Raw genomic sequence first — 52,641 nt, 5'->3', positions numbered from 1 at the left:
CGATTCGTGGCCTTGATGCCGCTTCCCAGAAACGGCGAAGGGGTGAGGCACTTTTCGGCGCCTCACCCCTCGGACCTCATGTCATCTTACTTCTTGTCGTCCTTGACCTCGGTGAACTCGGCGTCGACGACGTCGCTGTCCTTCGAGGCGCTCGCCCCGCCCGGCGCCGCACCCGGCGCGCCGCCCTCGGCACCACCGCCTGCCTTGGCGTACGCCCGCTCGGCCAGCTTCGCGGAGGCTTCGGCCAGCGCACGCGTCTTGGTCTCGATGTCGTCCTTGTCCGAGCCCTTGGTCGCCTCGCGCAGCGCGGCCATGGCGTCCTCGATGGACTTCTTCTCGTCGTCCTGCACTTCGGCTGCCAGATCCTTGAGCGACTTCTCGACGCCGTGGACGAGCTGGTCGGCCTGGTTGCGCGCCGTGATCAGCTCGTTGAACTTCTTGTCGTCCTCGGCGTGGATCTCGGCGTCCTTCACCATCTTCTTGATCTCGTCATCCGTGAGACCTGAGTTGGCGGTGATGCGGATGCTCTGTTCCTTGCCGGTGGCCTTGTCCTTGGCGCCCACGTGCAGGATGCCGTTGGCGTCGATGTCGAAGGTCACCTCGACCTGCGGCACGCCGCGCGGGGCCGGCACCACGCCTTCCAGGTTGAACTGGCCGAGCTTCTTGTTGGCCGACGCCACTTCGCGCTCGCCCTGGTAGACCTGGATCGTCACGGCAGTCTGGTTGTCGTCAGCCGTCGTGAACGTCTCGGACTTGCGCGTCGGGATCGTCGTGTTCTTCTCGATCAGCTTGGTCATCTTGCCGCCGAGCGTCTCGATGCCCAGCGACAGCGGCGTGACGTCGAGCAGCAGCACGTCCTTGACGTCACCGGCCAGCACGGCGCCCTGGATCGCGGCGCCCGCAGCCACGGCCTCGTCGGGATTCACGTCCTTGCGCGGCTCGCGGCCGAACAGGGCCTTCACCGTCTCCTGCACCTTGGGCATGCGGGTCTGGCCGCCGACCATGATCACTTCCTGGATCTCGGTGGCCTTCAGGCCGGCGTCCTTCAGGGCCATCTCGCAGGGGCCGACCGTCTTGGCGATCAGGTCCTCGACGAGAGCTTCAAGCTTGGCGCGCGACAGCTTGATGTTGAGGTGCAGCGGACCCGAGGCGTTCATCGAGATGAAGGGCAGGTTCACCTCGTACTGCGTCGTGGTGGACAGCTCCTTCTTGGCCTTTTCGCCTTCTTCCTTCAGGCGCTGGAGGGCCAGCTTGTCCTTCCGGAGGTCGACGGAGGTCTCTTTCTTGAACTCATCGGCCAGGTAGTCGACGATCCGCAGGTCGAAGTCCTCACCGCCGAGGAAGGTGTCCCCGTTGGTGGCCTTCACCTCGAAGACGCCGTCGCCGATCTCGAGGATCGACACGTCGAAGGTGCCGCCGCCGAGGTCATAGACCACGATCTTCTTGCCGTCGTTCTTCTCAAGCCCGTAGGCGAGCGCCGCGGCGGTCGGTTCGTTGATGATCCGCAGGACTTCGAGGCCGGCGATGCGGCCGGCGTCCTTGGTGGCCTGACGCTGGGCGTCGTTGAAATAGGCCGGGACGGTGATGACCGCCTTCTCGACCTTCTCGCCCAGGTGACGCTCGGCGTCTTCCTTGATCTTGCCCAGGATGAAGGCTGAAATCTGCTGGGGCGAATAGTCCTTGTCCTGAGCGCGGATCCAGGCGTCGCCGTTGGGGCCCTTTACAATCTCGTAGGGCACCATCTTCTTGTCTTTTTCCACCAGCGGATCGTCGTTGTGACGACCGATCAGACGCTTGACGGCGAAGACGGTGTTGGTGGGGTTGGTGACGGCCTGGCGCTTGGCGGGTTGGCCGACAAGACGCTCCCCGTCTTCCAGGAAGGCCACCACAGAAGGCGTGGTCCGCGCGCCTTCGGCGTTCTCGATCACTTTCGGCGTCTTGCCGTCCATGATCGCAACACACGAATTCGTCGTGCCGAGGTCGATGCCAATAATCTTGCTCATGTTCGAGTCTCTTGCTCGCTCCACTAGTGGCGGACGGCGCCTAAGGGGCCTCGTTTCCAAGCACCCGACTTCTTTTGTCACCGTCCCCGGTTCGATCAGGGTCTCGGGCGGTTAACCTGTGCGGAAACCGCCGTCGAGTCGCGATATGGGATGGCCGTGGCCGCCCGCAAGGGCGAATGCCCTTAAAGTGTGCGGGGTCTTGTGGCGCATGCCGCGGACCAAGTCCCTAAAATCCTTGCATAAGCTTCACCATCATAAGGCGCGGGGCCGCCGCGCGCGGCCAGGAATGCGTGCTGCACGACCATGGCCTGCTGTTCGATATTGAGCTTTGAGAAATCGCAGGTTTTCGAAAGGTCGTAGGCGTAGGCGCCGGGCCCATCCCCGGCCCTCAGCTTGGCCGCCAGCAGATTGACCCCGGCCTGGGCCTGCCAGACGTGGGTCAGTTCGTGGATGAAGACGCTCTGCAGCGCCAGCGGCGCCCGGCTGAAGTCGGTCCAGGCCTGGCGCGCGGGCCAGACGATCAAGCGACCGCCGGGCACGAAGGCGCGGGGCCAGAGCGGGATGGCGAAGACCCGAACGCGCTCGCAATCCAGCGCCGCGCCGAACATCTCGTGGGCGAGCCCTCGCTCTGAGCCGGTCAAGGTCCGGAAAGCGCCAGGCGCCATGGCTGCGGGATCACGCATAGGGCCTATATGGCGGGTCATGACCGTTTCGACGACCACCGGCTTTCGGCTCTGGCCCGGCAAGCTCAGCCTTGAGGCCCAGGCGGCCCTGGCGGCCGAGGTGCTGGCCCTTAGCCAGGCCGCGCCCTTCTACAAGCCCATCACCCCGGGCGGCAAAGCCATGAGCGTGGAGACCACGAACCTCGGGCCGTTGGGCTGGTTCACCGACGCCCGGGGCTATCGCTACCAGTCTGAGCATCCCGAGACAGGCGGGCCCTGGCCGCCCATCCCTGGGGTCCTCCTGGATCTATGGGCCGAACTGGCTGATCCCCAAACGCCCCCCGACGCCTGCCTGGTGAACCTCTACCGCGGCGACGCCCGCATGGGCCTGCACCAGGACCGGGACGAGGCGGACTTCTCGTTCCCAGTGCTGTCGGTCTCGCTTGGCGACACCGCCGTCTTCCGGCTGGGGGGCCTCAGGCGCAACGATCCGACGACCTCCATGCGGCTCACCTCGGGTGACGTCTGCGTCCTGGCCGGTGAGGCGAGGCTGTTCCACCATGGAGTCGACCGCATCCTGGCGGGCTCGTCGCGGCTGATCCCCGGCGGCGGGCGGATCAACCTGACCCTCAGACGGGCGGGGCCTTTGACTCCTTAGGGGCCGCGCCCCAGGATCGGATCAACAACGCCTGGGAGGCCCGCTCATGATCACCCTGACCCGTCCCGAGGGGACCAAGCCCGAAGACCTGAACCTGTCGCGCCGCGCATTGGCCGGCGCCGTGTTCGGCGGCTATGCGGTCTATGCGCTTTCGGCCAGCGCCGAGCCCATCACCACGCCCGCCGACGGCCTGATCACCGAGACGGTGCAGGTGGCGGCCAGCGACCGCGCCATACCGGCCTTCGTCGCCCGGCCGGCCGCCAAGGGCCGCTTCCCCGTCGTCGTCGTGGTCTGCGAGGTGTTCGGGGTGCACGAATACATCCGTGACACCTGCCGCCGGCTGGCCCGGCTGGGCTACGTGGCCATCGCCCCCGACTTCTTCGTCCGCGCCGGAGACCCCTCGACGATCAACGACTTCGCCGAGATCCGCCGTATCGTCTCCGCCGCCAGCGACGGCCAGGTTATGGGCGACCTCGACGCCACCGTGGCCTTCCTCAAAACCCAGAAGTACGCCGACAAGGGCAAGATGGGGATCACCGGCTTCTGCTGGGGTGGGGCGGTCACCTGGCTGGCCTGCGAGCGACGCAAGGACTTCAAGGCCGGCGCGGCCTGGTACGGCCGGCTCGCGCCGCCCAAGCCCGGCGACTTCCTGGGCGAACCCGGCCGCCAATGGCCCATCCAGCTGGCGGGCGAGCTGAAGGCCCCGGTGATCGGCCTCTATGCGGGCAAGGACGCGGGCATCCCCCTGGCCGACGTCGAGGCCATGCGCGCGGCGCTGCTGGCGGCCAGGAAGAAGGGCAGCGAAATCATTGTCTATCCCGACAGCCAGCACGGCTTCCATGCCGATTACCGCGCCTCCTACGATCCCAAGGCCGCCGCCGACGCCTGGTGGCGCATGCTGGCCCACTTCGCCGCGCACGGGGTGAAGCCGAAGGCGTTCAAGCCGACGGCCTGATGTTCAGTGCGGCGGCTCTTCGGCCGGCGTGATGCCGTCCAGCAGGTCGCCGACGCGGTCTTCGGCGGCCGGCGGCGTAACCGGCTTCGGCGGCGCGGGCCTGGCCGGCGCCGCGGTGGCCACGGCCACTGGCGGGACCTGGTCGGCGGCGAGGTCGAGGGGATCGGCCGCCGGCTTTTTCTCTTCCGGCTTCTTTTCTTCCTCGACCTTCTCCACCACGGGGGGCGGTGGGGCCAGGGCGGTGTCGTCGAGGGGCTTGGCGTCCGTGGCCTGAAGCTGGACCCCGGCGGCGGCGCCCGGCGCGCCCTCCCCCGGCAACCGCGCCTTCTCCGGCGCCCCGCGCACGCCGAGGACAAAGCCGCTAACGGCGCAGAGGCCGATGATCACGGCCACAACTCTCAAGACGCTGCGCGGCATGCTCCACATGACGCAAAGTCCTAATGCGGATCGCCGGAAAGTGGAATTGCGATTGCGGGCCGGGCGTCCACAGAAAGCGCGATCGGTCGCAGCCGAGGTAAACGCCTCTTAACCACCTGACGCCCATAGACTGAGACTTCCAGAATGGGAGCGTAGGTGTATGGCGCGGGTGGCGCGAAAGACGGGTTTGGAGTTGGGGCTGCACATTGCGGGCCTGGCCTGGACTCATCCGACCACCGCGCGCCTTCGAGGCGGCGTGATCGCGGCCTCCGGCGCGGCCTTCGCCGTGGCCCTGGCCACCTACAACGCCGCCGACCCCAGCCTGAACGCCGCTTCCCCGTTCGCCGCCGCCAACGCCCTGGGCGGGCCCGGCGCCACCGCCGCCGATATCGGCATCCAGTCCCTGGGCCTCGCGGCCGGCGTCGCGGCCCTTCTGATGGTGCTGTTTGGGCTCTATCGCGCGGTGTCCGCGCGTCCCGACGAGACCCGGGGCCAGGTGCGGCTGCGCGCCGCCATCGGGACCCTGGGCCTGCTGGCGCTGGCCGGCCTGCTGGCCGCGCCGCCGGCCCCCGCCGCCTGGCCGCTGGCCAAGGGCCTGGGCGGGTTCTGGGGGGACGGCGTGCTGCATGGGCTCGCTAGCGTTCTGGCCTTCGCCCGACTGCCCGGAGCCACCCTGATCGCCGCTCTCCTGCTGGCGGCGGCCGCCGCCGCGGGCCTGGGCTACGCCTTTGGCCTTCGCCGCCTGGACCTGGGCGCTAGCGCCGCCTGGCTGGCCTCAGCCCTCCAGCCCAAGGCCCAGCCTGAGGCCAAGCCCCTCCGCCCCTCGGTCGCCCGCCGCGCCAGCGCCAAGGCGACGCCGGAGGAGCGGATCCCCGCCGCCTCCCTGCCAGGCGCGCCCAAGGCGGCCCCCCTGCCCGATCCCGAGCCCCCGCCGGCGCCTGTCGCCCTGGAGCCCTTCGCCGCCCCGGTGGCGGTGAAGATCCCCAAGGCCGGGCCCAAGGAGTCCGGCCGCGAGCTGCGCGAGGCCCAGGGCGCCTTCGATTTCGTAAAGACCGGCGGCTTCGCCCTGCCCGAACTGGCCATGCTGGCCAAGCCCAAGCCCCGCGCCAGCCAGTTCGACGAAGGCGCCCTGCGCCAGAACGCCCAGCTGCTGGAAAGCGTGCTGGCCGAGTTCGGGGTCAAGGGCGCCATCGACCAGATCCGCCCCGGTCCGGTGGTCACCCTCTATGAGCTGGTCCCGGCCGCCGGGGTGAAATCGGCACGGGTCGTGGCGCTGTCGGACGACATCGCGCGCTCCATGTCCGTCGCCGCCTGCCGCGTCAGCGTGGTGCCCGGCCGCAACGCCATCGGCATCGAACTGCCCAATGCGCGGCGCGAGACCGTCTATCTGCGCGACCTGCTGGGCAGCAGTGAATACGAGAAGTCGAATTCGGCCCTGCCCATGGCGCTGGGCGAGACCATCGGCGGCGAGCCCTACATCGCCGACCTGTCGAAGATGCCCCACCTCCTGATCGCCGGGACCACCGGGTCGGGCAAGTCGGTGGGGGTCAACGCCATGATCCTGTCGATCCTCTACCGCCTGCCGCCGGAGCAGTGCCGGTTCATCATGATCGACCCGAAGATGCTGGAGCTGTCGGTCTACGACGGCATCCCGCACCTGCTGGCCCCCGTGGTCACCGATCCCAAGAAGGCCATCGTCGCGCTCAAGTGGACTGTGCGTGAGATGGAGGACCGCTATCGGCGGATGTCGAAGATCGGGGTGCGCAACGTCGCCTCCTATAACGACCGGGCCCGCGAGGCCGCCGCCAAGGGCGAGCACTTCGAGCGGACCGTGCAGACCGGCTTCGACGACGCCGGCCGCCCGATCTACGAGAGCGAGAAGATCAATCCCGAGGCCATGCCCTATCTGGTGGTGATCATCGACGAGGTCGCCGACCTGATGATGGTGGCCGGCAAGGACGTCGAGGGCGCGGTGCAACGCCTGGCCCAGATGGCCCGGGCCGCCGGCATCCACCTGGTGATGGCCACCCAGCGCCCGTCGGTGGATGTCATCACCGGCACCATCAAGGCCAACTTCCCGACCCGGATTTCCTTCCAGGTCACGTCGAAGATCGACAGCCGCACCATCCTGGGCGAGCAGGGCGCCGAGCAGCTGCTGGGCCAGGGCGACATGCTCTACATGGCCGGCGGCGGCCGCGTGACCCGCCTGCACGGGCCCTTCGTCTCCGACGGCGAGGTGGAGGCCGTGGCCAAGTTCCTGCGCGAGCAGGGCCAGCCGCAGTATCTGGAAGAGGTCACCGCCGGCGGCGACGACGAGGACGGCGAAGGCGAGGGCGGTTTCGACGAGGGCGGATCGGGGGACGATCTCTACGACCGCGCCGTGGCCGTCGTGACCCGGGACAAGAAGGCCTCGACCTCCTACGTCCAGCGCCGCCTGCAGATCGGCTACAACCGCGCCGCCTCGCTGATCGAGCGGATGGAGAACGAAGGCGTCGTCAGCCCCGCCAACCACGCCGGCAAGCGCGAAGTCCTGGTGGGCCCGCCGCCTTAACTCCAGCTTTCCCTGATCGCGCGCCGGTGTATCTTCCGCCTCCACGAAAAGAGGCGCCCATGATCATCGAGCCCCGTATCCGCGGCTTCATCTGCACCACCGCCCATCCCGAGGGCTGCGCCATGAACGTCCGCCAGCAGGTGGGCTATGTGGCGGGCAAGGGCGAGGTTCCGGGCATGGCCAAGCGGGTGCTGGTGCTCGGCTGTTCGGCCGGCTACGGCCTGGCCTCAAGGATCGTGGCGACCTTCGGCGGCGGGGCCGACACCGTCGGCGTCTCCTTCGAGAAGTCCCCCTCTGAGACCAAGACCGCCTCGGCCGGCTGGTACAACAACCGCGCCTTCGAGGCGCAGGCCGCCAAGGCCGGCCGCAAGGCGGTCACCCTGGACGGCGACGCCTTCTCCGACGAGGTGAAGGCCCAGACGGTCGCCGCCATCGCCGAGCACCTGGGCCAGGTGGACCTGGTGATCTATTCCATGGCCGCGCCTGTCCGCACCCACCCCAAGACCGGGGAGACCTTCCGCTCGGCCATCAAGCCCCTGGGGGCGCCGGTCACGGTCAAGACCCTGAACACCGACAAGGGTGAGGTCTTCGAGACCGAACTGCAGCCCGCCACGCCTGAGGAGACTGCCGGCACGGTGGCGGTCATGGGCGGCGAGGACTGGGAGATGTGGATCGCCGCCCTATCGGCCGGCGGCGTCCTGGCCCCCGGCTTCAAGACCCTGAGCTACACCTATATCGGCTCGGAACTGACCTGGCCGATCTACTGGAAGGCCACCCTGGGCAAGGCCAAGGAAGACCTCGACCGCGCCGCGGCCGCCATCCGCGCGGAGCACGGCGCCGGCGCCGCCCGGGTCGTCTCCCTGAAGGCGGTGGTGACCCAGGCCTCCTCGGCGATCCCAGTGGTGCCGCTCTATGGCGTGGTGCTGTTCAAGGTGATGAAGGAGATGGGCCTGCACGAGGGCTGTATCGAGCAGATCGACCGCCTGTTCCGCACGGTCCTGCCCGGCCCTGAGGCCCTGGACGACGCCGGCCGCCTGCGGCTGGACGACTGGGAGCTGTCCGAGCCGGTCCAGGCCGAGGTCAAGCGCCGCTGGGCGCAGATCTCCACCCAGACCCTGCCGGAGCTGGCCGACCTGGCGGGCTTCCGGAGCGACTTCCTGAAAATCTTCGGGTTTGGCCTGGCCGGCGTCGACTATGCCGCCGAGCAGGATCCGCAGGTGGTTCCGGCGGTCGGCTAGGCGGCGAGTTTCCGGCTTCGCGGCGTGGAGATGCAGCCGCGGACGGAGCTTTCCAGGAAGTCGAGGAGCACGAGGGTGCGAGCGCCTGCGCTCAGGCGCGCCGCGGCCAGGCGATCCTCCATCGGCCCCGTCCCCAGGAACAGCGTCCGGTAGGCGCGGCGCAGTTCGGCGACCTCGGCCGGCGTGACCCCCGTCCGTTTCAGGCCGATGGCGTTCAGGCCCGCCAGCCGCGCGCGGTCTCCCTGCACCAGGCTGAAGGGCGGCACGTCCTGGGTGACGATGGATCCCCCGGCGACGAAGGCGTGGGTCCCGATGCGGCTGTACTGGTGAATGGCCACGAGGCCGCTGACCTGGGCGAAGTCGGCGACCTGCACATGCCCTCCCAGTGTCGCCGCATTGGCCAGGCGGATGTCGTCGCCGAGGACGCAGTCATGGGCCACGTGGGCGCCGGTCATGATCAGGTTTCGCGACCCGATCTTCGTCGGCTCCACCCCGGTCGAGGCGTGGACGGTGACGAACTCCCGGAAGACGTTGCCGCCGCCAATGGCCAGGGCGCCGGTCTCCCCCGCCCAGCCGTCCACCTGCGGCCCCGCCCCTATGGCGCAGAACTGCAGGAAGCGGTTGCCGGGTCCCACCACCGTCGCGCCTTCGATGACCGCGTGCGGGCCCACGACATTGCCCGTCGCCAGCACCACCTGGGGCCCGATCACGGCATAGGCGCCGATCTCGACCCCTTCGGCGACCCGGGCACCGGAGGCGATGACGGCCGTGGGATGGATCAGGCTCATGCCCGGAGCCTGGGATGGCGGGAGCCCTGCGACAATTCAACTTAGGTGTCCGATTGCATCGGTCCGCGAACGGTAACCCTCGCGAAAGACGCCCAGATCTATGATTTGGCTCGATTTTCGAGGATGGCGATGCGCGCACTGCTCGATGACGGCCTCGATGAGCTGGCCGCGAAGACCTACGAAGGCTTCCCCCTGCGGATGGCGGTCACCGCCGCCGTGGCCGCCCTGATGACAACCCTGTTGCCCTGGCAGGCCTGCGCGGCCTTCCTCGCGTTCCAGACGGTCTCAGAGAGTCTCTGCGCGCTGGCCTCCCGCCGGCAGTATCTGGGCTTCAAGGCCAGCCCCGCCCTCCGCCTGGCCCAGCTTTCGACCGTGCTGGCGGGCTCCATCTCCTGGATGACCCTGGGCGCCCTGCTGTGGATGAGCGGCGCCCCGGCCGGCGCGGTCTGCGCCACGGTGCTGTGGCTGTCGGTGATCTACTTCGCCCAGACCAACGCCTACCAGTCCCCGCTCGGCTTCGTGGTGGGTGGCGCCCTTCCTGGGGCGGGCATGCTGGCCTGGGTGTTGCTGGGCCCCAATCCCCTGGACCTGCCCCTGCTGCCGGTGCTGGGCCTGCTGCTCCTGGCCTTCGGTTTCGCCATCGACGGCGTGATGCGGACCCTCGCCATTCGCCGCAAGTTCGAGGAGGCCCAGGCGCGCCTGCGCACCTCCGAGATCCAGTACAAGGTGCTGGCGGACAACATCACCGACGTCATCGCGCTGAACGATCTGGACGGCCGCCGGCGCTACATGTCGCCTTCCATCGAAGCCACCATGGGCTATTCGGTGGAGGAGCTGTTCGAGACGTCCAACTTCACCTTCCTGCACCCTGAGGACTCCCCCTGGGTGCGCCGTGAGCTCGCGGAGCTGGCCGAACAGAGCGGCGAGAAGACCCTGCAGTACCGGGTGTTGCACAAGAACGGCTCGGCCCTCTGGGTCGAGACCAATTTCGGTCTGATCACCTCCGCCGAGGGCGCGACGCAAATCCTCTCGGTCTCGCGCCAGATCGACGCCCGCAAGGCCCTTGAGACCGAGCTGGTGGAGGCCCGGAAACGGGCGGAGGACGCCGCCGCGGCCAAGTCCGACTTCCTGGCCAATATGACCCACGAGCTGCGCACGCCGCTCAACGCCATTGTCGGCTTCTCCGGCATCCTGCGCCGTTCGCCCCGCCTAAAGGCGCAGGACGCCCACCACTCCGGCCTTATCCACGACGCCAGCACCACTCTGCTGGAGCTGGTCAACAGCGTGCTGGACTTCTCGCGCCTGGAAGCCGGGGCGGTGGAGGTGGAAGCCAGGCCCTTCGACCCCGAGGCCCCGGTCCGCGCCATCGCCGAGCTGCTGACTGAGCAGGCTCACGCCAGGGGCCTCACCCTGACCGTTCAGACCCGCGGCAGGATTGAGCCCCTGCTGGGGGACGCCGCGCGGATCCGTCAGGTGCTGCTGAACTTCCTCTCAAACGCCATCAAGTTCACGCGCCAGGGCGGCGTCTCCGTGACCCTGATCCAGGAGCCTGCCGACAACGACTGCGGCCGGATGCGCGTTGAGGTCGCCGACACCGGCATCGGGGTGACGCAGCAGCAGATTGAGCAGCTCTTCGAGCGCTTCACCCAGGCCGACGCCTCGGTGTCGCGCCAGTACGGCGGCACCGGCCTTGGCCTGGCCATCTGCAAGCGCATCGTGGAGCTGATGGGCGGGACCCTCGGGGCGAGCTCGGTTCCCGGTGAGGGGTCGACCTTCTGGTTCGAGCTGGTTCTCCCGCGCACCGACGCCCTGGAGGAGGAGGTCGAGGCCGAGCCTGAAACCCTCGACCTGGAGGCGCCCCTACGACTGCTGGTGGTGGAGGACGTGGCGGTGAACCGCGAGCTGATCGCCGCCCTGCTGCACCCCTTCGACGTGCTCATCGAGACCGCCGAGAACGGCGAGCAGGCGATCGCCAAGGTGCGCGATCAGGTCTTCGACCTGGTGCTGATGGATGTGCAGATGCCGGTGATGGACGGCCTGACCGCCACCCGCGCCATCCGCGCCCTGGACCTGCCGCGCCTGAGGGGCCTGCCGATCATCGCCATGACCGCCAATGTGCTGCCCGACCAGGTCCAGAAGTGCCTCGACGCCGGCATGGACGACCACCTCGGCAAGCCTATCGAGACCGCCCGCCTGCTGGCCGTGCTCTCCGAGTGGCCGAGCCGGGCGCACGCGGCGGCCTGACCAAACGGAACGCCACGCCGCCTGCGCCGTTCTCCCGCCCTATTGACGCCGCGCCGCGCCTGTAGGTTTCTGCGCGAAATGGAGCCTGGTTGATGACCCGACTGACCCGCCGCGCCCTGGCGCTGGGCCTGGCCGCCTTGCCGCTGCCGGCCCTCGCCGCCCGTCCCGCCATAGCCCCGCTCAGCGCCGACGACCGCCTGCTGGTGGACAAGGCCGCGACCTATCTGCAGGGCCTGACCGAGGCCAAGGGGCGCTTCGTGCAGACCGACGCCCGGGGAACCAGCACCCAGGGGACCGTCTTCCTCAAGCGTCCCGGCAAGGCCCGCTTCGCCTATGAGGCCCCCTCCGGCCTGCTGGTGGTGGCCGATGGGGCCAATGTGTCGGTGGCCGACTCGCGGCTGAAGACCTTCGACCGCTATCCGCTGATGGCGACGCCGCTGTCGATCTTCCTGGCGCGCCAGATCAAGCTGGACCGGGGCGTGGTGATCAGCGACGTCACCCGGCTGGCCGACGGTTTCACCATCACCGCCCGCGATGGGAAGAAGCAGGCCGAGGGGCAGATCACCCTGACCTTCTCCAACAGCCCGATGGCCCTGATCGGCTGGACGGTGAGCGACGCCCAGGGTCAGGCGACCCGGATCCGCCTGACCGGCCTGCAGCGGACGTCAGGCCTGGCGCCGACCCTTTTCGTGCTGAACGACCCCCGGCCCAAATCAGTTGGTCGCGGGAAAATGTGACAATCAGACAACAGGCAACCCGCCTCGTGATTCTGGTTGACATTTCCATTTCGTCGTTGCATTAATGCCACGCATAGCGCCTGTGCGAGCGGGCGTGTTCCGTGCCGGAACCTATCCCCTCCCGGCGGCGGCATGAGAGACATCACTTACGCCCGGGCTTTCTCCAGTGCCCGGGCGTTTTCTTTTCTTAGCCAGCCCCCTAAACCCCGCGCATGCGTCTCCGTCTCTGCACCTGGAATGTGAACTCCGTCCGCCTGCGCGCCGAGCAGGTCGCCCGCTTCGTTGACGAGCAGGCGCCTGATGTCCTCTGCCTGCAGGAGATCAAGTGCCAGGAGGGGGAGTTTCCCCGTCAGGCTTTCATCGACATGGGCCTGCCCCACATCAAGATCGCCGGCCAGAAGGGTTGGCATGGCGTCGCCATCGCCTCGCGCCTGCCCTTCGAGGAGGTGGCGCCCCTGGATGTCTGCCGCGAGGGCCACGCCCGCTGCGTCTCGGCCAAGGTGGCGGGCGTTGAGATCCAGAACTTCTACATCCCCGCGGGCGGCGACATCCCCGACCGGACGATCAACACCAAGTTCGACCACAAGCTGGACTTCTACGAGAAGCTCACCGCCGAGATGGGCCGGAGAGATCCCAAGGCGCCCCTGGCCATCGTCGGCGACCTGAACGTGGCCCCGGGCGAGTTCGATGTCTGGAGCCACAAGCAGATGTCGCGGATCGTCAGCCATACCCCGGTCGAGCTGGAGGCCTTCGCCAAGCTCATGGCCGCGGGTCAGTTCACCGACCTGGTGCGCGAAGCCATTCCCGATCCGCAGAAGCTGTTTTCCTGGTGGAGCTACCGGGCCGCCGATTTCCGCGCGTCAAACCGGGGTCTGCGCCTGGACCATGTGCTGATCTCCCCTGGCCTGCGGGAAGCCGCCTTCCGGCCAGGGGCGGCCGCGGCCCGCGTCCACGACGACGTTCGCGAATGGGAACGCCCCAGCGACCACGCGCCGGTCAGCGCTGACTTCGGGCTCTAGGCGACGACGGGTCTAAGGCGCCAGCCGGTAGCCGCCGGCCTCGGTCAGCAGCAGGCGTGCATTGCCGGGATCGGGCTCGATCTTCTGGCGCAGGCGGTAGACGTGGGTTTCCAGGGTGTGGGTGGTGACCCCGGCGTTATAGCCCCAGACCTCGGCCAGCAACTCCTCGCGGCTCACCGGCTTCTCGCCGGCCCGGTAGAGGTACTTCAGGATGTTGGTCTCTTTTTCCGTCAGCCGGATCTTCTTCTGGTTGGCGTCCACCAGCATCTTGGCCGACGGCCGGAACTCATAGGCGCCCAGGTGGAAGACCGCCCCCTCCGACTGCTCGTGGCTGCGCAGCTGGGCGCGGATGCGGGCCAGCAGGACGGCGAACTTGAAGGGCTTGGTGACGTAGTCGTTGGCCCCGGAATCCAGGCCGCGGATGGCGTCGTCGTCGGTGTCGGCGGCGGTCAGCATGATCACCGGCGAGGTCACCCCCTTGGAGCGCATCAGCTTGCAGGCCTCGCGCCCGTCCATGTCGGGGAGGTCGACGTCCAGCAGGATCAGGTCGGGGCGGGCCTCCACCGCCTGCCGCACCCCGTCGCCGGCGGTGGCCGCCTGGATGGCGGAGAACTCTTCGTGCAGTTCCAGTTGCTCGGCGAGTTCGCCGCGCAGATCATCATTGTCGTCGACGACGAGTAGGGTCTTGCGTTGGGCCATGGTCGCGAACATGCACCGTGTTGGCCTCAAGCGCCAACCACCCAGGAGAATGAAGCGTGCTGTTCACGGCGATGTCAGACGGCCGGTTTGATCTCGCGGGCCGTGAAACCCGTTGCGCGCTGGGCAAGGGCGGGGTGATCGCCGCCGCCGACAAGCGCGAGGGCGACGGCTGTTCACCCCTGGGGGTCTGGCCGATCCGCCGCGTCCTGTACCGGCCTGACCGCACGCCCGCGCCCCAGAGCCGCCTGCCGGTGAAGGCCATCGCGCCCAATGACGGCTGGTGCGACGCGCCGGGCGACCCGAACTACAACCGCCCCGTCAGCCTCCCCTACCCGGCCAGCGCCGAGCAGATGTGGCGCGAGGACAAGGTCTACGACTTCGTCCTGGTGCTGGCCCACAACGACGATCCCGTGGTCCCCTTGATGGGCTCGGCGATCTTCCTGCACGTGGCGCGGCCGAACTGGGAGCCCACCGAGGGCTGTGTGGCCCTGCAGGCCTGGGACGTCCTGGAGCTGATCGGCAAGGCCGAGCCAGGGTCGGCGGTCTCTATCGTCGACGTCAATCCGCACCCGTTCCTGGACGCCATGGAGCACATGGACGAGGCGCGAAAGCCGCCCCGACCGACCCTGAACGTCCTATCCCCGCGGACCAAATAGGGCCGAGCCCACCCGGACGCTGGTGGCGCCGAACCGAACGGCGGTTTCGAAATCGTCGCTCATCCCCATGGAGAGCTTCGAGATCCCGTTTCGCGCGGCGATCTTGGCCAGCAGGGCGAAGTGCGGTCCCGGCGGCTCGTCGGCCGGCGGGATGCACATCAGGCCTTCGATGCTCAGGCCGTGGGTGTCGCGGCAGCTGGCGATGAAGGCGTCGGCCTCGGCCGGGAGCACGCCGGCCTTCTGCTCTTCCTCGCCGGTGTTGACCTGAACATAGAGGCGGGGCGCCCTGCCCTGCTTCTTCATCTCATCAGCCAGGGCGGCGGCCAGCTTCTCGCGGTCGAGGGTCTCTATGACGTCGAAGAAGGCCACCGCCTCCTTGACCTTGTTGGTTTGCAGCGGCCCGATCAGCCGCAGCTCGACCCCCTCGCGGTGAGTGTCCCAGGCGGCCATGGCGTCCTGCACGCGGTTCTCGCCGAACACCGCCTGTCCGGTCTCCAGGATCGCCGCCACCCGCTCCCAGGGCTGTTGCTTGGAGACCGCCACCAGGGTCACATCACCGGCTTGCCGCCCGCCGGCCTTCGCCGCGGCGGCGATACGCGTCAGGATGTCTGCGTGGGCGGCGGCGGGATCGAAGGAGCGGGTCATAGCTGGGTTCTGGACAGTGGCGCGGACAGCGGCCTGCTTAGGGCGACGCGCGGGCCGGCGAAAGCCCCTGCCCGCCCTGCTCTATTTCACCGACCCCGTGCGGACCCCCGATCCGGAGGCCGCAGCGGCGCGCCTGATCAGGGGCTCGGCCATCGTCTACCGGGCCTTTGGGGCGGCGGACGCCCAAGCCGTGGCCCTGCGCCTGAAGGCGATCGCCCGCCGGCGTGGCCTCAAGCTGCTGATCGGCGCGGACGAAGCCCTGGCCGCCAGGGTCGGCGCCGATGGCGTCCACCTGCCTGAGCGCCTGGCCTCTCGAGCCGTGCGCATTCGGGCGAAGCATCCGAACTGGCTGATCACGGCCGCCGCCCACGGCCCGCGCGCGGCCCGCGCCCAGGTCGACGCGGTCGTCGTCTCGGCGATCTTCCCGTCGAACAGTCCTTCGGCGGGCGGGCCCCTGGGGCCGCTGCGTCTGGCGCGGATCGTCAGCGCGGCGCGGAGTCCCGTCTACGCCTTGGGCGGAGTGAACCAGACCACCGCCGCGCGGCTGTTAGCCACCGGGGTCGTGGGCATCGCCGGGGTGGAGGTGTTTGGAATTTGATCCCCTCGCCCCCCAGAGAGACGGGGGGAGAGGAGGAGAGGGGCAGAATCAAAAAAGCCGCCCGAAGGCGGCTCTTTGATCGAGGTCGAAACCCTTAGAACTTGAAAGCGGTCTCGAGACGGACCCGCGGCGCGCCGGCCTGCGGTTCGGTCTTCTTGTACATGGGGGTTTCTTTCTCCCCGAGGGCGACGGCGCCCCCGACCCGGAGCGACGGCGTCACGCGGAAATAGGCGCCGGCCTGGACGTCGTTCCACTGGGTGTCTCGACCGTCCGGCTGCTGCAGATTGAGCGTGACCCCCCAGCGCCCCTTGCGCGCGTCAAACTTCAGCGCCTTGGCCGCCTGAGGCGACGCCAGAGCCGAGGTTTCACTGCGCACGGAAAAGTCGGTGGTCTTCTTCGTCGTCTGGGCATGAGCCATCGATCCGGCGCTCGCAATGAGCGCCGCGCCGACCAGCGCCATGACCGTCCGATTGAACATAACCACCTATATGGCCCCTAAGCCCCGGCCACGCCATGAGAGGCGAGGCCGTTGATGCGATTAAAGTCGCGCCATCATCAAGGTCAACACGCCAACACGCCGCAGGCTGCCTGTCTGCACAGTTGGTTGGCGCCTGTGGCGGCAGAGCCACGCGATTCCTGTTTGGCGCCGCTTTGGGCGTTGGTATAGAGGCATCCGGCGCGGGTGCGGCGACGCGGCGAGATACCGACGCGAAACAGCGACTGGGAGCGGATATATGCCGTTTGTGCGTGGAGTTTGGATGCGTGGCGTGGCGACGGGGGTCTTGGCCCTCAGCCTTTCGGCGCTCGCGGCCTGCTCGAGTAGTGGCCCGAAGACCCAGAGCGACGGCGGCGGCCTGTTTGGCCTCGGACGCGGCAAATCGACTCCGGCCGCCGAGCAGCCGACCATCGGCGTCAACGGCTACCTGTGGCGGGCGACCCTCGACACCCTGGCCTTCATGCCCCTGGCCTCGGCCGATCCCTATGGCGGCGTGGTGATCACCGACTGGTACGTCAATCCGGAGAAGGCCGACGAGCGCTTCAAGTGCACGGTCTACATCCTGGACGCGCGCCTGCGCGCCGACGGCCTGAACGTGGCGGTCTTCAAGCAGACCCGCGACGCCTCGGGGACCTGGGTGGACGCTCCGTCGGCCGGCCAGACCGAGACCGACATCGAAAACGCCATCCTGACCAAGGCTCGTCAGCTTAAGCTCTCGAACATCCGGGGCTAATCCCCGGGCGCGTTCCGGGATCTGACAAATAACCGGGCGCGCCGAACTCATCAGGTCGGCGCGCCTTGCGCGTGTCCGGCCGCTTCCCATCCTCAGTGAAAGCGCGCTAAGCCCCCGCCATGGCCCGGTACAATCCCAAAGAAGTCGAACCCAAGTGGCGTAAGGCCTGGGCCGACGCTGACGTGTTCCGCGCGGAGATCGATCACGCGCGCCCGAAATACTACGCCCTGGAGATGTTCCCCTATCCGTCGGGGAGCCTGCACATGGGCCATGTGCGCAACTACACGCTCGGGGACGCCAACGCCCGGTTCAAGCGCGCCCGGGGGTTCAACGTCCTGCACCCCATGGGCTGGGACGGGTTTGGCCTGCCCGCGGAGAACGCGGCCATGGAGCGCGGCGTCGATCCCCGCGCCTGGACCTACGCCAATATCGACAAGATGCGCGCCGAGCTGCAGCAGCTGGGCCTGTCCATCGACTGGTCGCGCGAGTTCGCCACCTGCGACCCGGCCTATTATGGCCAGCAGCAGGCCTGGTTCATCGACCTGATGGCCCGCGGCCTGGTCTATCGCCGCGAGGGCGTGGTGAACTGGGACCCGGTGGACCAGACCGTCCTGGCCAACGAGCAGGTCGTGGACGGCCGCGGCTGGCGTTCGGGCGCGGTGGTGGAGAAGCGCAAGCTGAACCAGTGGTTCCTGCGCATCACCGACTATGCCGACGCCCTGCTGGAGGGCCTGAAGGGTCTGGACCGCTGGCCCGACAAGGTCCGGCTGATGCAGGAGAACTGGATCGGGCGCTCCAAGGGCCTGAAGTTCGCCTTCCAATGGGCCGACGTCGCCCCCGCCGGCTTCGAGAGCGGCCTGGAGGTCTACACCACCCGCCCCGACACCCTGTACGGAGCCAGCTTCGTCGGCGTGGCGCCCGACCACCCCCTGGCCCAGCAGATCGCGGCCGCCGACCCCAAGGCCGCGGCCTTCATCGAGGCCTGCCGCAAGGGCGGCGCCTCGGAGGCCGAGATCGAGACCGCCGAGAAGATCGGCTTCGACACCGGCCTGACCGTCGCCCACCCCTTCGATCCCGCCTGGCGGCTGCCGGTCTGGATCGCCAACTTCATCCTGATGGACTACGGCACGGGCGCCATCTTCGCCTGTCCGGCCCACGACCAGCGGGACCTGGACTTCGCCCGTAAGTACGACCTGCCGGTCAAGCCGGTGGTCCTGCCGCCGGGCGAGGATCCCGCCACCTATGATGTGGGCGCCGAGGCCTATACCGGCCCGGGCACCATCTTCCGGTCCGCCGACCTCGACGGCCTGGAGATCGAGGCCGCCAAGGCCGCGGCCATCGCCAGGATCGAGGCGCAAGGCGCCGGCCAGGGCGCCACGGTGTTCCGCCTGCGCGACTGGGGCGTGGCCCGCCAGCGCGGTTGGGGCTGCCCGGTGCCGGTGGTCCATTGCGACAAGTGTGGCGTCGTCGCCGTGCGCAAGGACCAGCTGCCGGTCGCCCTGCCGGAGGATCTGGACTTCTCCAAGCCCGGCAATGCGCTCGCCCGTCACCCCACCTGGAAAGAGACCAGCTGCCCCGGCTGCGGCGGTCCCGCGACCCGGGAGACCGACACCCTCGACACCTTCGTGGACTCGTCCTGGTATTTCGCCCGCTTCACCGACCCCACCGCTGCCGACCCGATCGACAAGGCCGCCGCCGACTACTGGATGCCGGTGGACCAGTATGTGGGCGGCATCGAGCACGCGGTCCTGCACCTGCTCTATGCGCGCTTCCTGAACCGCGCCCTGTCGGACGCCGGCATGCTGGAGGCCAAGGAGCCCTTTGCGGGGCTGTTCACCCAGGGGATGGTCACCCACGAGACCTACCGCCTGCAGAACGGCGACTGGGTCGAGCCGAAGGAACTGGAGATCACGGCGGAGGGGAATACCCGCCGCGCCGTCCGCGTCTCCGACGGCCAGCCGGTGATCATCGGCGACATCGAGAAGATGTCGAAGTCCAAGCGCAACACCGTGGCCCCTGGGGACATCTTCGAGGTCTACGGCGTCGACGCCGCGCGGCTGTTCGTGCTGTCGGATTCGCCGCCCGAGCGGGACTCCATCTGGTCCACCTCCGGGGTCGAAGGGGCCTGGCGCTTCGTCAACCGGGTCTGGGCCGAGTTCGACGCCCAGCCGGAGAAGGCTTCTGCGGCCGACATCGCGGCCGACCCCAAGGCCATGGCCCTGCGGGTCGCCACCCATCGCACCGTCAAGGCGGTCACCGAGGCCGTGGAGGGCTTCCGGTTCAACTCCGGCATCGCCCGTCTGTACGAGTTCCTGAACGCCCTGAAGGCGGCTCCGGCGGAAGGCGCCAGCGACGCCCTGCTGGCGGCCCGCGCCGAGGCCCTGTCGGCCTTCGCGCGCCTGGTCTCGCCCTTCACGCCCCACCTGGCCGAGGAGGCCTGGGCCCGCATCGGCGGGGAGGGGATGGTGGTGTCCGCCCCGTGGCCGCAGTTCGATCCGGCCCTGACCGAGGACGCTGTCCGCGTCCTGCCGGTTCAGGTCAACGGCAAGCGCCGGGGCGAGATTTCCGCGCCGGCCGGGGCCGAACCGGCCGATGTGGAGAAGATGGTGCTTGACGATCCCGAGATCGCACGGCGCCTTGAGGGCCTCACGATCCGCAAAGTGATCGTGGTGAAGGATCGCATCGTCAACATCGTGGCAAGCTGAGGCACATGGCTCGCATCGCAAGCATCGGCGCCCTGGCGCTCGCCGCCGTCACCCTGGCCGGTTGCGGCTTCACGCCGCTCTATGGCCGCCCCGGAGTCGGCGCGGCCCTTTCCTCGGTGCAGGTCTCGGCCCCCACGGGCCGGGCCGGCCAGCTGATGCGTGAGCACCTGGACGACGCGCTCTCCCGCGACTCCAACCTCAAGCCGCAATACCGGATGGACCTGCAGATCTCCGAGCAGCGCTATCCTCGCGGGATTCGGGTCGACAATGTCGCCACCCGCTACGAATACGTCCTGACCGCCGCCTATACCCTGGTCTCCACCGTCAGCAACACCACGGCCAAGGTGGGGCGCGTCCGGGTGGAGGTGACCTACGATTCGGCTGACCAGCCCTACGCCTCCGTCGCCGCCCAGCAGGACGCCCAGGACCGCGCCGCCGGCGAGGCGGCCCGCAAGATCGAGCTCGAGCTCGCCACCTGGCTGGCCGGCAAGTCCTAGGGATCGCCCGGTGATCCTCGCCAAGCGGCCGGACATCGAACGCTTCCTGGGGTCGCCGGACAAGGCCATCCGGGCCGCCCTGATCTATGGCCGCGACATGGGGGTGGTGCGCGAGCGCGCCAACCAGTTGTCCAAGAAGGTCTGCGACCGCCCCGACGATCCCTTTGACGTGGCCCTGCTCACCGATGGCGACCTGGACAGTGACGGGGCGCGGCTGGAGGGAGAGCTGGCGGCCCAGTCCCTGATGGGCGGGCGGCGCCTGGTGCGGCTGAAATTCGCCACCGAGAAGGCGGCGCTGGACAAGATGACCGCCGAGGCCCTCACCCGCCATGCGGCCGGTGAGCTCAATCCCGACGCCTTCCTGCTGATCGAGGCCGGCAATCTCGACCGCAACTCCGCCCTGCGCAAGGCCGCCGAGAAGGCGCCCGGCGCGGCGACCATCCCCTGCTACGAGGACGAGCCCGGCGACATCGCCCGCCTGGTGCGCGAAGCCCTGGCCAAGGACAGCGTCGGCCTCACCAGCGAGGCCCTGCAGGTCTTCGTCGGCCGCATGCCCAAGGAGCGGGGCGTCGCCCGCCAGGAGATCGAGCGACTGGCCCTGTTCCTCGGCCCCGGCAGCGGCATGACGGCCACCCCCAAGGACCTGGAAGACTTCCTCGGCGTCGAGCCCGAGGCGTCGCTCTCCGACGCCGCGGCCGACGCCTTCGGCGGACGCCTGGCCGAGGCCCAGGCGGGCCTGCGCCGCGCCGCGGCCGAGGGGGAGGGCGGTCCCGCCGCTGTTCGGGCGCTCGGGATGTATCTCGGCCGCATGCGCCGCACCCTGACCCTGGCCAAGTCGGGCGCCGGCCTGCAGGAGGCCGCGAAGGCCTCGGGCGTGTTCTGGAAGAGTGAACGGGAATTCCTACGCCAGGCCCGCACCTGGACCCTGCCCGAGCTGGACCGCATCCAGCCCGAGGTGCTGGCCGCCGACAAGGCCTGCAAGACCGCCGGCTCCCCCGACGCCCTGATCGCCGAACGGCTGGCCCTGCAGATCGCCGGCCGCGCCAAGCGGCTGGGCCTCTGATGCGGGCCGTCTTCCTCGCCGCCGTGCTGCTGGCCACCCCGGCCGCGGCCCAGACCGACCTGATGGCCGCCTATGCCAACCCCCAGACCCTGGTCACCCTGCCGGACGGTCGCAAGCTGCACTTCCATTGCTCCGGCCTCGGCGGCCCCCTGGTGATCCTCGACAGCGGCTGGGGGGCCTCCAGTTTCGCCTGGCGCAACGTGCAGCCGCAGGTCGCCACCCTGACCCGGGTCTGCGCGATGGACCGGGCCGGAACGGGCTTCAGCAGCCCCGGCCCCCTCCCGCGCGACACCGCCTCCATCGTCGACGACCTGCATGCGGCCCTGCAGACCCCGGACTTCCCCGGCCCCTACATCCTGGTGGGCCACTCCCTGGGCGGAATGAACATGCGGCTCTATGCGTCGCGCTATCCCGACCAGGTGGTGGGCATGGTGCTGGTGGACCCGGCCAATCCTCACCAGGACAAGCGCTTCGCCGCGGTGTCTCCCACCGTCGTCGCCGTGACCCAGGGCGAGATCACCACGACCCGCCGTTGCGCCGACCTGGCCCGGGCCAGCGCCCTGCGCCCAGGCGGAGAGGGGTGGACCGCCTGCGTCGGCGATCCCCCCGCCGAATGGCCGCGCCCCCTGCGCGACTACGCCGTCACCCTGCGCACCGATCCCGCCGCCGCCCGCCAGCGGCTGTCGGAGATCGAGAGCGTCGCCGAGCCGAACTCCACCCAGGTCGAAACCGCCAAGATCAGCCTGGGCGACATGCCGCTCATTGTCCTGACCGCGGAAGGCGCCTCGAAGGATCCGTCGATCCCAGCCGCCGACCAGGCCGCCGTCGCGCAGCTATGGTCGGCGATGCACGACGAGGCCGCCGCCCTCTCGACCCGGGGCGCCAATCGCCTGGTGGCTGGCAGCGGCCACAATATCCACAACGAGAAGCCAGATGTGGTCATCGGCGCCATCAGCGAGGTCATCGTGAAGGCGCGAGGGAAGGCCTCCCCGAAAATCGAGGAAAAACCGGTCGTTGCGGCCGCGCCCGGAAATTAGGTTTTCACGTAATAACTCAACAGTTTAGCCTGGATTCGGCGCGAGTCATCCACAGGCTTTGGCGCAGGCGACGTCCTGGGATACGTACCGCCCCGCCGCTGTGCGCCACAGGACCAATTTTCGTCTGGCGGTTTTCGGACCTAGGCCCGGGTCAGTCGACGGCAGACTTCGTCGAGCTGTTCGAGGCTGGCGTACTTCACCCGAAGCTCGCCGATCCCGCCCCTGTCGATAACCTCGACGGTCAGACCAAGCGCCTCCGACAGGTCGACCTCAAGGGCCTGGGTGTCGGTATCCTTGCGCGGCCTGGGCGCCGCAGGCCTGGATGTCACCACCCCGCCAGTCGCCGCCTTGCGGACCAGAGATTCGGTGTCACGCACCGACAGGCCCTTGGCGATGACCAGGTCGGCGAGCGCCAGGGGATCGTCGGCGCCCAGCAGGGCGCGCGCATGGCCTGCGGTGATCTGGCCTGCCATCAGGTATTGCCGGACCGGATCGGGTAGGGCCAGCAGGCGGACCAGGTTGGCGACGTGGCTGCGGCTCTTGCCGACGGCGTCGGCCACCTCGGCGGCGCTGCGGCCGTGCACCTCCACCAGCTGCTGGTAGGCGCTGGCCTCTTCGATGGGGTTCAGGGCCGAACGCTGGACGTTCTCGATGACCCCAATCTCCAGGACCTGGGCGTCCCCCAGCTCACGGACCAGGGCCGGCAGGACGTGCAGGCCCGCCTTCTGGCTGGCGCGCCAGCGGCGTTCGCCGGCGACGATCTCGAAGTGGCCGTCCATCTCGGGTGCGGGCCGCACCAGGATCGGCTGCAGCACGCCCTTCTCGCGGATCGAGGCGGCCAGCTCCTCGATCTCGTCCTCCGGGAAGACCCAGCGGGGCTGCTTCTCATTGCGATGGATCAGCTCGATGGGGATGTCGCGCAGGCCGCCGGCGGCGCCCGCATCCACCGGGGTTTCCTCGACCTCGCCCAGCAGGGCCGACAGCCCCCGGCCCAGTCCGCGTTTCTCGACCATCATGTTTTCCTCAGGCGGCCTTGGCGCGGCGATCGCGTTCGCGCACCACCACTTCGCGCGCCAGCTTCAGATAGGCCTGGCTGCCCGCGCACTTCAGATCATAGACCAGCACCGGCTTGCCGAAGCTGGGCGCCTCGGACACCCGCACATTGCGCGGGATCACCGTGGCGTAGACCGTGCCACCGAAGTGGGCGCGGACGTCCTTGGCCACCTGTTCCGAAAGGCTGTTGCGGCGGTCGTACATGGTCAGCACCACCCCCTGGATCTCCAGGTTGGGGTTCAGGCTGCCCCGCACCAACTCAATGGTGCGCACCAGCTGGCTGAGGCCCTCGAGGGCGAAGAACTCGCACTGCAGGGGGACCAGCACGGCGTCGGCGGCCGCCATGGCGTTGACCGTCAGCAGGTTCAGGGACGGCGGGCAGTCGATAAGCACGTATGTGTAAGAGCCCGACTGGCGGATCGGGTCGATGGCGTCGCGCAGCTTGAAGGAGCGCCGCGCCTGCTGGCCCAGCTCCAGCTCGACCCCGGAGAGGTCGGCGTGGGCCGGGACGATGTCCATGCCCGGAAGGTCGGTGTGGACGATCGCGTCGGTGAGGGCCGCGTCGCCCATCAGCACGTCATAGAGGGTGATCTTGCGCTTGGAATGGGGGACGCCCAGGCCAGTCGAGGCGTTGCCCTGGGGATCGGAGTCGATCAGCAGGACGCGTTCGCCGACGGCGGCGAGCGCCGTGCCCAGGTTGATGGCCGTCGTGGTCTTGCCCACGCCGCCCTTCTGGTTGGCGACCACCAGGACGCGGAGCGCCCGATGCGGTTTCTGATCAGCGGCCACGGCCCAACTTCCTTACGCGTACGATGCGCCCGCGCGCATCACTGAAGCTGGGCAGGATGTCCGCCTCAAAACTCCAAGACTTGGTCGCCTCTTCCATCTCGACCGCAACATCCTGTCCCTTGAGGAACAGGGCGGTCGCGCCGCGCTTCAGGTAGGGCTGGGCATACCCAAGCAACCGGGTCATCGGCGCGCAAGCCCGGGCGGTGACGATATCCACAGTCAGGGACAAGTCCTCCGCACGTGAATTGTGAATCGTCGCCGGCAGCCCCAGGCCGTTCACCACCTCGGTTAGGAAGCGGCAGCGCTTGGCCATACTTTCCACGAGATGCATGTGGAAGCCGGGGCGGTTTTTCTGAAGGATCGCAAGCACGATACCCGGCAAACCTGCGCCCGCGCCGAGGTCGGCCCAGGTCAGGGCGTCGGGCTCCAGGGGCAGGATCTGGGCGCTATCCCAGGCGTGTCGCGACCAGAAGACCTCGAGGGTGGAGGGGCCCACCAGGTTCATCTTCTGGTTCCAGTCCTCCAGGTATGACCGGTATTGCTGGAGATCGCGGATCATACTTTCGTCGGCGCCGGTGGCCATGGCGAAGTCTGCGGCGGTCTCCACCTCGATGGGGAGGGTGTCGGTCCTGTCCATCAGGCGGCCCGCCGGCGGACATGGGCCAGGAGGGCGGTGAGCGCGCCGGGCGTCACCCCTTCGATCCGCGCGGCCTGGCCGAGGGTGAGGGGACGGATGGCGGTCAGCTTGCCGCGCACCTCGTTGGAGAGCCCGCCGACCACCGAATAGTCCAGCTCGGCCGGCAGGCGCAGGTTCTCATCGCGGCGGAAGGCGGCGACATCGGCCTCTTGTCGCCCCAGATAGCCGGAATAGGCGGCGTCGATCTCCACCTGCTCGCGGACCTGGGGGTCCCATTCGGCGATCTCGGGCCAGATGGCTGTCAGGTCCTCGAAGGAGATGGTGGGGTAGGCCAGCAACTGGGTCAGGTCGCGGCGCTGGCCGTCGGCCTTGACCGGCAGGCCGGCCTTGGCGGCTTTGTCCGGGGTCAGGGTCAGTTCGGCGGCGAGGCCTCGGGCCTCGGCGAGAGCCTTGGCCTTTGAATTGAAGGCGGTTTCACGTGAAACACCGACGCAACCCAGGACCATGCCCTTGGGGGTCAGGCGCTGGTCGGCGTTGTCGGAGCGAAGGGTCAGGCGGAACTCCGCGCGGCTTGTGAACATCCGATAGGGCTCGGTGACCCCCCGGGTCACCAGGTCGTCGATCATCACCCCGATATAGGCCTCGTCGCGGCCGAAGATGGCGGGCTCGGCTCCGGAGGCGGCGCGGGCGGCGTTCAGCCCGGCCACCAGGCCTTGGGCCGCGGCTTCTTCATAGCCCGTGGTGCCGTTGATCTGGCCGGCGAGATAGAGGCCCGGCAGGCGCTTGACCTCCAGGGTGGCCGACAGTTCGCGCGGATCGACATAGTCGTACTCGATCGCATAGCCGTGGCGGCGGACCTGGACGTTCTCCAGCCCCACGATGGTGCGCAGGAACAGGTCCTGGGTCTCCGCCGACACCGAGGTGGAGACGCCATTGGGATAGACGGTATCGTCGTCGAGGCCTTCGGGCTCCAGAAAGATCTGGTGGGCCGTCTTGTCGGCGAAGCGCACCACCTTGTCCTCGATGGAGGGGCAGTAGCGGGGCCCGCGCCCGTTGATCCGCCCGCCATAGACCGCCGACTCGCTCAGGCGCTCGGCGATGATCCTGTGGGTCTGCGCATTGGTATAGGTGACGCCGCAAGCGATCTGCGGCGTGGTGATCTTGTCGGTCAGGAAGGAGAAGGGGGAGGGGACATCGTCCGCCGCTTGCATCTCCAGCCTGTCCCAGGCGATGGTCGAGGCCACCAGGCGGGCCGGCGTGCCGGTCTTCAGCCGGCCCATGTCCAGGCCCAGGGCGTAGAGGCGGTCCGCCAGCCCGATGGCCGGGGCCTCGCCAACCCGACCTGCGGGGATGCGCTGTTCGCCCTGGTGGATCACGCCCTTCAGGAAGGTGCCGGTGGTCAGGACCACGCGGCCGGCGGAATAGATTTCACCGCTTGCGCCCACGACACCGGTGACCTGGCCGTCCACCACCAGCAGGTCCTCGACGGCCTCGGCCTTGACGGTGAGGTTGGGGGTCGCGGCCAGCTCAGCCTGCATGGCCTCGCGATAGAGCCTGCGGTCGATCTGGGCGCGGGGGCCGCGCACCGCGGCGCCCTTGGAGCGGTTGAGCAGGCGGAACTGGATGCCGGCCACATCGGCCAGCCGGCCCATGACGCCGTCCAGGGCGTCGATCTCGCGCACCAGGTGGCCCTTGCCCAGGCCACCGATGGCCGGGTTGCAGGACATTTCGCCGATGGTCTCGAGCTTGTGGGTCAGCAGCAGGGTCCGGGCGCCGAACCGCGCTGAAGCCGCCGCAGCCTCACAGCCCGCATGGCCGCCGCCGATGATGATCACGTCCCAGGAGGTCACGCCAAACTCCGCATCCGCGCCATATGGCGGGTGGTTCCTATAGCGGAAGGGGCGGCGGGTTTCACGTGAAAGAGTCTTACCGGATGGCCCGGGGACATGCCTCCTCTCCCCATCCATGGGGAGAGGGTAGGGTGAGGGGCGCGCAGCAGGGCTGCGCGTTGCCGAGGTGAAGTGTAGCCGCGATTCAGAAAGAGCCCTCACCCTACCCTCTCCCGCAAGCGGGAGAGGAGGTGCTAGCCCGGCCCTCAGCGGTGTTCCACGTGAAACACCTTATTTTCCAATGCAGAAGGTCGCAAAGACCCGGTCGAGGACGTCCTCAGGGTCGATCGCCCCGGTGATGCGGTCCAGGGCGCGGCCGGCGAGGCGGACGTCTTCGGCGGCCAGTTCAGGGGAGCCGTCCACAGCCAGGGCATGCTCCAGCCGGGCCAGGGCCTCGGTCAGCAGGTCCTTGTGACGCAGGCGGGTGGCGGTGGGGAGCTCGTCGCCCGAGAGGCGCTGGAGCACCTGGTCGGTGAGGGCGGCCAGGATCACGCCGACATGGGTGGTGTCGCGGGCGCTGATGCGGTGCAGTTCAAGCTCCAGGGCCCGGGCCTCCACCACCGCCCGGCCGGTATCGTCGCCCGGATTGAGATCAGACTTGTTGATCACGCAGAGGTCGCCGGCGCTCAGCTCCTCCGGCGGGGGGTCGATGGCGGAGGATGCGCCGTCCACCACCCAGATCCTCAGATCGGCGGCGGCGGCCCAGGCCCTGGCGCGGCGGACGCCCTCGGCCTCGATCTCGTCGTGGGTGTCGCGCAGGCCCGCGGTGTCGGCCAGCAGCACCTTGTAGCCGGCGAGCCGCAGCGGAACCTCGATGACGTCCCGCGTCGTGCCGGGGGTGGCCGTGACGATCGCGGCCTCACGACCGACCAGGGCGTTGAGCAGGGTGGACTTGCCGGCGTTGGGCGCGCCCACCAGGGCGATGCGGAAGCCCTCGCGGATGCGCTCGCCGCGATCCACGTCGGCAAGGGCCAGGTGAAGCTCGGCGATCAGGCGCTGCAAATGGGGCCGGGCGCGGTCGGCCACCTCGACGGGGACCTCCTCATCGGGAAAGTCCACGGCGGCCTCGAAATTGGCCAGGGCCTCGATCAGATCGCCCCGCCAGCGCTGGTGGGCGCGGCCGAGGGCGCCTTCCACCTGGGCCAGGGCCTGGCGGCGCTGCGCCTCGGTCTCGGCCTCGATGAGATCAGCGACCCCTTCAGCCTGGGCCAGGTCCAGCTTGCCGTTTTCGAAGGCCCGGCGGGTGAATTCGCCGGGCTCAGCCAGACGGAGACCGAGACCGCTCAAGGCTTCAAGAAGGCGGGAGACCACGGCGGGGCCGCCGTGCACGTGAAACTCGGCGCTGTCCTCGCCGGTATAGCTCGCCGGGCCAGGGAACCAGAGCACCAGCGCCTGGTCGATGGGGCCGCTGTCGGAGCCAAGGGTTCGCACCGCCGCCAGGCGCGGGCGGGGCGTCTCGCCGGCCAGCGCCTTCACGGCCGCCCGCGCCGCAGGGCCAGACACACGGACGACCGCCACGGCGGCGCGGCCGGCGGCGGTGGCGGTGGCATAGATGGTGTCGGTCATTTCGGGCGGTTGGCGCCGCCGCCCATGCCCATGTCCACGGCGGTGGACATCAGCTTGCGGAACTGTTCCTGGGCCCCGACCCCGAAGGCGGTCCAGTTCTTCATCAGCTCATCGGGGGAGAGCATGTTGATATTGGCCGACATCCGGTTCTGCATCTCTTCCACCAGCTTGTCGTTCAAGGCGGTGACGTCGGGCAGGCCCATGAAGGTGCGGGCCTCGATGGGGGTGCAGTCGATCTCGATGGTCATCTTCATGGCGGGGCCCTTCCTTCAAGCAATAGTTATGGCCGGTTGCGGCCACTGCGCGCTAGTAGCCAAAGCAGACCAAGACAAACGGAGCTCCGCATGGCCGGCGAAACCATCACTCTCAAGACCGACGACGGCGACTTCAACGCCTATGTGGCGCGGCCGTCCAAGGCCAAGGCCCCGGCCATCGTGGTCATCCAGGAGATCTTCGGGGTCAATGCGGTCATGCGCGAGATCGCCGACGGCCTGGCCGACCAGGGCTATCTCGCCATCTGCCCTGACCTGTTCTGGCGCATCGAGCCCGGGATCGACATCACCGACCAGTCGGAAGCCGAGTGGAAGAAGGCCTTTGAACTGTTCAACGCCTTCGACGCCGATCTCGGAGTCAAGGACATCGCCGCGGTGATCGACCATATCCGCGCCGATCGCGGCTGCTCGGGCAAGGTGGGCGCCGTGGGCTACTGCCTGGGCGGCCTGCTGGCCTACCTCACCGCCACCAACACAGACGCCGACGCCAGCGTCGGCTATTACGGCGTCGGCATCGAGAATCGCTTGGGAGAGGCCGAGAAGCTGGAACGGCCCCTGATGCTGCATATCGCCGAGGAGGACCAGTTCGTCCCCAAGGAAGCCCAGGCCATCATCCTCCAGGCCCTGAAGAACCACCCGCAGGTCACCGTCCATACCTATCCCGGCCGTGACCACGCCTTCGCCCGCCATGGCGGCGAGCACTATGACGCCGACGCCGCCCGCCACGCCAATGGCCGCAGCCTCGCCTTCTTCCAGCAACACCTGCTCTAGGCCCAGACCATGCGCGCCATCCAGATCGACGCCACCGGCGGTCCCGAAGTCCTCAAGCTGGTGGACATCCCCGCGCCCGAGCCGAGACCCGGCCAGATCCTGGTGCGCAACCAGGCCATCGGGCTGAACTTCATCGACACCTATCACCGCTCGGGCCTCTACCCCCTGAAGCTGCCCTCAGGCCTCGGAATGGAGGGGGCCGGCGTCGTCGAGGCCGTGGGGGAGGGGGTGACCCGCTTTTCGGTGGGCGATCTCGCGGCCTATGCCTCGGGTCCGATCGGCGCCTATGCCGAGCTTCACGCGGTCAATGCCGAGCGGGCGGTCAAGCCGCCGGCGGGGATCGACGCGAGCGTTGCGGCGGGCGCCCTGCTGAAGGGCATGACGGCGGAGTTTTTGCTGCGGCGCTGTTACGAGGTGAAGCCCGGCGACCACATCCTGGTCCACGCCGCGGCCGGCGGGGTGGGCTCGATCCTGGTGCAGTGGGGCAAGGCTCTGGGCGCCGCGGTGATCGCCACCGCCGGGTCGCAGGACAAGGTCGACCGGGCCAAGGCGCTGGGGGCCGACCATGTGATCCTCTACCGCGACGCCGATGTCGCCGCCGAGGTGCGCAGGATCACCAATGGCGTGGGCGTCGCGGTGGCCTATGATTCCGTGGGGGCCGCGACCTTTGAGGGCACCTTGGGAAGCCTGGCCAAGCGCGGCCTGTTCGTCAGCTTCGGCAACGCCTCCGGGCCGCCCCCGGCCATCGCGCCCGCGCGACTGATGCAGGCGGGCTCGGTGTTCCTGACCCGGCCGACCATGGGGGACTATCTGCTGACCACCGATGAGCTGGACGCCTCGGCCGCGGCGCTGTTTGCGGTGATCGCCTCGGGCCAGGTGAAGATCGATATCGGCCAGACCTTCCCGCTCGCTGAGGCGCGCAAGGCGCATGAGGCGATGGAGGGCCGCGATACGGTCGGGGCGAGCTTGCTGATCCCGTAAGGACCTTTCCTCCCCTGCGCAGCGGGGGAGGGGACCATGCGCAGCATGGTGGAGGGGGCAAGACCGGGCGCGGAGCTTGAGGCCGCCCCTTCCACCACGCCTGCGGCGCGGTCCCCCTTCCCCGTAAACGGGACAGGAAATAGCTGGCGGACCTCTCAGACCTCCCGCTTCCAGCCCCAGGCCTGGGTCACCCTTGGCAGGCTCATGAACACCGAGGGGTCATCGCGGGCCTTCACCAGGTCGGAGATGTAATCCACCAGGGTTTCACGTGAAACACCCATGGATTCAACAGCTTCTGCGATTCCGGCCAGGGTCAGGGCGGCCATGGCCTTGGCGGGGCCGGTGAGGCCCGCCGGCTGGACCACCCGGGCCTCGATGCCGATGAAGCCCGCGCGGCCGAGCATCGCCGGCAGCTTGGGACCGATCTCAGGGTCCGCCCCGCGCTTGTGAGCGCAGGCGACATACCACTGCACGAAGTGGCGGAAGCTGAGACGGGTCGGCTCGCAGAGATGGGCGGAGAACTCCACATCCTCCACCACCAGCAGGGCGTCAGGAACCAGGGCGCGTTCGAAGCACGCCACGGCGTCGGTCGGGTCGGTGAGGTGGGAGAGCAGGAAGCGGGCGTAGATGACGTCGAAGGGGCCAAGCGCCTCGGCGCGCTCATAGCCGCCCACGTGGAACGCGGCGTTGGACGGCGCGTCCTGGCCGGCCATGGAGATCTTGATCTCGTCGAGGTCGAGGCCGGTCACCGGGCCTGAGGTGCGGCGCGCCAGGTCGCGGGTCACCTCGCCCCCGCCGCAACCCACATCCAGGATGCGGGCGCCGGCCGGGATGCCGACCCGGTCGAGGAGGGACCCAGTCGACTCGGCCATGGCCTGGGACAGGACCGAAAGCCGCGCGGCCCCGGCCATGCCGCCGGCGATGATATAGCTCTCGCTCATCGGACCGACTTCCCCTCAAGCCAGGCGGAAGTCGGAAACCGGCGACCGCTAGGTGTTCATCGACTGGAAGAATTCGTCGTTGTTCTTGTTCTGGCGCAGCTTGTCGAGCAGGAACTCGATGGCGTCCTGGGCCCCCATGGGGTTGAGGATGCGGCGCAGGACATAGGTCTTCTGCAGCTGGTCCTTCGGGGTGATCAGCTCTTCCTTGCGGGTGCCGGACTTCAGCACGTCGATGGCCGGGAAGATGCGCTTGTCGGCGACCTTGCGGTCCAGGATGATTTCCGAGTTACCGGTGCCCTTGAACTCTTCGAAGATCACCTCGTCCATCCGGCTGCCCGTATCGATCAGGGCCGTGGAGATGATGGTGAGCGAGCCGCCTTCCTCGATGTTCCGCGCCGCGCCGAAGAAGCGCTTGGGGCGCTGCAGGGCGTTGGCGTCCACACCGCCGGTCAGCACCTTGCCCGAGGACGGGACCACGGTGTTGTAGGCGCGGCCCAGACGGGTGACGCTGTCGAGCAGGATGATGACGTCGCGCTTGTGCTCCACCAGGCGCTTGGCCTTCTCGATCACCATCTCGGCGACCTGGACGTGGCGGGTGGCGGGTTCGTCGAAGGTGGAGCTGATCACCTCGCCGCGCACGGTGCGCTGCATGTCGGTGACTTCCTCGGGCCGCTCGTCGATCAGCAGCACGATCAGGTAGCACTCGGGGTGGTTCACCGCGATGGACTTGGCGATGTTCTGCAGCATCACCGTCTTACCCACCCGAGGCGGGGCCACGATCAGGCAGCGCTGGCCCTTGCCCAGCGGGGCGACGATGTCGATCAGCCGGCCCGAGCGGTCCTTCAGGGTGGGATCCTCGATCTCCATCTTCAGCCGCTCGTCGGGATAGAGCGGGGTCAGGTTGTCGAACAGCACCTTGTGGCGGACGTTCTCGGGGTTCTCGAAATTGGTGAGATCCACCTTGATGAGGGCGAAGTAGCGCTCGCCCTCGCGGGGCGCGCGGATGGCGCCGTCGACGGTGTCGCCGGTGCGCAGGCCGAACTTCCGGATCTGCGAGGGGCTGACATAGATGTCGTCGGGGCCGGGCAGGTAGTTGGCCTCGGGACTGCGCAGGAAGCCGAAGCCGTCGGACACCACTTCCAGGGTGCCGGAGCCGGAGATCTCGATGCCTTCCTCGGCAAGCGTCTTGAGGATCGCGAACATCATGTCCTGCTTGCGCATGGAGTTGGCGTTCTCGATCTCCAGCTTCTCGGCGAAGGCCAGCAGGTCGACCGGCGACTTGTCCTTCAGCTCCTGGAGGGACATCCGGGTGATGCCCAGCGCGGCGATGGCCGCGGAGAGTTCGTTGTCTTCATCGTCGTCCACGCTCTCCTGCGGGGCTTCGACCTGGGCGTCCATGGCCTGGTCGAGGGCGGAGTCTTCGGTGTCGAGGGTGTTGTCTTGGGACATGGGTCGCGCCTTGATACAGCTCGACGCGCCCGGACTTGAGACAGTCCTCGGGCGTCGAGCAACTTGAAACGTCTGGGGCGGGCCTGGGGCTCGCCGGGGTGTTCAGGGGCCGGGACGCAGCAGCTCTAAATCTTGGGAAGCGCGCGTCGCCGGAGATAGGGCGGGGCATGACTTCGCGTTTGCGCGACGCCATGTGGGGCCAGCGGAACCACATCGCGCGGTTCGGGTCAAGGATTGTGGGCTTTGACCCCAACACCAACACCGTCATCCCGGACGGCCGACAGGCCGATCCGGGACCCAGGGGCGGAGAGCGCGGCCCCTGGGTCCCGGCGCTCCGCTGCGCTACGGCCGGGATGACGTGAGGGGTTGGGACTAGCTCCCGAACTCCATCGTCACCGCCAGGACCATGATGATCGCAGCGATGAAGGGCAGTTCGTTGGTCATCTTCCAGAAGCGGGCGGTGCGGGTGTTGGTCCCGGCCACGTATTTCTTGCGCGCCGCGCCCAGGAACCCGTGCCAGCCGGTCATGAAGACGATCCCCGACAGCTTGGCGATCATCCAGGGCTGCTGCAGGTACTCCCAGCCGCCGCGGACCTCGGTGGCATTCACATAGATCAGGGCCAGGCCGAACACCCAGGTCGCCACCATGGCCGGGCCCATGATGATCCGGTAGAGCTTCAGCTCCATGGTCTGGAAGAGCTTGTCCATCTCGCCGCCGGGCACGGCGTCGGCGTGGTAGGCCAGCAGCCGGGGCAGGTACATGATCCCGGCCATCCAGGCGATCACCGCGATGATGTGCAGGCCGCGCAGCAGATTGTAGTCCACGCCTAAGCTCCCTGGGTTGATCGCCCGCATTTGCCATAGCCGGCGGGGCAAAGCCATGCCCCCTCCGGTGCGGCGCCGCCACCGCGCGCCAGGGCATGGGTCACGGTCTGGGCCAGGGCGGCGATGAAGGCCTGGTCAACGCCGAGCGCCGGGGCCCGCAGATAGGGGGCGACCCCCTGGTTCTCGGCCAACTCGGCATATTCGTGGTCCAGCTCCACCAGGGTCTCGATGTGCTCGGAGACGAAGGCGATGGGCGACAGCAGCAGGCCGACCCCTTGCTCGCCGGCGATGTGGATCTCCTCCACGGTCGAGGGGCCGATCCACTTCATGGGGCCGACCCGGCTCTGGTAGCAGACGCGCCAGTCGGGCAGCTCGGGCAGCAGGGCCGCGACGGCCGCCGCCGTAGCCTCGACCTGGGCCTGGTAGGGATCTCCGCCCTTGATCACCTTTTCCGGCAGGCCGTGGGCGGAGAACAGCAGGCGGACCTTGGCGGGCCGGCCGGCGTCGATCCAGGTCTTGCGGATCGTCTCGGCGTGGGCGGCGATCACCCCTTGCGCGGTCGGATAGCAACAGACGGTGCGGGTGCGGCCGGGACCTTTGTAATTCTTCGCCCAGTCCTGCAGGGACGAGGCCGTCGTGGTGGTGGAGAACTGCGGATAGAGCGGCAGCAGGACGATCTCGTCGGGGGCGAAGGCCGCCACCTCCTTCGCCGTCTGGTCTGCGAAGGGCTTCCAGTAGCGCATGGCGATAAAGGCCTTCACCGTCAGGTCGGGACGGGCGCTGGCGAGGGCCGCGTCGAGGGCGGCGGCCTGCTTCTGTGTCTCCGGCAGCAGGGGCGAGCCGCCGCCCATGATGTTGTAGTTGGCCTGGGCCGAGGCCTCGCGGCGCGAGGAGATCAGGGCGGCGATGGGATAGCGCAGCAGGGCCGGGACGCTGATGATCGCCGGGTCCTTGAACAGGTTGTACAGGAACGGCCGCACGGCCTGCGGCCCGTCCGGGCCCCCGAGGTTGAAGAGGACGACCGCGACGCGGCTCACTTGCCGGTCACCCGGCGGATGGTGCGCTCGATGTGCTCGATCGGGGTGTCGGGCAGGACCCCGTGGCCGAGGTTGAAGATATAGGGGCCGGAGTTCCACTGCTCGATCAGGGCGTCGACCCGGGCGTCCAGGGCCGGGCCACCGGCGCGCAGCAGCAGGTTGTCCAGCGCTCCCTGGATGGTCTTGCCGCTGTCCTGGATCTTCTGGCCGAGCACCGCGCTGGCCTGGGTGTCGAGGGCGACGCAGTTGACCGGGACCCGGGCGGCGTAGTTCTCCACCAGGGCGCCGGCGCTACGCGGGAAGCCGATGAACGGCACGTCGACCCCAGCGGCGCGGACCTTCTCGATGATGGCGGTGTGCGGCTTGATGACGATGCGTTCGAAGACGTCCTCGGCCAGGCCCTCGGCCCAGCTCTCGAAAAGCTTCAGAACCTGGGCGCCGGACCTGGCCTGCATCACCAGGTAACGGGCGGTGCTCTCCACCAGGACGTCCAGCAGGCGGTCGAGCTTCTCCGGGTGCTGGTAGGCGTAGGTCCGGGCGCCGGAGCGGTCGGAGCCGCGGCCCTCGATCATGTAGGTGGCTACGGTCCAGGGGGCGCCGGCGAACCCGATCAGGGCGCGGTCCGGCTCCAGCTCGGCGCGCACGCGCGACAGCGTCTCGCCGATGGCCGACAGCCGACCGGTGGAGGCCTCGATCTGGTCAGCCATGCTTTCGATGGACGGAAGTTCGCCCAGACGGGGACCTTCGCCCGCCTCGAACCAGACCTCCTGGCCGAGCGCCTGGGGGATCAGCAGGATGTCGGCGAAGACGATGGCGGCGTCCAGGGGGAAGCGGCGCATCGGCTGCAGAGTGGCCTCGGCCGCCATCTCCGGATTATGGCAGAAGGCGATGAAGTCCTTCGCCCGGGTCCGCAGCTCCCGGTACTCGGGCAGGGACCGCCCTGCCTGACGCATGAACCAGACCGGCGGGCGGTCCAGGGTTTCTCCGGCGAGCGCCCGGAGCAGGCGGGGTTCTGAACTGTTGGACATGGAGGGCGTTAAACCGGCTTCGAGGCTCGGGCTCAAGCCCGCCTGTTCTTCCTCGCCTGCCTTCTACCTTTCTAAGAAATAGAATCTTGGATGAAGAGGTAGCGGTAGGGCCTGGGCAAGCCGGGGACAAAGCCCAGTGTCGCACCCGCTTTTCGACCCCCTTTCCCCAGCCAACGGCAGCTTTCTCCGCAGGGCCAAGGCGCCGCTGTGGATTGTGTTAATGAAGTCTTAACGTGCTGATCGGCCTTAACGATTCATTAACCCCAAGGCTCCGGTTCGGGTGAACGAACAGGAGTCATTCGCCGCGCGCCTGGCGCCGTCGTCGGACAACGCGCGCCGCAGGGACAGCTGATCCACGACCCCCGGGCAAACCCCGCGAACGGCGCCCGTTATCCGCAGGCCCGGTGATCGACGCGCGAATTGGCCGCGGCTATCCCCAAGCGGGCCCGGCTTCGCTAAGAAGGTATCGACTCCTCTATCCCCAGATATTTCGACGCACCCGCCAACGGCGACCCGGATCCGATGACCACAGCCTCGCGCTTCGCCACCTATTTTCATGTGCACCTGGTCTCCGACTCCACCGGCGAGACCCTGAACGCCATGGCGCGCGCGGTCTGCGCCAGGTTCGAGAACGTTCTGCCCATCGAGCACATCTACGCCCTGGTCCGCTCGCCCCGGCAGCTGGAGCGGGCGCTCACCGATATCGAGGCCGCGCCCGGCGTGGTGATCCACACCATCGTCGACGATGAGCTGCGGGCGGCCCTGGAGGAGGGCTGCCGAAAACTGGACATGGCCTGCATCCCGGCCCTCGACCCTCTGGTCTCGGCCCTGTCGCGTTATCTGGGGGCGGCGCTGACACGGCGGGTGGGCGTGCAGCACGCCCTGGACAACGACTATTTCAACCGCATGGACGCGCTCAACTACGCCATTGGCCACGACGACGGCCAGGGCGGCCAGGACCTGGACCAGGCCGACGTGGTCTTGGTGGGCGTGTCGCGCACGTCGAAGACTCCCACCTGCATCTATCTGGCCCACCGCGGGGTGCGGGCCGCCAATGTGCCCCTGGTTCCGGGCCGGGCGCCGTCGGAGAAGCTGCTGACCCTGAAGAACGCCCTGATCGTCGGCCTGACCATCTCGCCCGACCGGCTGATCCAGATCCGCCGCAACCGGCTGCTCAGCCTGAAGGAAGATCGCGACTCCAGCTATATCGACATCGAGGCGGTCCGGCAGGAGACCGTCCTGGCGCGCCGGCTCTATGAGCGGATGGAATGGCCGGTGATCGACGTCACCCGCCGCAGCGTCGAGGAGACGGCCGCCGCCGTGCTCAACCTGCTGAACGGCGGGCACGGCCAGATCGAGGTGCTGGGATGAGCGGTCATCAGATCATCCTGGCCTCCAAGAGCGCAGCCCGCACCGCCGTGCTCAAGGGCGCGGGCGTCCCCTTCGAGACCGCCGTCTCTGGCGTCGACGAGGAGGCGGTCAAGACCGCGATGCTGGGCCAGGGCGGCACGCCCCGCGACGTGGCAGACGCCCTCGCCGAGCTGAAGGCCGTTAAGATCTCGCGGGGCCGGCCAGGCTTCGTGATCGGGGCCGACCAGACCCTGGAGTTCGAGGGCGGGCTTTACGACAAGGCCGAGACGGTGGAGGCGGCGCGCGAGCGGCTGAAGCTGCTGCGCGGCAAGCCGCACAGGCTGCATTCGGCGGTGGTGGTGGCCCGGGATGGCCAACCGATCTGGCGCGAGGTGGCCACCTGCACCCTCACCATGCGCGAGTTCAGCGACGATTTTCTGGAGGCCTATCTGATCGCCGAAGGCGATGAGGCCCTGGGCTCGGTGGGCTGCTACCGGCTGGAGAGCCATGGCTCGCAGCTGTTCTCCAAGATCGAGGGCGACTATTTCGCCATCCTCGGCCTGCCCCTGCTGGGCCTGCTGGACCTGCTGCGCAAGCACGGGGCGCTGTCGGCATGACCAGGATCACCGGCGCCACCGTGGTGGCGGGTGTGGTGGGCCACCCGATCGCCCACTCGATGAGCCCGATCCTGCACAACGCATGGCTGGCGGCGGCGGGGATCGACGGCGTCTATGTGCCCTTCGACGTCTCTCCGGAGAATTTCCCGAGCTTCATCAAGGGCCTGCGGGGCGGCTCGCTCGCCGGCCTCAACGTCACCGTGCCCTTCAAGACCCAGGCCCTGGCCCTGGCCGACCAGGTCAGCGAGCGGGCGCGCCTGGCTCAGGCCGCCAATGTCCTAGTGTTCGGGCCAGACGGCGGGATCCTGGCCGACAATACCGACGGGCTGGGCCTGCTGACCGCCTTCGAGGTCCAGGCGCCAGGCTTTGATCCCGCCGCAGCGCCGGTGGCCATACTGGGAGCGGGCGGCGCGGCGCGAGGCGCGGCGGCGGCCTTCCTCAGCGCCGGCGCCCGCGACATCCGCATCATCAACCGCACCGTGGCCCGCGCCGAAGAGATCGCCGCCGATCTGGGCGGTTGCGTCCGCGCCTATGGGCTGGACCAGGCCGGGCCTGGTTTTGACGGTGTCGGCGCCCTGATCAACGCCACCTCGGCCGGGCTGTCGGGGGCGGGGGTGCTGGACGTGCCGATCGCAGCGACGCCGCGAAGCGCCGTGGTTATGGACATGGTCTACAAGCCGCTGCTCACCCCGTTCCTGGCGCAGGCCCAAGCCCTGGGTCGCCCCACCGTGGACGGACTGGAAATGCTGATCGGCCAGGCCATACCGGCCTTCCACGCCTTCTTCGGCCAGCCGCCCCCCGAAGGCGTCGATGTCCGAACCCTCGCCAAGCAAGCCCTGGGACTTTGAAACAATGCTGATGATCGGGCTGACCGGCTCCATCGGGATGGGGAAATCCACCACCGCGGCCATGTTCCGCGACGCGGGCGTGCCCGTCTACGACGCCGACGCCGTGGTGGCCGACCTCTATCTGAAGGGCGGCGCCGCCGTCGAACCCCTGGAGGCGGCCTTTCCAGGCGTGACCAAGGACGGCGCCGTCGATCGCGAGGCGCTTCGCCAGCGGGTGCTGGGAGACGACGCGGCCATGGCCAAGCTGAACTCGGTGGTCCACCCGCTGATGGGGGCTGACCGCGCAGCCTTCTTCGCCCGCGCCCAGGCGGCCAAGGCCGACATGGTGGTGATGGACATCCCCCTGCTGTTCGAGACCAAGGGCCACCTCAACATGGACGCCGTGGTGGTGGCCTCGGCGCCGGAAGACCAGCAGCGCGCCCGGGTCCTGGCCCGGCCCGGCTGGACCGCAGAGCGTCTCGACGACATCCTCAAGCGCCAGCTGCATGACAGCGAGAAGCGCAAGCTGGCCCATTTCATCGTCGAGACCGGCCAGGGTCTGGATCACGCACGGGCCCAGGTGCACGAGATCATCGCCACACTGAGGGACCCGGCGCGTCGTCCCCAGGCAATCGGCCCTGCGACCTGAGGCCAGGTTGAAACCCGGTTCGAAGCGCGGCATCTAGGGTCATGGCCCGCGAAATCGTCATGGACACCGAGACGACCGGCTTCGAGCCGCACCTCGGCCACCGGCTGGTGGAAATCGCCTGCCTGGAGATCGAGGACTTCCTGCCCACCGGCCGGCACTTCCACGTCTATATCGATCCCGAGCGCGACATGCCGCCGGACGCCGAGCGGGTGCACGGCCTGTCGGCCACCTTCCTGCGCGGCAAGCCGAAGTTCGCCCACCCCGAGGTCAGCCACGCCTTCCTGGAGTTCGTCGGCGACGCCCCGCTGATCGCCCATAACGCCACCTTTGACCGGGCCTTCATCAATCACGAGCTGGGGGTCTGCGGCCTCAACATCGTCGAAGACCACCGCTGGATCGACACCCTGGCCCTGGCGCGCAAGCGCTTCCCTGGCATGGCCAACTCGCTGGACGCGCTCTGCAAGCGCTTCAAGATTTCGCTCACGGAGCGGGAAAAGCACGGCGCCCTGATCGACGCCCGCCTGCTGGCCGCGGTCTATCTGGAGCTGAAGGGTGGCCGCGAGCGGAGCCTGGAGCTGATGACCCAGGCCATGGACACCGCCGCCTATGCGGTGGCCAATCCCTCGGTCTACGGCGCCCGGCCCCGGCCGCTGGCGTCGCGCTCCACCGACGCCGAGCGGGAGGTCCACGCAGCTTTCATCCGCGAGGTGCTGAAGAACGACGAGCTCTGGGTGCGGTTCGGGCTGTAAACACAGCCGCTCAGCCCGGCGAAGGCCGGGGCCCAGGTCGTAGGTCACGACCTGGGATCAAATTCTGAAAGCGGCGGATGAATCTGGGTCCCGGCCTTCGCCGGGATGAGCGGATTCTCTTACGCGTTGCCGATCTGCGGGGCGCCCTCGGCCTGGGCTCGGCGGGCGGCGTAGACGCCGGCGAAGTCGATCGGGTCCAGCAGGAAGGGCGGGAAGCCGCCGTCCGAGGTGACGTCGGCGATCACCCGGCGGGCGAAGGGGAACAGGAAGCGCGGGCATTCCACCAGCAGCACCGGTTCCAGCTCCTCCTGCGGCACGCCGGCGATCTCAAAGACGCCGCCATAGAGCAGCTCGACGTGGAAGACCGGGCCGTCGTCGCGGGAGGCGCGGGCCGAGAGCTTAAGATCCACCTCGAAGAAGCCGTCGTCGCGACCCCGGGCGTTCATTTCCACGCCCATGTCGATGGAGGGCTGGCTGGCGCCGGCCCGCAGGCTGTCGGGGGCGCGCGGGTTCTCAAAGCTGAGATCGCGGATAAATTGGGCGAGAATCCGGATTCCGGGCTCGGGCAGGCCGATTTCGGCGCCGTTTTCCTGGCCGGCCGCGTCAGTGTCGCTCATGGTGGCGAAGATTCCGTGCTCTAAGGACGTCCATTCACGCCCTGTTTGGGACCGGCGCTGCTATCATGCGACTTTCGCCGATGCAACGTCGCCCCTGACGGGGGCGTTGCAACGTCCTATATTAGGCTCCACCCCCCGTCTCCAACGAAGCGATAGTGTTTTGCCGATCTTAGAGCTGATCATCTTTGCAGGCCTCGCGGTCGTCGTGCTGTTCCAGCTCTATTCGGTGCTGGGCCGCAGGGTTGGCCGGCAGCCGGAGGACAACGCGGGCGATCCAGCCCTGGCCACCGTCAAGCCCGCGCGGCTGGAGGGCGACGAGCCCCAGGCCGCCGAGGCCGCCGAGGGCGTGGCCCTGTCAGGCCTGGCCGCCGTGCGCGCCCGCGACGCGAACTTCGACCTTGGCCGCTTCCTCGGCGGGGCCAAGGGCGCCTATGAGATGATCGTCACCGCCTTCGCCGCTGGCGACCGCGACACCCTGCGCAACCTGCTGGCGCCCGGCATCCTGGCCAGCTTCGACGCCGAAATCGCCCGGCGCGAGGCCGAGGGCCGCACCGAGCTGGTGGAGTTTTCCCATCCGCCCCGCGCCGACCTGGAAAAGGCCGACGTGAACGGGGACACCGCCCAGGTCACTGTCCGCTTCCTGGCCGAGTTCCGCAGCCGCACCAAGGGCCCCGAGGGCGAGGGCGTCGATGATCGCCGCACGGCCGAACTCTGGACCTTCGAACGCAATCTTAAGAGCCGCGACCCCAACTGGACCCTCGTCCGCGTCGACGCCGCCGAGGCGTAGGACCTTATCCCGGCCCCCGGCCGTTCCAGCCCGGAGTCCGTCGTGGCCCCACTAAAAATTCTCCTGGCCAGCCTCTGCGCCCTGACCCTGGCCGCCTGCGCCACCGCCAAGCCGGGTCCCGCGCCGCGTCCGGGACCCCGCCCGACCCCCGCGCCGGCTCCCGCCCCCGTCCTGGAGCAGTTCAGCGACCTGCCGGGCTGGGCGGCCGACGATCACGCCGCCGCCTTCGAGGCCTACCGATCCACCTGCGGCGCGGCGCGGGACGCGGCCATGGGGGAGATCTGTCGCCGGGCGCGGGCGCGGCCCCTGCTCTCCGGGCCTGAGGCGCGGGCCTTTTTCGAAGACAATTTCCGCCCCGAGGCGGTGCCGGGCGAAGGCGTCCTGACCGCCTATTACGCGCCGGAGTATGAGGCGCGCGCGCGCCCCGACGCCGAATTCTCCGCGCCCGTACGGCCCAAGCCCGTCGACCTGGTGTCCAGCGGCCAGGGCGGCCGCGACGCCCAGCAGCGGGGGCCGGACGGCAAGCTCGGCCCCTATCCCGACCGCACGGCCATCGAAACCTCGCCCCCGACCCAGGTGCTGGCCTGGATGCGGCCCGAGGAGCTGTTCTTCCTGCAGGTCCAGGGCTCGGGCGTGGTCACCTATCCGGACGGCCGGCGGGTCAAGGTGCTGTTTGCGGCCACCAATGGCCGGACCTTCACCGGCATCGCCAATCCCATGCGCGACCGCGGGCTGCTGGCGGCCAACAACACCTCAGGCGAGGCGATCCGCCAGTGGCTGGCCGATCATCGTGGGCCCGAGGCCGACGCGATCATGCGGCTGAACCCGCGCTACGTCTTCTTCACCACCGCTCCGGACGACGGACGCCCGCCGGTGGGCTCGGCCGGGATCCCCCTTCCCACCGGCCGCGCCATCGCGGTGGACCCGAGCCGGCACGCCAGCGGCGAGCTGTTCTGGATCGACGGAGTCGCCCCGATCCTCAACGGCGCCTTCCCCACCTACCGGCGGCTGGTGACGGCGCTGGACGTCGGCGGGGCGATCAAGGGTCTCGTGCGCGCCGACCTGTATCTGGGCCAGGGCCAGCGCGCCGGGACCGAGGCCGGCCGCGTGCGCCATACCCTACGAATGCACCGCCTGGTCCCCAGGGTCGGTCCGGGCCGGTGAAACGGCCGATCCGGCCCGACGAGCAAAGGCTGTGGTCCATGGTGGCGGCCACGGTCCACCCCATGCCGGGCCGCACGGTCTCCAAGGCCGAGCGCGACGCCCTGGCCGCCCAGATCGACCGCAATGCGCCGGCCGCGCGCATCCCCATCCCCGAAAAGCCCGCGCCCAAGCGGCCGCCACATCCGTGGCTGGGACCTGAAGACATCGAGCCGCGCCGCAGGCATCGCATCGCCCGGGAACGCGAGGAGATCGGCGGCCGCATCGACCTGCACGGCATGGACCAGATGCAGGCGAAATCCGCGCTCGAGGGCTTCGTGCTCAGCGCCTGGAACCGCGGCGACCGCGCCGTCCTGGTGATCACCGGCAAGGGCGCGCGCGGGGACGGGGTGTTGCGCCGCATGACCCCGGAATGGCTGTCGAGCCCGGCCCTGCGCGAGGTTGTCGCCGGCATCTCCGAGGCCCACCGCAATCACGGCGGCGAGGGCGCGCTCTATGTGGCCCTGAAACGCAAGAGCCGAGGCTAAACCCCGGCCGACAGGGGCAGTTCCTCCTCGGCGTCCTCCTCCAGACTCCACTCCGCCGCCACCGTGGTGACGGCCACGTCGGCGGTGACGTTGCCGATGGTGCGGGAGATGTCGGGCAGGGTCTCCACCGCCAGCAGCAGGGGCAGGAGCTCCATCGGCACCCCCATGGCCATGGAGATGGGACCAAGCGTGGTGAAGAAGGTCACGGCGCTGGCGATGCCGACGGCGGCCAGGCTGACCGTGGCGGCCACCAGCACGCCCACCAGCATCACCAGGGGGCTCAGGGGCACGCCGTAGATGTGGGCCACATAGATCACCACGGCCATGTTGCCCGCTGGGCTGGTCATGCGGAACAGGGCCACGGCCATGGGCAGGACCACGCCGCGCACCTTGTCGGGGACCCCCAGCTTCTGGGCGGTCTCCAGCATGGCCGGCAGGGAGGCCAGGGACGACTGGGTGGAAATGGCGACCGCCTCCACCGGGATCATGGCGCGGACAAAGGCCATCAGGGGCACCTTGCCGAACACCACCGCCAGGATGACGGCGAAGACCGCCATGCTGAGGCACATGATCGAGACGATGACCACGTAGTGGCTGAGCACGCCGACGGCTCCCAGGCCCGTGCGGGCGCCGGTGACCAGGGCCAGGGCGAAGACTCCGAAGGGCGCGGCCCACAGCACCCAGTGCACCAGGGTCATCATGGTGTCCCGCACCGCGTCGAAGAACCCGAACAGCGAGGCGCGCTTGGCCGCCGCGATCCGGGTGGCGGCCATGCCGAACACCAGGGCGAAGACCACCAGGGGGGCCATGGCCCCGTCGGCGGCCACCTTCACCGGATTGGTGGGGATGAAGCTCTTGACCATTTCCTGGATGGTGGGGGTCGGGGGAATCTCGCCGTTGGCGGTGTCGGCCGAGGCGCGCAGGGCCTGGGCGGCCTCCACGGGCGCGGGCCAGAGCGCCAGCAGGGCCGGGGTGGCGATGGCTGCGAAGCTGGCCGACAGCACCAGCAGCACCGCGAAGAGGCCCAGGGTCTTGGCCGCGTCGCCGCCGGCCCGGGCGGTGTCGGCGGCCTGGGCGACCCCCGTCACCAGCAGGGCGAAGACCAGGGGGATGATGGTCATCCGCAAGGCGTCGAGCCAGACCCCGCCGGCCGGCTCGGCCACCGCGATGATCTGAGGCGCGTAGTCGGGGAGGTAGGCCGCCACGGCGGCGCCGGCGCCGAGGCCGGCCACGAGGCCGAGGAGTACGCGGGTCGTCAGGGTCATGGGGCAGGTTCACCGGGCCAGCGCGTCCGCGCCAGCAAAAAAACCGCCGTGGGCCCGCCGGTTCCCTAGTCGGGCAGGGCGAAGGCGACGATCTGGTCGCCGCGCCTGGTGTCGGACTTGGAATGGCCGCCGGCGGCGATCACCACATACTGGCGGCCCTTCCAGACATAGGTCATGGGGGTGGCCTGGCCCCCGGCCGGCAGGCGGCCCTTCCACAGCTCCTTGCCTGTGCCGGCGTCGAAGGCGCGCAGGTAGTTGTCCATGGCCGCGCCGATGAAGACCAGGCCGCCCCCGGTGACGATGGGGCCGCCGAAATTGGGGGTGCCGGTCCCCCGCATCAGGACCTGAGAGCCGGGCGCCAGGTCCCGCGTGGTCCCCAGGGGCACGCGCCAGAGCACCCGGCCGTCGTGCATGTCGATGGCCGAGAGCTCGCCCCAGGGCGGGGGGTTGCAGGGCAGGCCGAGCGGCGAGCGGAGCAGTTCGCGCTTCATGCCGTAGCGGGCCCCGGCGTTGGGGCTGATCTCCAGATCGGGCTGGGCCTCGCGGGCGGCCTTCACGGTCTGCGCCGGGATCAGGGTCACCTTGTGCAGGGCGCTGGAGGTGTTGGCGTAGACGATCTGGCGAGCGGGATCGAAGGCGACGCCGCCCCAGTTGGAGCCGCCGCCGGTGAAGGGATAGATGATGGTCCCCCGGGTGGTGGGCGGGGTGTAGAGCCCCTCGTTGCGGGCGCCCTCGAGCAAGCGACGGCAGGCCGCGCGGTCCCAGGGGGTGAGCCCGAAGGCGTCCTGCGGGCCGATCTTGTCTGGCGCCAGGGACTTGGGCGCGATCGGAAAGGGCTGGGTCGGGGACAGGGTTTCCCCCAGCGCGCCGCCCTGGGGAACCGGGCGCTCCACCACCGGGATGACGGGGGCGCCGGTGTCGCGGTTCAGCGTGAAGAGCAGGCCCTGCTTGGTGGTCTGGATCACGGCGGGCGAGGTGACGCCGCGATAGGTGACGGTGGCCAGGGTCGGCTGGGCCGGGACGTCATAGTCCCAGACGTCGTGATGGGTGGTCTGGAAGCCCCAGGCCAGCTCGCCGGTGGCGGCCTTCAGCGCCACCACGGAATTGGCGTGCCCGCCGTCCCCGGGCCGGGCGGCGCCGTAGAAGTCCGGGCTGGCGCTGGAGGTGGGCAGAAAGACCAGGCCCCGGGCCTCGTCCACCGACATCGGCGCCCAGACATTGGCGGCGCCGGCGCGGACCTGCGGCCGGACGCTGTCGAGCGGATCAAACCGCCACGTCAGCTGGCCGGTCACCGCGTCGAAGGCGTGGACCGCGCCGGAGGTCTCGTCGACCTTCTGATTGTCGTCGATGGAGGAGCCGGTGATCACCAGCCCTCGCGTCACCACCGGCGGCGAGGTGATCTGGGCGCCGCCGGGGCGGGTCAGCTTCACGCCGGGAATGGCGGGGACCCAGCCCCCCGTCCCGAAACCGCGACAGGCCCGGCCGGTGGCGGCGTCCAGGGCGAACAGCCGCCGGTCGTTGGTGTTCATGAAGATCCGCTCGGCGCAGGGCGCGCCCTGCGGCGCGGCGGGGTTCCTCCAATAGGCCAGGCCCCGGCAGGTGTAGTCGTTGGGGTAGTCGACACCGGTGGCGATCTTCGGGTCAAAGCGCCACAGCGGCGCGCCGGTGGCCGGCTCGATGGCGCTGGCCGCGTTGAAGGGCGAGCACAGATAGAGCCGGCCCGCCGCCAGGATCGGGGTGACCTGGAAGGAGGCGCGCTCCATGGCGCCGCCCTTGGTCTCCATGTCACCGGTGGAGAAGCTCCAGGCCGGTTTCAGCCGCTTGACGTTCTGCGGCGTGATCTGGGCGGCGGTGGAATAGCGTTGGCCCCCGGCGTCGCCGCCATAGTGGGCCCACCCGGCGTCGGGCGCAGGGGCGACCTGGGGCGCGGAACAGGCGGCGAGGCTGGCGGCGGCGAGCAGGTGCAGGGCGTGTCGGGTCATGCGCCCAGAGGAGCGTCAGAAACCGCTGCGGTAAAGGTGGGTTGGGACGAGCGGCGGACCTGCCGGGACGAACGGCTCTACCGCTTTGGATTGGAGCCGAAAAGGCTCACCGCCAGGCCTGGCCGGCGACGTAGGCGGCGGGCTCGCGGGTCAGGGCCCGGACCGACTGGTCGTCGAGACGGCAGGCGGCGACGGGCAGGCCGCCGGCCACATCGACGATCCTGCAGGTGATGTTCTGGGCGAAGGCCACGGCCATCAGCGAGCCGCGGCTGGCCGGATGGGCGGCGGTCTTCTGCAGGGGCTCCGGCGCGAGCGCGACCTCGACCCACTGGTCAGGGGTGGCGCCGAGCGCCACACACAGGCGTTCGGAGTCCAGCACCTGCAGGACAGGGCCGTGGATTTCCGCGCCGACGTCGGGGGCGGAACCCTGGCAGACCGTCTCGGCGTGGGCGGCGCCTGCGAAGCTGAGCAGGGCTATCGCTCCGATGAGTCCGCTGAGTTTCTGAGGTGTAGACGCCACGACGGCCCCGCCCGGATTAGGATTCTGTTAAAACAATCCACAGGGAGTCGCTTTGTTCCGGGCTGGACCCCAAATGCGTTGCAGGCGTTACTGGGGCGACAAGAGGACCACATGAGCAAGCCGATCACCATCACCATCCCCCACGACCTGGGCGCCGCCGTCGCGCGGCAGCGGATCGAGGAGGGCTTCGGCAAGATCAGCCAGCAGTTCGGCGAGGCCGCCTCCAAGGCCCTGACCAAGACCTGGACCGGCGACCGCATGGACTTCTCGGTGGCCGCCATGGGCCAGCACATCACCGGCCACCTGGACGTTCAGGAGGCCGCGGTGCTGATGACCATCAACCTGCCCAATGTGCTCGCCCTGCTGGCCGGCAAGATCAAGGGCCGGGTCCAGAAGGAAGGCCAGCTGCTGCTGAAGTAGCGGGCGGCCTTAGGCCTCGGCCAGGGCCGCCAGGGTCCGCCGTCGGTAGAGCCACTCGACGCAGGCCAGGATGACCACCGCCAGGACCAGTTCGAAGCCCAGCTCGCTGAGCTTGATGGCGGTCGGCGCGGAGGTGGGCAACAGCACCTCTCCAAACATCGCTACCCCCAGGTTCTGGGTGGCGTGGGCCCCGATCCCGAACTCCAGGCCGCCGAGGCGCAGGGTCGCCCAGGCGAACACCATGCCCAGCAGGGCCCGCGCCGCCAGGGCGCCGGGATCGAACTCCAGGTGGAAGAGGGCGAAGATCACGCCGTTGATCAGCAGCACCAGCCAGACCCGGCGGGTGAAGACGCCCACCTGCTGCAGCAGATAGCCCCGGAACACCACCTCCTCGGCCCACGAGGCGATCAGGAAACCCAGGCTGACGGCGGCCATGTAGATCAGGCGCTGTTTCAGGGGCTCGCCCGCGTCGAGGATCGGCGCCTCGCCGCTCTGCGGCATGAGCACCGAGATCAGGCTCAACGCCAGGATGGCCACCACGCCCGCCGCCGCGCCCCAGGCCAGGACCTGCCAGCGGAAGCGGGGCGCCACGGTGATCCAGCTGCGGAAGGGCCGGCGGAAGATCAGCCGCGCCGCCAGCAGCAGGCCCGCCGCCGCGGCGGCCAGACCGATCCCCACCTCGACGATATAGACGCTGGACTTCAGCAGGCGTGGCAGGTCGCCCAGCTCCCCGCCGACGACATTGAGCGGCACGCCAAGGGCCCGACCCGCGCCGAACACCGCCAGGATCACCGCGAAGCTCGCAGCGATGGCGGCCACCGGGCCGGCCAGCGCCATCAGGGCCACCCGGCGCCCGTCTCGGTCGCGGGGCGTCGTCTGCGCGAGGAAGGGCGGCGTCGCGCGGCCGGCGAGCACGTCGAGGGCGGGGATCATCAAGGGCCAGGTTAGCGCGGCCCGCGCACCTCGACTATGGTGGCGCCATGCGCGTCGCTGCTTTCGCCGTCACCGTCACTCTTTTGTTCGCCTCCCTGTCGCTGGGCGCCGCCCAGGCCGCCGACCGCGGCGTCATGCAGGACAAGGACACCTTCCGCGACGCGGCCATGGCCCCGCTGGAGGACCTGAATCTCAAGCAGAAGGGCATTCCCGATGTCCTGCTGCGGGCCCGCGCCGATCCCTATGACATGGAGGGCCTTTCCCGCTGCGAACCCATCGCCGGCGAGATCGGCCGGCTGGATGCGGCCCTGGGCCCCGATCTCGACGAGGCGCCCCCGCCCGACACCCGGACCCGCGCCGAGAAGGTGGGCGGGGCGATCAAGGACGCCGGCATCTCCGAACTGCGCAGCGAGAGCCGCAGCCTGCTGCCGTTCCGGGGTTGGGTCCGCAAGCTCACCGGCGCCGCCCGCCACGACAAGAAGGTCCAGGCCGCGATCCGCGCCGGCGAGGTGCGCCGGGGCTATCTGAAGGGCGTGGGCATGCGCATGAACTGCGCTCCGCCCGCCGCCCCCAGCTGGTTCGTCCCGACCCCGCCGCAGAGCGTGGTGGAGAAGGTGATGGGCCAGTCCTTCGACGGTCTCTGGGCGCGGATCACCGCCTGGTTCTGGAGCTGGTGGCCGTTCTGACCGCTCTTCCTCCCGCAAGCGGGAGAGGAGAAGGGCCTAGGTCTCCGACTTGCGTCGCCAGGCCTTTTCTTCCAGGCCCGAGCGGCCTTCGCGGCTTTCCAGCCAGGCGGCGACGTCGTCCAGGCTGACGCCGGCGGCGGCCAGGACCACCAGGAAATGGTACATCAGGTCGGCGCTCTCGGCGGCCAGGCCGTCCCTGTCCTTCTGGACCGCGGCGATCACCACCTCGACAGCCTCCTCCCCCAGCTTCTTGGCGGCGCGCTCCACGCCTTCCGACAGCAGCTTGGCGGTATAGGAGCTCTCGGGGCTGGCGCCCTTGCGCGTCTCGATGGTGGCGGCGAGGCGGTCGAGGGTCTCGGAAAAGCGGCTCATGCGAAGGCCTCCGTCAGGCGGACAGGAATGTGGGCGGCGGCCATGGCGCGCTTGACCTCGCCGATGGAGACTTCACCGAAATGGAAGATCGAGGCGGCCAGGACGGCGTCGGCGCCGCCCTTGGTCACGGCCTCGACCATGTGGGCCGCGCTGCCGGCGCCGCCCGAGGCGATCACCGGCACGTTCACCGCCGCGGTCATGGCGGCCAGCAGCTCGATGTCATAGCCGGTCTTGGCGCCGTCGCGGTCCATGGAGGTCAGCAGGATCTCGCCCGCGCCGCGCTTCACCGCGTCGACGGCGTAGTCCACAACGTCCAACCCCGTCGCGGTGCGGCCGCCATAGGTATAGACCTCCCAGCCGTCGTTGCGTCCGCCGGAGCCGTTGCGCGCCGTGCCGTGCTTGGCGTCGATGGCCACCACCACGGCCTGGGAGCCGAAGGCGTCAGCGCAGGCGCTGATCAGGTCGCGGTTCTCCACGGCGGCGGTGTTGACGCTGATCTTGTCGGCCCCGGCCAGCAGCAGACGCCGGGCGTCCTCCACCTGGCGGATGCCGCCCCCCACCGACAGCGGCATGAAGCAGACATCGGCGGTGCGGGCGATGACGTCGAGGATGGCGCCGCGTCGCTCGTGACTGGCGGTGATGTCCAGGAACATCAGCTCGTCGGCGCCGGCGGCGTCATAGGCCCGCGCCTGCTCGACGGGATCGCCGGCGTCGCGCAGGGCCACGAAGTTCACGCCCTTCACCACGCGGCCGTCCTTGACGTCCAGGCAGGGGATGACGCGAACCTTCAGCATCAGGCGGCGACCTTGAGGGCCTCAGCCGGGTTGATGGCGCCGTTGTAGAGCGCCCGGCCCAGGACGGCGCCCGCGATCGGCACGCCCTTGCGCGCCCGCAGACGCACGATGTCGTCGACGCTGGCCAGGCCGCCGGCGGCGATCACCGGGATGTTCACCGCGTCGGCGATGGCCCCGAAGGCTTCGACATTGAAGCCCATCACCGTGCCGTCGCGGTCGATGTCGGTGATGATCAGGGCGCCCACGCCGGCGTCCTCGAAGCGCTTGGAGACGGTGACGGCGTCGAGGTCGGAGCTCTCGGTCCAGCCCTGCGTCGCCACCTTGCCGGCCCGCACGTCGACGCTGACGGCGATCTGCTCGGGCCATTCGCGGGCGCAGGCCTTGACGATCTCGGGCTCGGTGACGGCGATGGTGCCCAGGATCACCCGGGAGACGCCGGCCTCGATCCAGCGTTCGACGTCCTTCATGGAGCGGATGCCGCCCCCCAGCTGTACGGGGATGGAGACGCTTTCGAGGATCGCCTCGACGGCCTTCTCATTGATCGCCCGGCCCTGGACGGCGCCGTTCAGGTCGACGACGTGGACCCAGTGGAATCCGCTCTCCACGAACTGCCGGGCCTGGTCGGCGGGGGAGGCGTTGAAGACGGTGGCGGTGGTCAGGTCGCCGTGCAGCACGCGCACGCACTGGCCGTCCTTCAGATCGATCGCGGGATAGAGGATCACGGACGCCACTCCAGGAATCGCGCCAGGAGGGCAAGCCCGGCGCTCTGCGACTTTTCAGGGTGAAACTGTACGCCCGCGACATTGCCCTTGGCGACAGCCGCTGGGAAACGGCCGCCGTGGTCGACCCAGGCGGCGACGTCTGTCTCGTCGTCCGGGTAGAAGGCGAAGGAGTGGGTGAAATACATCGGCGCGTCACCGATCCCGGCGATCAGGTCGGGGCCGTGGGGCGAAACCAGGGTGTTCCAGCCCATGTGCGGGATCTTGGCGGTGGCGTCGGAGGGTTCGACCCGCCGCACATCGCCGGCGATCCAGTCCAGCCCGCGGGTCTCGCCGAACTCCAGGCCGCGTGACGCCAGCAGCTGCATGCCGACGCAGATGCCCAGGAAGGGTTGTCCCTTGGTGCGGACGGCCTGGGTCATCGCCTCGATCAGGCCAGGACGCTCGGAAAGCGCGGTCATGCAGGCCGAGAAGGCCCCCACGCCGGGCAGGACGATGCGGTCGGCGTTGGCCACCGTCTCGGGGTCACAGGTGACCACGATCTGGCTCGCGCCGTCGGCGGCCTTCACCAGGGCCTTTTCGGCCGAGCGAAGGTTGCCCGACCCGTAGTCGATCAGGGCGACATTCTGCATGGATCAGATCCTACAGGACGCCCTTGGTCGACGGAGCGTGACCATGGGTCTTGGGGTCGAGTTCGACGGCGGTGCGCAGGGCGCGGGCCAGGGCCTTGAAGCCGCTCTCGGCGATGTGGTGGCTGTTGTCGCCGTAGAGGGTTTCCAGATGCACGCAGGCGCCCAGGTTCATGGCGAAGGCGTGGTGGAATTCCTTGAACAGCTCGGTGTCGAACTCGCCGATCTTCGGGGTCTTGAACGCGACCTTCCAGATCAGGTACGGGCGATTGCAGAGGTCGAGGGCGCAGCGAGTCAGGGTTTCGTCCATCGGCACATAGGCGTGGCCGAAGCGGTAGATGCCCTTGAAGCCGTCCAGCGCCTGCCGGATGGCCTGACCGATGACGATCCCGGTGTCTTCCACCGTGTGGTGAAAGTCGATGTGCAGGTCGCCCTTGGTGCGGACGTAGAGGTCGATCCCGCTGAATCGCGCCAGACCGTCCAGCATGTGGTCAAAGAAGCCGATGCCGGTCTCGACATCGGACACGCCGGAGCCGTCCAGATCCACGCGGACCGTGATCTGGGTTTCCTTGGTGTTGCGGACGACTTCGGCCGTGCGGGCCATGGGCTTAGAGTCCTTTCGACGCCGCCAGGTCTTTCAGATTGACCAGGGGGCGCGGGCCGTAGTGCGAGATCACTTCCGACGCCGCCAGCGATCCGAGCTGGCCGCAGACGTTCAGCGGCCGGCCCTTGGCGAGACCGAACATGAAACCGGCTGCGTATTGGTCGCCCGCGCCGGTCGTGTCCACGACTTTTTCCACAGGATAGGCCGAAACGTCCAAGGTCTGCCCGGCCGCGCAGATGGTGGAGCCGGCCGCGCCGCGGGTGACGGCGGCGATCTTCACCTTGCCGCGCATCTGGGCCATGGCGTCATTGAAGTCGGTGGTCTGGAACATCGCCATCAGTTCGGTGTCGTTGGCGAAGACCAGGTCGACCTGGCTCTCGATGAAGCCCAGCAGGGCCTCGCGGTGGCGTTCCACCACAAAGCCGTCCGACAGGGTGATGGCCATCATCCGGCCGGCGCCCCGGGCCAGGCCCGCGGCCTTGGCGAAGGCGCGGCGCGCGGCCTCGGCGTCGAACAGGTAGCCCTCGAGATAGACGATCTTGGCGCCCTCGATGATTGCGGCGTCCACATCATCGGCCGCGAACTCGGTCGAGGCGCCCAGATAGGTGCACATGGTGCGCTCGCCATCCGGGGTGACGTTGATCAGCGACCGCGCCGTGGCGGGGCCGTCGGTCAGGGGCGGGGTGTCGAAATGGGCGCCGATGGCCCGCATGTCGTGGGCGAAGACGTCCCCCAGCTGGTCCTTGGCCACCTTGCCCATATAGGCCGCGCGGCCGCCGAAGCTGGCGACCCCG

56 protein-coding genes (1 of these 56 cut by a window edge) are annotated in these 52,641 nt (G+C 69.0%); 27 read left to right on the top strand and 29 right to left on the bottom strand.

What is annotated here, in order from left to right:
- Window positions 1-86: 86 nt before the first annotated feature.
- Window positions 87-2,003, bottom strand: coding sequence for a molecular chaperone DnaK (gene dnaK / locus Q8N10_RS06490; RefSeq protein ID WP_305663879.1), 1,917 nt, complete (start codon window positions 2,001-2,003; stop codon window positions 87-89).
- Between the two features lie 182 nt (window positions 2,004-2,185).
- Entirely contained in the window at window positions 2,186-2,644 is a 459-nt protein-coding gene (locus Q8N10_RS06485) for a hypothetical protein (protein ID WP_304780607.1), read from the bottom strand.
- Window positions 2,645-2,705: 61 nt separating this feature from the next.
- On the opposite strand from Q8N10_RS06485, the gene Q8N10_RS06480 reads away from it, so the two are divergent.
- On the top strand, window positions 2,706-3,323 hold the full coding sequence (locus Q8N10_RS06480; RefSeq protein ID WP_304780604.1) for an alpha-ketoglutarate-dependent dioxygenase AlkB: 618 nt from the start codon (window positions 2,706-2,708) through the stop codon (window positions 3,321-3,323).
- A gap of 46 nt (window positions 3,324-3,369) precedes the next feature.
- Window positions 3,370-4,278 carry a dienelactone hydrolase family protein gene (locus Q8N10_RS06475; RefSeq protein WP_304780601.1) on the top strand — a complete coding sequence of 303 codons (909 nt, stop codon included), beginning with the start codon at window positions 3,370-3,372 and terminating at the stop codon, window positions 4,276-4,278.
- A 3-nt stretch (window positions 4,279-4,281) separates the two neighbouring features.
- Here Q8N10_RS06475 and Q8N10_RS06470 read toward each other — a convergent pair whose 3' ends face one another.
- Entirely contained in the window at window positions 4,282-4,704 is a 423-nt protein-coding gene (locus Q8N10_RS06470) for a hypothetical protein (protein WP_304780597.1), read from the bottom strand.
- Window positions 4,705-4,855: 151 nt separating this feature from the next.
- Here Q8N10_RS06470 and Q8N10_RS06465 point away from each other — a divergent pair, with 151 nt between their 5' ends.
- Both Q8N10_RS06465 and fabV read left to right on the top strand, forming a co-directional pair.
- The gene (locus Q8N10_RS06465) at window positions 4,856-7,246 is read left to right on the top strand and encodes a DNA translocase FtsK (protein WP_304780594.1); all 2,391 of its coding nucleotides are present in this window, start codon (window positions 4,856-4,858) and stop codon (window positions 7,244-7,246) included.
- Window positions 7,247-7,305: 59 nt separating this feature from the next.
- Window positions 7,306-8,484, top strand: coding sequence for an enoyl-ACP reductase FabV (gene fabV / locus Q8N10_RS06460; RefSeq protein ID WP_304780591.1), 1,179 nt, complete (start codon window positions 7,306-7,308; stop codon window positions 8,482-8,484).
- Here the strand turns inward: fabV and lpxA are convergent.
- Window positions 8,481-9,272, bottom strand: a complete 792-nt coding sequence (gene lpxA, locus Q8N10_RS06455; protein ID WP_304780588.1) for an acyl-ACP--UDP-N-acetylglucosamine O-acyltransferase — start codon at window positions 9,270-9,272, stop codon at window positions 8,481-8,483. The genes fabV and lpxA overlap by 4 nt on opposite strands.
- 129 nt (window positions 9,273-9,401) lie before the next feature.
- Between lpxA and Q8N10_RS06450 the strand changes: the two genes are divergently transcribed.
- From Q8N10_RS06450 to xth, 3 genes are all read left to right on the top strand, one after another.
- Window positions 9,402-11,516 (top strand): PAS domain-containing hybrid sensor histidine kinase/response regulator, encoded by a 2,115-nt coding sequence (locus tag Q8N10_RS06450; protein ID WP_304780585.1) that lies wholly within the window; start codon window positions 9,402-9,404, stop codon window positions 11,514-11,516.
- A 92-nt stretch (window positions 11,517-11,608) separates the two neighbouring features.
- On the top strand, window positions 11,609-12,253 hold the full coding sequence (locus Q8N10_RS06445; RefSeq protein WP_304780583.1) for an outer-membrane lipoprotein carrier protein LolA: 645 nt from the start codon (window positions 11,609-11,611) through the stop codon (window positions 12,251-12,253).
- 212 nt (window positions 12,254-12,465) lie between these two features.
- Window positions 12,466-13,272, top strand: a complete 807-nt coding sequence (xth, locus tag Q8N10_RS06440; protein ID WP_304780581.1) for an exodeoxyribonuclease III — start codon at window positions 12,466-12,468, stop codon at window positions 13,270-13,272.
- Between the two features lie 12 nt (window positions 13,273-13,284).
- Here the strand turns inward: xth and Q8N10_RS06435 are convergent, their stop codons facing one another.
- The gene (locus Q8N10_RS06435; RefSeq protein ID WP_304780771.1) at window positions 13,285-13,971 is read right to left on the bottom strand and encodes a response regulator transcription factor; all 687 of its coding nucleotides are present in this window, start codon (window positions 13,969-13,971) and stop codon (window positions 13,285-13,287) included.
- A 56-nt stretch (window positions 13,972-14,027) separates the two neighbouring features.
- On the opposite strand from Q8N10_RS06435, the gene Q8N10_RS06430 reads away from it, so the two are divergent.
- Window positions 14,028-14,627 carry a L,D-transpeptidase gene (locus Q8N10_RS06430; RefSeq protein ID WP_370690223.1) on the top strand — a complete coding sequence of 200 codons (600 nt, stop codon included), beginning with the start codon at window positions 14,028-14,030 and terminating at the stop codon, window positions 14,625-14,627.
- Here the strand turns inward: Q8N10_RS06430 and Q8N10_RS06425 are convergent.
- The gene (locus Q8N10_RS06425) at window positions 14,607-15,272 is read right to left on the bottom strand and encodes a YggS family pyridoxal phosphate-dependent enzyme (protein ID WP_304780579.1); all 666 of its coding nucleotides are present in this window, start codon (window positions 15,270-15,272) and stop codon (window positions 14,607-14,609) included. The two genes, Q8N10_RS06430 and Q8N10_RS06425, sit on opposite strands and share 21 nt — an antisense overlap.
- A 16-nt stretch (window positions 15,273-15,288) precedes the next feature.
- Here Q8N10_RS06425 and Q8N10_RS06420 point away from each other — a divergent pair, with 16 nt between their 5' ends.
- On the top strand, window positions 15,289-15,870 hold the full coding sequence (locus Q8N10_RS06420) for a thiamine phosphate synthase (protein WP_304780577.1): 582 nt from the start codon (window positions 15,289-15,291) through the stop codon (window positions 15,868-15,870).
- A gap of 94 nt (window positions 15,871-15,964) precedes the next feature.
- Here the strand turns inward: Q8N10_RS06420 and Q8N10_RS06415 are convergent, their stop codons facing one another.
- Window positions 15,965-16,330, bottom strand: coding sequence for an NtrZ family periplasmic regulatory protein (locus Q8N10_RS06415; RefSeq protein ID WP_304780575.1), 366 nt, complete (start codon window positions 16,328-16,330; stop codon window positions 15,965-15,967).
- A 274-nt stretch (window positions 16,331-16,604) separates the two neighbouring features.
- On the opposite strand from Q8N10_RS06415, the gene Q8N10_RS06410 reads away from it, so the two are divergent.
- The 5 genes from Q8N10_RS06410 (at window position 16,605) to Q8N10_RS06390 (ending at window position 22,401) form a co-directional block, all read left to right on the top strand.
- On the top strand, window positions 16,605-17,099 hold the full coding sequence (locus tag Q8N10_RS06410) for a DUF3576 domain-containing protein (protein WP_304780573.1): 495 nt from the start codon (window positions 16,605-16,607) through the stop codon (window positions 17,097-17,099).
- A 119-nt stretch (window positions 17,100-17,218) separates the two neighbouring features.
- Entirely contained in the window at window positions 17,219-19,804 is a 2,586-nt protein-coding gene (leuS, locus tag Q8N10_RS06405) for a leucine--tRNA ligase (protein ID WP_304780571.1), read from the top strand.
- Between the two features lie 5 nt (window positions 19,805-19,809).
- Window positions 19,810-20,301, top strand: coding sequence for an LPS assembly lipoprotein LptE (gene lptE / locus Q8N10_RS06400; RefSeq protein ID WP_304780569.1), 492 nt, complete (start codon window positions 19,810-19,812; stop codon window positions 20,299-20,301).
- Between the two features lie 10 nt (window positions 20,302-20,311).
- Window positions 20,312-21,364, top strand: a complete 1,053-nt coding sequence (gene holA / locus Q8N10_RS06395; RefSeq protein ID WP_304780566.1) for a DNA polymerase III subunit delta — start codon at window positions 20,312-20,314, stop codon at window positions 21,362-21,364.
- On the top strand, window positions 21,364-22,401 hold the full coding sequence (locus Q8N10_RS06390) for an alpha/beta fold hydrolase (RefSeq protein ID WP_304780559.1): 1,038 nt from the start codon (window positions 21,364-21,366) through the stop codon (window positions 22,399-22,401). The genes holA and Q8N10_RS06390 overlap by 1 nt, the downstream gene beginning before the upstream one ends.
- A gap of 140 nt (window positions 22,402-22,541) precedes the next feature.
- Here Q8N10_RS06390 and Q8N10_RS06385 read toward each other — a convergent pair whose 3' ends face one another.
- The 6 genes from Q8N10_RS06385 to Q8N10_RS06360 form a co-directional block, all read right to left on the bottom strand.
- Entirely contained in the window at window positions 22,542-23,417 is an 876-nt protein-coding gene (locus tag Q8N10_RS06385; RefSeq protein WP_304780556.1) for a ParB/RepB/Spo0J family partition protein, read from the bottom strand.
- Window positions 23,418-23,424: 7 nt separating this feature from the next.
- On the bottom strand, window positions 23,425-24,243 hold the full coding sequence (locus Q8N10_RS06380; RefSeq protein ID WP_304780554.1) for a ParA family protein: 819 nt from the start codon (window positions 24,241-24,243) through the stop codon (window positions 23,425-23,427).
- Entirely contained in the window at window positions 24,233-24,880 is a 648-nt protein-coding gene (gene rsmG / locus Q8N10_RS06375; RefSeq protein ID WP_370690222.1) for a 16S rRNA (guanine(527)-N(7))-methyltransferase RsmG, read from the bottom strand. The genes Q8N10_RS06380 and rsmG overlap by 11 nt, the downstream gene beginning before the upstream one ends.
- Window positions 24,880-26,730 carry a tRNA uridine-5-carboxymethylaminomethyl(34) synthesis enzyme MnmG gene (gene mnmG / locus Q8N10_RS06370; protein WP_304780551.1) on the bottom strand — a complete coding sequence of 617 codons (1,851 nt, stop codon included), beginning with the start codon at window positions 26,728-26,730 and terminating at the stop codon, window positions 24,880-24,882. The genes rsmG and mnmG overlap by 1 nt, the downstream gene beginning before the upstream one ends.
- 270 nt (window positions 26,731-27,000) lie before the next feature.
- Window positions 27,001-28,335, bottom strand: coding sequence for a tRNA uridine-5-carboxymethylaminomethyl(34) synthesis GTPase MnmE (gene mnmE, locus Q8N10_RS06365; RefSeq protein WP_304780549.1), 1,335 nt, complete (start codon window positions 28,333-28,335; stop codon window positions 27,001-27,003).
- Window positions 28,332-28,589, bottom strand: coding sequence for a DUF6489 family protein (locus Q8N10_RS06360; protein ID WP_304780547.1), 258 nt, complete (start codon window positions 28,587-28,589; stop codon window positions 28,332-28,334). The genes mnmE and Q8N10_RS06360 overlap by 4 nt, the downstream gene beginning before the upstream one ends.
- A 90-nt stretch (window positions 28,590-28,679) precedes the next feature.
- Between Q8N10_RS06360 and Q8N10_RS06355 the strand changes: the two genes are divergently transcribed.
- Window positions 28,680-29,378, top strand: a complete 699-nt coding sequence (locus Q8N10_RS06355) for a dienelactone hydrolase family protein (RefSeq protein WP_304780545.1) — start codon at window positions 28,680-28,682, stop codon at window positions 29,376-29,378.
- A 9-nt stretch (window positions 29,379-29,387) separates the two neighbouring features.
- Window positions 29,388-30,359, top strand: coding sequence for a quinone oxidoreductase (locus Q8N10_RS06350; RefSeq protein ID WP_304780542.1), 972 nt, complete (start codon window positions 29,388-29,390; stop codon window positions 30,357-30,359).
- A 155-nt stretch (window positions 30,360-30,514) separates the two neighbouring features.
- On the opposite strand, the gene Q8N10_RS06345 is transcribed toward Q8N10_RS06350, so the two are convergent.
- Window positions 30,515-31,300, bottom strand: coding sequence for a class I SAM-dependent methyltransferase (locus Q8N10_RS06345; RefSeq protein WP_304780540.1), 786 nt, complete (start codon window positions 31,298-31,300; stop codon window positions 30,515-30,517).
- A gap of 48 nt (window positions 31,301-31,348) precedes the next feature.
- Entirely contained in the window at window positions 31,349-32,749 is a 1,401-nt protein-coding gene (gene rho / locus Q8N10_RS06340; RefSeq protein WP_305663878.1) for a transcription termination factor Rho, read from the bottom strand.
- Between the two features lie 167 nt (window positions 32,750-32,916).
- Between rho and Q8N10_RS06335 the strand changes: the two genes are divergently transcribed.
- Entirely contained in the window at window positions 32,917-33,111 is a 195-nt protein-coding gene (locus Q8N10_RS06335) for a hypothetical protein (protein ID WP_304780535.1), read from the top strand.
- Window positions 33,112-33,121: 10 nt separating this feature from the next.
- Here Q8N10_RS06335 and Q8N10_RS06330 read toward each other — a convergent pair whose 3' ends face one another.
- The 3 genes from Q8N10_RS06330 to hemE are packed head-to-tail and all read right to left on the bottom strand — an operon-like array spanning window position 33,122 to window position 35,639.
- Window positions 33,122-33,574, bottom strand: coding sequence for a CopD family protein (locus Q8N10_RS06330; protein WP_304780532.1), 453 nt, complete (start codon window positions 33,572-33,574; stop codon window positions 33,122-33,124).
- Between the two features lie 2 nt (window positions 33,575-33,576).
- Entirely contained in the window at window positions 33,577-34,611 is a 1,035-nt protein-coding gene (gene hemH / locus Q8N10_RS06325) for a ferrochelatase (RefSeq protein WP_304780530.1), read from the bottom strand.
- Window positions 34,608-35,639 (bottom strand): uroporphyrinogen decarboxylase, encoded by a 1,032-nt coding sequence (gene hemE / locus Q8N10_RS06320; protein WP_304780528.1) that lies wholly within the window; start codon window positions 35,637-35,639, stop codon window positions 34,608-34,610. Before hemE ends, hemH begins: the two co-directional genes overlap by 4 nt.
- A 522-nt stretch (window positions 35,640-36,161) precedes the next feature.
- Here hemE and Q8N10_RS06315 point away from each other — a divergent pair.
- The 5 genes from Q8N10_RS06315 to dnaQ are packed head-to-tail and all read left to right on the top strand — an operon-like array spanning window position 36,162 to window position 39,831.
- Window positions 36,162-37,010: a pyruvate, water dikinase regulatory protein gene (locus Q8N10_RS06315; protein ID WP_304780526.1), complete on the top strand. Its 849-nt coding sequence runs from the start codon at window positions 36,162-36,164 to the stop codon at window positions 37,008-37,010.
- Window positions 37,007-37,606, top strand: a complete 600-nt coding sequence (locus tag Q8N10_RS06310) for a nucleoside triphosphate pyrophosphatase (protein WP_304780523.1) — start codon at window positions 37,007-37,009, stop codon at window positions 37,604-37,606. The genes Q8N10_RS06315 and Q8N10_RS06310 overlap by 4 nt, the downstream gene beginning before the upstream one ends.
- Window positions 37,603-38,454 carry a shikimate dehydrogenase gene (gene aroE / locus Q8N10_RS06305; protein ID WP_304780520.1) on the top strand — a complete coding sequence of 284 codons (852 nt, stop codon included), beginning with the start codon at window positions 37,603-37,605 and terminating at the stop codon, window positions 38,452-38,454. Before Q8N10_RS06310 ends, aroE begins: the two co-directional genes overlap by 4 nt.
- 4 nt (window positions 38,455-38,458) lie before the next feature.
- The gene (coaE, locus tag Q8N10_RS06300) at window positions 38,459-39,082 is read left to right on the top strand and encodes a dephospho-CoA kinase (RefSeq protein ID WP_304780515.1); all 624 of its coding nucleotides are present in this window, start codon (window positions 38,459-38,461) and stop codon (window positions 39,080-39,082) included.
- A 41-nt stretch (window positions 39,083-39,123) separates the two neighbouring features.
- Window positions 39,124-39,831 carry a DNA polymerase III subunit epsilon gene (dnaQ, locus tag Q8N10_RS06295; protein WP_304780512.1) on the top strand — a complete coding sequence of 236 codons (708 nt, stop codon included), beginning with the start codon at window positions 39,124-39,126 and terminating at the stop codon, window positions 39,829-39,831.
- Between the two features lie 119 nt (window positions 39,832-39,950).
- On the opposite strand, the gene secB is transcribed toward dnaQ, so the two are convergent.
- On the bottom strand, window positions 39,951-40,448 hold the full coding sequence (gene secB / locus Q8N10_RS06290; RefSeq protein ID WP_304780510.1) for a protein-export chaperone SecB: 498 nt from the start codon (window positions 40,446-40,448) through the stop codon (window positions 39,951-39,953).
- Window positions 40,449-40,614: 166 nt separating this feature from the next.
- Here secB and timA point away from each other — a divergent pair, with 166 nt between their 5' ends.
- Genes timA through Q8N10_RS06275 form a run of 3 tightly spaced genes read left to right on the top strand, consistent with a single transcriptional unit; the run spans window position 40,615 to window position 42,923 of the window.
- On the top strand, window positions 40,615-41,235 hold the full coding sequence (gene timA, locus Q8N10_RS06285) for a TIM44-related membrane protein TimA (RefSeq protein WP_304780766.1): 621 nt from the start codon (window positions 40,615-40,617) through the stop codon (window positions 41,233-41,235).
- A 42-nt stretch (window positions 41,236-41,277) separates the two neighbouring features.
- Complete coding sequence (locus Q8N10_RS06280; protein WP_304780507.1) at window positions 41,278-42,399, top strand: MltA domain-containing protein; 1,122 nt, start codon at window positions 41,278-41,280, stop codon at window positions 42,397-42,399.
- On the top strand, window positions 42,396-42,923 hold the full coding sequence (locus Q8N10_RS06275; protein ID WP_304780504.1) for a Smr/MutS family protein: 528 nt from the start codon (window positions 42,396-42,398) through the stop codon (window positions 42,921-42,923). The genes Q8N10_RS06280 and Q8N10_RS06275 overlap by 4 nt, the downstream gene beginning before the upstream one ends.
- Here Q8N10_RS06275 and Q8N10_RS06270 read toward each other — a convergent pair.
- From Q8N10_RS06270 to Q8N10_RS06260, 3 genes are all read right to left on the bottom strand, one after another.
- Window positions 42,920-44,188: a dicarboxylate/amino acid:cation symporter gene (locus Q8N10_RS06270; protein WP_304780501.1), complete on the bottom strand. Its 1,269-nt coding sequence runs from the start codon at window positions 44,186-44,188 to the stop codon at window positions 42,920-42,922. The two genes, Q8N10_RS06275 and Q8N10_RS06270, sit on opposite strands and share 4 nt — an antisense overlap.
- 65 nt (window positions 44,189-44,253) lie before the next feature.
- Complete coding sequence (locus tag Q8N10_RS06265) at window positions 44,254-46,170, bottom strand: pyrroloquinoline quinone-dependent dehydrogenase (protein WP_304780498.1); 1,917 nt, start codon at window positions 46,168-46,170, stop codon at window positions 44,254-44,256.
- Window positions 46,171-46,276: 106 nt separating this feature from the next.
- Complete coding sequence (locus Q8N10_RS06260) at window positions 46,277-46,690, bottom strand: hypothetical protein (protein ID WP_304780495.1); 414 nt, start codon at window positions 46,688-46,690, stop codon at window positions 46,277-46,279.
- 111 nt (window positions 46,691-46,801) lie between these two features.
- Between Q8N10_RS06260 and Q8N10_RS06255 the strand changes: the two genes are divergently transcribed.
- Window positions 46,802-47,110 (top strand): polyhydroxyalkanoic acid system family protein, encoded by a 309-nt coding sequence (locus Q8N10_RS06255; protein WP_304780492.1) that lies wholly within the window; start codon window positions 46,802-46,804, stop codon window positions 47,108-47,110.
- A gap of 9 nt (window positions 47,111-47,119) precedes the next feature.
- Here the strand turns inward: Q8N10_RS06255 and Q8N10_RS06250 are convergent, their stop codons facing one another.
- The gene (locus Q8N10_RS06250; protein ID WP_304780489.1) at window positions 47,120-48,043 is read right to left on the bottom strand and encodes a CPBP family intramembrane glutamic endopeptidase; all 924 of its coding nucleotides are present in this window, start codon (window positions 48,041-48,043) and stop codon (window positions 47,120-47,122) included.
- A gap of 47 nt (window positions 48,044-48,090) precedes the next feature.
- Between Q8N10_RS06250 and Q8N10_RS06245 the strand changes: the two genes are divergently transcribed.
- A complete protein-coding gene (locus Q8N10_RS06245) occupies window positions 48,091-48,729 on the top strand; it encodes a hypothetical protein (protein ID WP_304780486.1) in 639 nt (212 codons plus the stop codon).
- Between the two features lie 36 nt (window positions 48,730-48,765).
- Here Q8N10_RS06245 and Q8N10_RS06240 read toward each other — a convergent pair whose 3' ends face one another.
- The 6 genes in view from Q8N10_RS06240 to Q8N10_RS06215 are tightly spaced (at most 10 nt apart) and all read right to left on the bottom strand, a layout consistent with a single transcriptional unit that may run on beyond the window.
- Complete coding sequence (locus tag Q8N10_RS06240; RefSeq protein WP_304780483.1) at window positions 48,766-49,101, bottom strand: phosphoribosyl-ATP diphosphatase; 336 nt, start codon at window positions 49,099-49,101, stop codon at window positions 48,766-48,768.
- Window positions 49,098-49,895, bottom strand: coding sequence for an imidazole glycerol phosphate synthase subunit HisF (gene hisF, locus Q8N10_RS06235; RefSeq protein ID WP_304780480.1), 798 nt, complete (start codon window positions 49,893-49,895; stop codon window positions 49,098-49,100). Before hisF ends, Q8N10_RS06240 begins: the two co-directional genes overlap by 4 nt.
- Window positions 49,895-50,617 (bottom strand): 1-(5-phosphoribosyl)-5-[(5-phosphoribosylamino)methylideneamino]imidazole-4-carboxamide isomerase, encoded by a 723-nt coding sequence (gene hisA, locus Q8N10_RS06230; protein WP_304780477.1) that lies wholly within the window; start codon window positions 50,615-50,617, stop codon window positions 49,895-49,897. Before hisA ends, hisF begins: the two co-directional genes overlap by 1 nt.
- Complete coding sequence (gene hisH / locus Q8N10_RS06225; protein WP_304780474.1) at window positions 50,614-51,246, bottom strand: imidazole glycerol phosphate synthase subunit HisH; 633 nt, start codon at window positions 51,244-51,246, stop codon at window positions 50,614-50,616. The genes hisA and hisH overlap by 4 nt, the downstream gene beginning before the upstream one ends.
- Window positions 51,247-51,256: 10 nt before the next feature.
- Complete coding sequence (hisB, locus tag Q8N10_RS06220; protein WP_304780471.1) at window positions 51,257-51,847, bottom strand: imidazoleglycerol-phosphate dehydratase HisB; 591 nt, start codon at window positions 51,845-51,847, stop codon at window positions 51,257-51,259.
- 4 nt (window positions 51,848-51,851) lie between these two features.
- Window positions 51,852-52,641, bottom strand: partial view of an adenosine kinase gene (locus Q8N10_RS06215; protein ID WP_304780468.1) — the 3' portion only. The gene runs 200 nt beyond the window's last position; the window shows 790 of its 990 coding nt (coding positions 201-990); its start codon lies off the right edge, out of view; it ends in the stop codon at window positions 51,852-51,854.

This window comes from Phenylobacterium sp. (assembly GCF_030693625.1).
Taxonomy (GTDB): domain Bacteria; phylum Pseudomonadota; class Alphaproteobacteria; order Caulobacterales; family Caulobacteraceae; genus Phenylobacterium; species Phenylobacterium ferrooxidans.
The sequence above is the reverse complement of the archived record's forward strand: the minus strand, read 5'-3'. Positions and strand labels throughout refer to the sequence as shown.

Coding starts and splice junctions, on each gene's coding strand:
- dnaK (WP_305663879.1), bottom strand. CDS start 2,003: ATGAGCAAGATTATTGGCATCGACCTCGGCACGACGAATTCGTGTGTT.
- Q8N10_RS06480 (WP_304780604.1), top strand. CDS start 2,706: ATGACCGTTTCGACGACCACCGGCTTTCGGCTCTGGCCCGGCAAGCTC.
- Q8N10_RS06475 (WP_304780601.1), top strand. CDS start 3,370: ATGATCACCCTGACCCGTCCCGAGGGGACCAAGCCCGAAGACCTGAAC.
- Q8N10_RS06470 (WP_304780597.1), bottom strand. CDS start 4,704: ATGTGGAGCATGCCGCGCAGCGTCTTGAGAGTTGTGGCCGTGATCATC.
- Q8N10_RS06465 (WP_304780594.1), top strand. CDS start 4,856: ATGGCGCGGGTGGCGCGAAAGACGGGTTTGGAGTTGGGGCTGCACATT.
- fabV (WP_304780591.1), top strand. CDS start 7,306: ATGATCATCGAGCCCCGTATCCGCGGCTTCATCTGCACCACCGCCCAT.
- lpxA (WP_304780588.1), bottom strand. CDS start 9,272: ATGAGCCTGATCCATCCCACGGCCGTCATCGCCTCCGGTGCCCGGGTC.
- Q8N10_RS06450 (WP_304780585.1), top strand. CDS start 9,402: ATGCGCGCACTGCTCGATGACGGCCTCGATGAGCTGGCCGCGAAGACC.
- Q8N10_RS06445 (WP_304780583.1), top strand. CDS start 11,609: ATGACCCGACTGACCCGCCGCGCCCTGGCGCTGGGCCTGGCCGCCTTG.
- xth (WP_304780581.1), top strand. CDS start 12,466: ATGCGTCTCCGTCTCTGCACCTGGAATGTGAACTCCGTCCGCCTGCGC.
- Q8N10_RS06435 (WP_304780771.1), bottom strand. CDS start 13,971: ATGGCCCAACGCAAGACCCTACTCGTCGTCGACGACAATGATGATCTG.
- Q8N10_RS06425 (WP_304780579.1), bottom strand. CDS start 15,272: ATGACCCGCTCCTTCGATCCCGCCGCCGCCCACGCAGACATCCTGACG.
- Q8N10_RS06415 (WP_304780575.1), bottom strand. CDS start 16,330: ATGGCGCTGGTCGGCGCGGCGCTCATTGCGAGCGCCGGATCGATGGCT.
- Q8N10_RS06410 (WP_304780573.1), top strand. CDS start 16,605: ATGCCGTTTGTGCGTGGAGTTTGGATGCGTGGCGTGGCGACGGGGGTC.
- leuS (WP_304780571.1), top strand. CDS start 17,219: ATGGCCCGGTACAATCCCAAAGAAGTCGAACCCAAGTGGCGTAAGGCC.
- lptE (WP_304780569.1), top strand. CDS start 19,810: ATGGCTCGCATCGCAAGCATCGGCGCCCTGGCGCTCGCCGCCGTCACC.
- Q8N10_RS06390 (WP_304780559.1), top strand. CDS start 21,364: ATGCGGGCCGTCTTCCTCGCCGCCGTGCTGCTGGCCACCCCGGCCGCG.
- Q8N10_RS06385 (WP_304780556.1), bottom strand. CDS start 23,417: ATGATGGTCGAGAAACGCGGACTGGGCCGGGGGCTGTCGGCCCTGCTG.
- rsmG (WP_370690222.1), bottom strand. CDS start 24,880: ATGGACAGGACCGACACCCTCCCCATCGAGGTGGAGACCGCCGCAGAC.
- mnmE (WP_304780549.1), bottom strand. CDS start 28,335: ATGACCGACACCATCTATGCCACCGCCACCGCCGCCGGCCGCGCCGCC.
- Q8N10_RS06360 (WP_304780547.1), bottom strand. CDS start 28,589: ATGAAGATGACCATCGAGATCGACTGCACCCCCATCGAGGCCCGCACC.
- Q8N10_RS06355 (WP_304780545.1), top strand. CDS start 28,680: ATGGCCGGCGAAACCATCACTCTCAAGACCGACGACGGCGACTTCAAC.
- Q8N10_RS06350 (WP_304780542.1), top strand. CDS start 29,388: ATGCGCGCCATCCAGATCGACGCCACCGGCGGTCCCGAAGTCCTCAAG.
- Q8N10_RS06345 (WP_304780540.1), bottom strand. CDS start 31,300: ATGAGCGAGAGCTATATCATCGCCGGCGGCATGGCCGGGGCCGCGCGG.
- rho (WP_305663878.1), bottom strand. CDS start 32,749: ATGTCCCAAGACAACACCCTCGACACCGAAGACTCCGCCCTCGACCAG.
- Q8N10_RS06335 (WP_304780535.1), top strand. CDS start 32,917: ATGACTTCGCGTTTGCGCGACGCCATGTGGGGCCAGCGGAACCACATC.
- hemE (WP_304780528.1), bottom strand. CDS start 35,639: ATGTCCAACAGTTCAGAACCCCGCCTGCTCCGGGCGCTCGCCGGAGAA.
- Q8N10_RS06315 (WP_304780526.1), top strand. CDS start 36,162: ATGACCACAGCCTCGCGCTTCGCCACCTATTTTCATGTGCACCTGGTC.
- Q8N10_RS06310 (WP_304780523.1), top strand. CDS start 37,007: ATGAGCGGTCATCAGATCATCCTGGCCTCCAAGAGCGCAGCCCGCACC.
- aroE (WP_304780520.1), top strand. CDS start 37,603: ATGACCAGGATCACCGGCGCCACCGTGGTGGCGGGTGTGGTGGGCCAC.
- coaE (WP_304780515.1), top strand. CDS start 38,459: ATGCTGATGATCGGGCTGACCGGCTCCATCGGGATGGGGAAATCCACC.
- dnaQ (WP_304780512.1), top strand. CDS start 39,124: ATGGCCCGCGAAATCGTCATGGACACCGAGACGACCGGCTTCGAGCCG.
- secB (WP_304780510.1), bottom strand. CDS start 40,448: ATGAGCGACACTGACGCGGCCGGCCAGGAAAACGGCGCCGAAATCGGC.
- Q8N10_RS06270 (WP_304780501.1), bottom strand. CDS start 44,188: ATGACCCTGACGACCCGCGTACTCCTCGGCCTCGTGGCCGGCCTCGGC.
- Q8N10_RS06265 (WP_304780498.1), bottom strand. CDS start 46,170: ATGACCCGACACGCCCTGCACCTGCTCGCCGCCGCCAGCCTCGCCGCC.
- Q8N10_RS06255 (WP_304780492.1), top strand. CDS start 46,802: ATGAGCAAGCCGATCACCATCACCATCCCCCACGACCTGGGCGCCGCC.
- Q8N10_RS06250 (WP_304780489.1), bottom strand. CDS start 48,043: ATGATCCCCGCCCTCGACGTGCTCGCCGGCCGCGCGACGCCGCCCTTC.
- Q8N10_RS06245 (WP_304780486.1), top strand. CDS start 48,091: ATGCGCGTCGCTGCTTTCGCCGTCACCGTCACTCTTTTGTTCGCCTCC.
- Q8N10_RS06240 (WP_304780483.1), bottom strand. CDS start 49,101: ATGAGCCGCTTTTCCGAGACCCTCGACCGCCTCGCCGCCACCATCGAG.
- hisF (WP_304780480.1), bottom strand. CDS start 49,895: ATGCTGAAGGTTCGCGTCATCCCCTGCCTGGACGTCAAGGACGGCCGC.
- hisH (WP_304780474.1), bottom strand. CDS start 51,246: ATGCAGAATGTCGCCCTGATCGACTACGGGTCGGGCAACCTTCGCTCG.
- hisB (WP_304780471.1), bottom strand. CDS start 51,847: ATGGCCCGCACGGCCGAAGTCGTCCGCAACACCAAGGAAACCCAGATC.